The 57,671-nt window shown below is 47.1% G+C and carries 41 protein-coding genes (2 of these 41 cut by a window edge); 11 read left to right on the top strand and 30 right to left on the bottom strand.

Annotation, left to right across the window (positions count from 1 at the left end; genetic code table 11):
• The 3 genes from KN811_RS14195 to KN811_RS14185 all read right to left on the bottom strand — a co-directional run.
• Window positions 1–1,034 carry the 5' portion of a sodium:solute symporter gene (locus tag KN811_RS14195; RefSeq protein WP_187966540.1) on the bottom strand. Its footprint begins 589 nt before the window's first position, so 1,034 of the gene's 1,623 nt are visible here — the first part of the coding sequence; it begins with the start codon at window positions 1,032–1,034; its stop codon lies beyond the left edge, outside the window.
• 62 nt (window positions 1,035–1,096) lie between these two features.
• On the bottom strand, window positions 1,097–2,422 hold the full coding sequence (gene xylA, locus KN811_RS14190) for a xylose isomerase (RefSeq protein ID WP_187966539.1): 1,326 nt from the start codon (window positions 2,420–2,422) through the stop codon (window positions 1,097–1,099).
• A gap of 118 nt (window positions 2,423–2,540) precedes the next feature.
• Complete coding sequence (locus KN811_RS14185; RefSeq protein ID WP_187966538.1) at window positions 2,541–4,025, bottom strand: xylulokinase; 1,485 nt, start codon at window positions 4,023–4,025, stop codon at window positions 2,541–2,543.
• Window positions 4,026–4,523: 498 nt separating this feature from the next.
• Between KN811_RS14185 and KN811_RS14180 the strand changes: the two genes are divergently transcribed.
• The 3 genes from KN811_RS14180 to uxuA all read left to right on the top strand — a co-directional run bounded on the left by KN811_RS14180 (window position 4,524) and on the right by uxuA (window position 7,982).
• Window positions 4,524–5,558 (top strand): LacI family DNA-binding transcriptional regulator, encoded by a 1,035-nt coding sequence (locus tag KN811_RS14180; protein WP_187966537.1) that lies wholly within the window; start codon window positions 4,524–4,526, stop codon window positions 5,556–5,558.
• A 379-nt stretch (window positions 5,559–5,937) separates the two neighbouring features.
• Entirely contained in the window at window positions 5,938–6,672 is a 735-nt protein-coding gene (locus KN811_RS14175) for an SDR family NAD(P)-dependent oxidoreductase (RefSeq protein ID WP_187966536.1), read from the top strand.
• A 131-nt stretch (window positions 6,673–6,803) separates the two neighbouring features.
• The gene (gene uxuA, locus KN811_RS14170) at window positions 6,804–7,982 is read left to right on the top strand and encodes a mannonate dehydratase (protein ID WP_247716502.1); all 1,179 of its coding nucleotides are present in this window, start codon (window positions 6,804–6,806) and stop codon (window positions 7,980–7,982) included.
• A 144-nt stretch (window positions 7,983–8,126) separates the two neighbouring features.
• Here uxuA and KN811_RS14165 read toward each other — a convergent pair whose 3' ends face one another.
• From KN811_RS14165 to pyrG, 9 genes are all read right to left on the bottom strand, one after another.
• The gene (locus KN811_RS14165) at window positions 8,127–9,245 is read right to left on the bottom strand and encodes a glycoside hydrolase family 43 protein (RefSeq protein ID WP_187966535.1); all 1,119 of its coding nucleotides are present in this window, start codon (window positions 9,243–9,245) and stop codon (window positions 8,127–8,129) included.
• The gene (locus KN811_RS14160; RefSeq protein WP_187966534.1) at window positions 9,242–12,178 is read right to left on the bottom strand and encodes a glycosyl hydrolase 115 family protein; all 2,937 of its coding nucleotides are present in this window, start codon (window positions 12,176–12,178) and stop codon (window positions 9,242–9,244) included. Before KN811_RS14160 ends, KN811_RS14165 begins: the two co-directional genes overlap by 4 nt.
• A gap of 234 nt (window positions 12,179–12,412) precedes the next feature.
• The gene (locus KN811_RS14155) at window positions 12,413–14,356 is read right to left on the bottom strand and encodes a sialate O-acetylesterase (protein WP_187966533.1); all 1,944 of its coding nucleotides are present in this window, start codon (window positions 14,354–14,356) and stop codon (window positions 12,413–12,415) included.
• Between the two features lie 78 nt (window positions 14,357–14,434).
• Window positions 14,435–16,366 carry a RagB/SusD family nutrient uptake outer membrane protein gene (locus tag KN811_RS14150; protein WP_187966532.1) on the bottom strand — a complete coding sequence of 644 codons (1,932 nt, stop codon included), beginning with the start codon at window positions 16,364–16,366 and terminating at the stop codon, window positions 14,435–14,437.
• An 11-nt stretch (window positions 16,367–16,377) separates the two neighbouring features.
• The gene (locus KN811_RS14145; RefSeq protein ID WP_187966531.1) at window positions 16,378–19,455 is read right to left on the bottom strand and encodes a SusC/RagA family TonB-linked outer membrane protein; all 3,078 of its coding nucleotides are present in this window, start codon (window positions 19,453–19,455) and stop codon (window positions 16,378–16,380) included.
• Window positions 19,456–19,892: 437 nt separating this feature from the next.
• Entirely contained in the window at window positions 19,893–20,834 is a 942-nt protein-coding gene (locus KN811_RS14140) for an NAD(P)H-dependent flavin oxidoreductase (RefSeq protein WP_187966530.1), read from the bottom strand.
• Between the two features lie 111 nt (window positions 20,835–20,945).
• Window positions 20,946–22,133 carry a tRNA 2-thiouridine(34) synthase MnmA gene (gene mnmA / locus KN811_RS14135; protein WP_187966529.1) on the bottom strand — a complete coding sequence of 396 codons (1,188 nt, stop codon included), beginning with the start codon at window positions 22,131–22,133 and terminating at the stop codon, window positions 20,946–20,948.
• 122 nt (window positions 22,134–22,255) lie between these two features.
• Window positions 22,256–24,127, bottom strand: a complete 1,872-nt coding sequence (gene yidC, locus KN811_RS14130; protein WP_187966528.1) for a membrane protein insertase YidC — start codon at window positions 24,125–24,127, stop codon at window positions 22,256–22,258.
• A 93-nt stretch (window positions 24,128–24,220) separates the two neighbouring features.
• A complete protein-coding gene (pyrG, locus tag KN811_RS14125; protein ID WP_187966527.1) occupies window positions 24,221–25,855 on the bottom strand; it encodes a CTP synthase in 1,635 nt (544 codons plus the stop codon).
• 215 nt (window positions 25,856–26,070) lie between these two features.
• Here pyrG and KN811_RS14120 point away from each other — a divergent pair, with 215 nt between their 5' ends.
• Complete coding sequence (locus KN811_RS14120) at window positions 26,071–26,808, top strand: MlaE family ABC transporter permease (RefSeq protein ID WP_187966526.1); 738 nt, start codon at window positions 26,071–26,073, stop codon at window positions 26,806–26,808.
• Window positions 26,808–27,575, top strand: a complete 768-nt coding sequence (locus KN811_RS14115; protein ID WP_216334861.1) for an ABC transporter ATP-binding protein — start codon at window positions 26,808–26,810, stop codon at window positions 27,573–27,575. The genes KN811_RS14120 and KN811_RS14115 overlap by 1 nt, the downstream gene beginning before the upstream one ends.
• Before the next feature lie 101 nt (window positions 27,576–27,676).
• Here the strand turns inward: KN811_RS14115 and KN811_RS14110 are convergent, their stop codons facing one another.
• From KN811_RS14110 to KN811_RS14100, 3 genes are all read right to left on the bottom strand, one after another.
• On the bottom strand, window positions 27,677–29,152 hold the full coding sequence (locus KN811_RS14110; RefSeq protein ID WP_187967425.1) for a TIGR00341 family protein: 1,476 nt from the start codon (window positions 29,150–29,152) through the stop codon (window positions 27,677–27,679).
• Between the two features lie 6 nt (window positions 29,153–29,158).
• The gene (locus KN811_RS14105; protein ID WP_187967424.1) at window positions 29,159–30,244 is read right to left on the bottom strand and encodes a mannose-1-phosphate guanylyltransferase; all 1,086 of its coding nucleotides are present in this window, start codon (window positions 30,242–30,244) and stop codon (window positions 29,159–29,161) included.
• Between the two features lie 131 nt (window positions 30,245–30,375).
• A complete protein-coding gene (locus tag KN811_RS14100; protein WP_187967423.1) occupies window positions 30,376–30,978 on the bottom strand; it encodes a SprT-like domain-containing protein in 603 nt (200 codons plus the stop codon).
• A gap of 103 nt (window positions 30,979–31,081) precedes the next feature.
• Here KN811_RS14100 and KN811_RS14095 point away from each other — a divergent pair, with 103 nt between their 5' ends.
• On the top strand, window positions 31,082–31,504 hold the full coding sequence (locus KN811_RS14095) for a lipocalin/fatty acid-binding family protein (RefSeq protein WP_187967422.1): 423 nt from the start codon (window positions 31,082–31,084) through the stop codon (window positions 31,502–31,504).
• On the opposite strand, the gene KN811_RS14090 is transcribed toward KN811_RS14095, so the two are convergent.
• From KN811_RS14090 to porV, 6 genes are all read right to left on the bottom strand, one after another.
• On the bottom strand, window positions 31,494–32,174 hold the full coding sequence (locus KN811_RS14090) for an SDR family NAD(P)-dependent oxidoreductase (RefSeq protein WP_187967421.1): 681 nt from the start codon (window positions 32,172–32,174) through the stop codon (window positions 31,494–31,496). The genes KN811_RS14095 and KN811_RS14090 overlap by 11 nt on opposite strands.
• Before the next feature lie 129 nt (window positions 32,175–32,303).
• Window positions 32,304–33,278: a M28 family metallopeptidase gene (locus KN811_RS14085; RefSeq protein WP_187967420.1), complete on the bottom strand. Its 975-nt coding sequence runs from the start codon at window positions 33,276–33,278 to the stop codon at window positions 32,304–32,306.
• A 99-nt stretch (window positions 33,279–33,377) separates the two neighbouring features.
• Window positions 33,378–35,027, bottom strand: a complete 1,650-nt coding sequence (locus KN811_RS14080; protein ID WP_187967419.1) for a pyruvate dehydrogenase complex dihydrolipoamide acetyltransferase — start codon at window positions 35,025–35,027, stop codon at window positions 33,378–33,380.
• 5 nt (window positions 35,028–35,032) lie between these two features.
• Complete coding sequence (pdhA, locus tag KN811_RS14075; protein ID WP_187967418.1) at window positions 35,033–36,031, bottom strand: pyruvate dehydrogenase (acetyl-transferring) E1 component subunit alpha; 999 nt, start codon at window positions 36,029–36,031, stop codon at window positions 35,033–35,035.
• Between the two features lie 439 nt (window positions 36,032–36,470).
• The gene (gene cdd / locus KN811_RS14070) at window positions 36,471–36,953 is read right to left on the bottom strand and encodes a cytidine deaminase (RefSeq protein ID WP_187967417.1); all 483 of its coding nucleotides are present in this window, start codon (window positions 36,951–36,953) and stop codon (window positions 36,471–36,473) included.
• 4 nt (window positions 36,954–36,957) lie between these two features.
• On the bottom strand, window positions 36,958–38,118 hold the full coding sequence (gene porV / locus KN811_RS14065; RefSeq protein WP_187967416.1) for a type IX secretion system outer membrane channel protein PorV: 1,161 nt from the start codon (window positions 38,116–38,118) through the stop codon (window positions 36,958–36,960).
• 499 nt (window positions 38,119–38,617) lie between these two features.
• Between porV and gldJ the strand changes: the two genes are divergently transcribed.
• Entirely contained in the window at window positions 38,618–40,282 is a 1,665-nt protein-coding gene (gldJ, locus tag KN811_RS14060; RefSeq protein WP_187967415.1) for a gliding motility lipoprotein GldJ, read from the top strand.
• A gap of 104 nt (window positions 40,283–40,386) precedes the next feature.
• The gene (locus KN811_RS14055) at window positions 40,387–41,655 is read left to right on the top strand and encodes a UDP-N-acetylmuramoyl-tripeptide--D-alanyl-D-alanine ligase (protein WP_345725303.1); all 1,269 of its coding nucleotides are present in this window, start codon (window positions 40,387–40,389) and stop codon (window positions 41,653–41,655) included.
• A 168-nt stretch (window positions 41,656–41,823) separates the two neighbouring features.
• Here KN811_RS14055 and KN811_RS14050 read toward each other — a convergent pair whose 3' ends face one another.
• From KN811_RS14050 to eat, 9 genes are all read right to left on the bottom strand, one after another.
• On the bottom strand, window positions 41,824–44,370 hold the full coding sequence (locus KN811_RS14050) for a phosphocholine-specific phospholipase C (protein ID WP_187966487.1): 2,547 nt from the start codon (window positions 44,368–44,370) through the stop codon (window positions 41,824–41,826).
• 158 nt (window positions 44,371–44,528) lie between these two features.
• Window positions 44,529–46,103: a SusD/RagB family nutrient-binding outer membrane lipoprotein gene (locus KN811_RS14045; protein ID WP_187966486.1), complete on the bottom strand. Its 1,575-nt coding sequence runs from the start codon at window positions 46,101–46,103 to the stop codon at window positions 44,529–44,531.
• A gap of 13 nt (window positions 46,104–46,116) precedes the next feature.
• On the bottom strand, window positions 46,117–47,721 hold the full coding sequence (locus KN811_RS14040) for a SusC/RagA family TonB-linked outer membrane protein (RefSeq protein WP_187966485.1): 1,605 nt from the start codon (window positions 47,719–47,721) through the stop codon (window positions 46,117–46,119).
• A complete protein-coding gene (locus tag KN811_RS14035; protein ID WP_187966484.1) occupies window positions 47,685–49,256 on the bottom strand; it encodes a TonB-dependent receptor plug domain-containing protein in 1,572 nt (523 codons plus the stop codon). The genes KN811_RS14040 and KN811_RS14035 overlap by 37 nt, the downstream gene beginning before the upstream one ends.
• A 503-nt stretch (window positions 49,257–49,759) precedes the next feature.
• Window positions 49,760–51,127: an aldehyde dehydrogenase family protein gene (locus KN811_RS14030; RefSeq protein WP_187966483.1), complete on the bottom strand. Its 1,368-nt coding sequence runs from the start codon at window positions 51,125–51,127 to the stop codon at window positions 49,760–49,762.
• Between the two features lie 5 nt (window positions 51,128–51,132).
• A complete protein-coding gene (locus KN811_RS14025; protein ID WP_187966482.1) occupies window positions 51,133–51,870 on the bottom strand; it encodes a gamma-glutamyl-gamma-aminobutyrate hydrolase family protein in 738 nt (245 codons plus the stop codon).
• A gap of 9 nt (window positions 51,871–51,879) precedes the next feature.
• The gene (locus tag KN811_RS14020; protein WP_216334860.1) at window positions 51,880–53,031 is read right to left on the bottom strand and encodes an iron-containing alcohol dehydrogenase; all 1,152 of its coding nucleotides are present in this window, start codon (window positions 53,029–53,031) and stop codon (window positions 51,880–51,882) included.
• An 86-nt stretch (window positions 53,032–53,117) separates the two neighbouring features.
• Window positions 53,118–54,464, bottom strand: a complete 1,347-nt coding sequence (locus tag KN811_RS14015; RefSeq protein WP_187966481.1) for a glutamine synthetase family protein — start codon at window positions 54,462–54,464, stop codon at window positions 53,118–53,120.
• Window positions 54,446–55,786: an ethanolamine permease gene (gene eat, locus KN811_RS14010; RefSeq protein WP_187966480.1), complete on the bottom strand. Its 1,341-nt coding sequence runs from the start codon at window positions 55,784–55,786 to the stop codon at window positions 54,446–54,448. Before eat ends, KN811_RS14015 begins: the two co-directional genes overlap by 19 nt.
• Before the next feature lie 244 nt (window positions 55,787–56,030).
• Here eat and KN811_RS14005 point away from each other — a divergent pair, with 244 nt between their 5' ends.
• The 3 genes from KN811_RS14005 to KN811_RS13995 form a co-directional block, all read left to right on the top strand.
• Window positions 56,031–56,498 carry an Lrp/AsnC family transcriptional regulator gene (locus KN811_RS14005; protein WP_187966479.1) on the top strand — a complete coding sequence of 156 codons (468 nt, stop codon included), beginning with the start codon at window positions 56,031–56,033 and terminating at the stop codon, window positions 56,496–56,498.
• Window positions 56,499–56,638: 140 nt separating this feature from the next.
• Window positions 56,639–57,196 (top strand): TetR/AcrR family transcriptional regulator, encoded by a 558-nt coding sequence (locus tag KN811_RS14000; protein ID WP_187966478.1) that lies wholly within the window; start codon window positions 56,639–56,641, stop codon window positions 57,194–57,196.
• Window positions 57,197–57,293: 97 nt separating this feature from the next.
• On the top strand, window positions 57,294–57,671 hold the beginning of the coding sequence (locus KN811_RS13995) for an SDR family oxidoreductase (protein WP_187966477.1). It continues 378 nt past the right edge of the window; 378 of the gene's 756 nt are visible here — the first part of the coding sequence; the start codon lies at window positions 57,294–57,296; its stop codon lies off the right edge, out of view.

Here is a 57,671-nt window from a genome sequence, read left to right as displayed (position 1 = left end):
AGGGTTGAGCACGAATTGAATACGGAAGCCAGGGAACTCATTAAAGCAGCCAGCAGGCCGGCAGCCACAAGCCCTCTTATTCCGGCCGGGAGCAGGGTTTTTACCATGGTCGGCAAAACCTCGTTGGCATCGTTGTACTGAAGTACTCCCTGTTTACTCAGGGCGAAAGCCACCATTCCGGGAACCAGAAAGAGGAAAACAGGGAGTATCTTTAAAAAACCACCCCAGATTGCCCCCCTCCGGCCCTCCTTGACGTTCCGGGCCGTCAATACCCGTTGCACGATGTACTGGTCGGTACACCAATACCATATCCCCACTATGGCACCACCAAACACCATCCCGGTCCACGGATATTTCGGATCATCTGCCGGGCGCCACATATTGAAGTGCGAGCTGCCCACAATATCTTTAAGCCCGGACCACCCCCCTATGGCTTCGTGGTCCAGCCCGATATAAGTCACTGCCAGGGCTCCTCCTATCAGAATAAAGGTTTGCAGGGCCTCGGTGTAAACCACGGCGCGCATTCCTCCCACAACAGTATATATCCCTGTAATGACCAGGGTAAGAATAGCCCCCGTCCAGAAATCCATGCCGAGCAGGGACTGGAAAACGATCCCTCCGGCGTAGATGGAAACGGAGACCTTGGTCAATATGTATCCGATGAGGGAGAGTATGGACAGGAACCACCGGGCTTTGGGACTGTATCTGCGTTCCAGGAATTCCGGCATGGTAAACACGCCACTCCGGGCGTAAAATGGCAGGAACACCCATCCGAGAAGCAATACGATCCATGCATGAAGCTCGTAATGTGCCAGGGGCATTCCACTATCGGCACCCGCTCCTGCCAATCCTACAAGATGCTCCGAACCTATGTTCGATGCAAAAATAGACGCCCCGACAACAAACCAGCCTACATTCCGGCCCGCCAGAAAGTAATCCTGGGTGTCCTTTTGCTTTTTACTCATTACCCAGGCGGCAATGCCGAGGAGAAGGACAAAGTACAATCCTATGACTATCCAGTCCAGTTGTTCCATAATCTGTGTTTTTGGTTAGTTATTCCGATACTTCAGGTAGTGAAGACCAGGAATGTATCAACTTAAATATATTGGTTGATCAGGTTTTCAAAGAATTCCTGTCTGCCGCTGGTTAATTTTATGTCCTGATGCCCTTCTGCATATTTGTACAGGTCTTCGAGTGATGACTTCCCTTCGGCAAATGCCTTTCCTTCTCCGGAATCGAAAGAGCTGTAACGTTCTTTGCGCAACGCCAGGTAGTCGGAATCTTCCAGAATATGCTGAGCGGTAACCAACGCACGTGCAAAAGCGTCCATACCCCCGATATGTGCATAGAAAATATCTTCGAGATCGGTGGAATTTCGCCTGGTCTTGGCATCGAAATTAACGCCCCCTCCCTGGAACCCGCCGGCCTGAAGGATCACAAGCATGGCCTGGGTCAGTTCAAATACGTCTACGGGGAACTGATCGGTATCCCAACCGTTCTGGTAATCGCCTCTGTTGGCGTCAATGCTCCCCAGCAGGTCGTTGTCTGCCGCTACCTGTAATTCGTGCTCGAAAGTATGTTGTGCCAGCGTAGCATGGTTGACTTCGATGTTCAGTTTAAAGTCGTCCAGGAGATCGTATTTGGTGAGGAAGCCCAGTACGGTAGCCGCATCGAAATCGTACTGGTGCTTGGTGGGCTCCATGGGTTTGGGTTCGATAAAGAAAGTGCCCTTAAACCCTTGTTTTCTTGCATAGTCCCTGGCCATGTGCAGAAAATTGGCAAAGTGGTCCTGTTCGCGTTTCATATCGGTATTCAGGAGAGACATATATCCTTCCCTTCCTCCCCAGAACACATAATTCTCCCCGCCGAGCTTTATGGTAACGTCCAGCGCATTCTTTACCTGTGCCGCGGCCTGTGCCAGTATATTAAAGTCGGGATTGGTCACGGCGCCGTTCATATATTTCGGGTGACTGAAGCAGTTGGCCGTCCCCCAGAGCAGCTTTACACCGGATGCCTTTTGTTTTTTGAGGGCATAGTCCGATATCAACTGTAACCTTTTTTCAGATTCTGCCAGGGTGTTTCCTTCGTCGATCAGGTCGAAATCGTGAAAGCAATAGTAGGGTGTTCCCAGTTTGGTCATAAATTCAAAGGCAGCATCCATTTTATCCCGGGCCTGTTGTTCTGCATCCCTGCTGGTCAGCCAGGGGAACGTCTTGGTAGGTATTCCAAAGGGATCGCCGCCTGTTCCGGTAAAAGTATGCCAGTAGGCCACGGCAAACTTAAAGTGTTCTTTCATGGTCTTGCTTCCCACCACTTTATTTTCGTCATAATACTTAAATGCCAGCGGATTCCGGGACGACGGGCCTTCGAATTTTATTTTTCCTATTCCTTTGAAATACTCTTTTTCTCCTAATGTGATCATTGTGTTTATTGTTTATTAGTTCCCAGTCTTATTTGGGGTTATACTCTTAAATTTTATCGGGGCCTGAAAATACCCCCCCTCTCACTCCGGACTTCTGACCTCCGGCTTCTGACACTATTTATTTCTGTGTTTTTACCAGTTCTTCCTTCCAGGAGGCATAAGCATCCTGATAAGCCTTTTTCTCTTCCAGAGGGGTATATGTAGTGATATATTCGTCCCCGGAAAAAGTACTTCCAAAGATCTCGAAATCACCGTAGCTGTAACCGGCGGCACGTGCAGCGCCTACCGCTCCGGTAGTGTTTACAACAGCGATCTCCCTGCCTGTGAGTGTGGCTATGGTACGGGAAAAGAGTTCGGACCGGAAAAGGTTGTCCCCTCCGGCCTTGATGGTGGTCAGTTCCACTCCGTCATTTTCCAGGATTCCTATACCATACACAAAAGAAAAGGCTATACTTTCCAGGGCGGCACGATACAGATGTTCTTCCCGGTGAATGTTGAAATTGAGGTTAAATATCCCGGCTCCCATGTTCTTATTGCCCAACATCCTTTCTGCGCCATTGCCGAAAGGCAATATACAAAGTCCGGATGCACCTACGGGAACAGTCGCTGCCATCCGGTTCATTTCATCATAGGAAAGCTCCCCTCCACCCACCTGTTCTTTCATCCAGCGATACAGTATTCCGGCGCCGTTGATATTTAACAGCTTGCCGATACGCGGTGCTCCGGGCTTATGGTTGACGTGGGCAAAATTATTGATCCGTGCCCCTTCTGTGGTACTGGTAACATTGCTCACAGCATAGACCACTCCCGAAGTTCCCCCGGTAGCCGCAATTTCCCCGGGACCAAACACATTCAGGGACAAGGCATTGTTGGGCTGGTCTCCCGCCCTGTAAAGCAAGGGCGTTCCTTTTTTTAATCCCAGTTCTTCCGCAGCTTCCGCGGTGAGTGCTCCCTGTTCGGAAAAGGCAGGTACGATATCGGGAAGCAAGGAAGTATCTATCCCGGCTTCTTCCAGCAACCAGACCGCGGGCTTATCGTCCTTAAAGTCCCAGATGATACCTTCGGACAGTCCCGATGGGGTGGTGGTGCATTTCCCGGTAAGTTTCAGTGCTATATAATCTCCGGGGAGCAGGAATTTATATACTTTTTCATAGATTTCCGGTTCGTTGTCTTTTACCCATTTCAGTTTGGACAGCGTAAAATTCCCCGGGATATTGAGCAGCCGTTCCAGGCATTTATCCTCTCCTGTTTTCTGCAAAAGTCCGGCACCTGCTTCCACGGCCCTGCTGTCGCACCATATTATGGAATCGCGGAGCACCCTGTGTTCGCTATCTACCAGGACCAGCCCGTGCATTTGATAGGATATTCCTATTCCCTTTATTTTCTTCGGATCGGTATGGGTCTGTTTCACCAGTTTTGCTGTGGCCCTGCACAGGTTATCCCACCACATCTCCGGATCCTGCTCGGCCCAGCCCGGTTTCAGGGAAGTTATGGGCATTTCCTTTTCGGGCTGTTGCGTTATTCCGAGTACTTTGCCGCTCCCGGCCTCGACAAGGGAAACTTTTACAGATGAACTCCCTACATCATATCCTATCCAGTACATGTTTTTATGACTTCTGTTTATCGTATTATTAAAGAAACTGTTTTTGAGTTTTCAAAAGAGACTATCTTATAGTACAAAAAACTATAAGATATGGTAAAAATAACTATATCTTTTGATCCAACAAATTTTACAGCATAAAATAACAACTGCAACCGGTTGCGAATCAAAAATACATTTTCCCGGAAAATTAATTAAAAAAAAATCATTTTGATTAAGTTCTGATGGATTTTAAGGCCATAGCCCCTGTTATGTTCTTTGATTATTGAGTTATTAAGGCAACACCGGTAAACTCAATAACCGAATAACTGAACCAAAAAAATACACTTGTCTTTTCACCGGATCCCCCTTTAATTACTGTACGGGCTTTAAACTCCCCTCTTTCTGCTGCTCTTCGTTAAAAGTTACGGGTAATTCCGTATATTTGACCGTCTTAACTTTTCTCCTTCTCTGCAAATCCCACCCAGGTACCGGTTGACACCACAGCTAATAATGACAAAGATGAAAGCAAAAAAGGAAATCACCATATACGACATTGCCAAAAAGCTCAAATATTCCCCTTCTACCATTTCACGTGCCCTGAACGATCATACAAGCATCAGTAAAAAAACGATCAGGGCCATAAAGAAAACGGCCAAGGAAATGGGGTATCATCCCAATTCGCTTGCCGCGAGCCTGAGGAACAATCGCAGCAAGACCCTTGGCATTATGATATCGCGTATCAACCGGCCGTTTATCTCTTCCCTGATAAGCGGTATTGAGGAACATGCAAGGAAGTCGGGCTACAATGTTATCATCAGCCAGTCTAACGACAAATACGAGAACGAGGTGGTCAATGCACAGACACTTTATAACAGCAGGATCAGCGGCCTTATCGTATCCCTGTCCATGGAAACCCGGAAGGTGGACCACCTGAAGCAGTTTATGGACCAGGGGATTCCCATTGTGTTTGTGGACCGCGTCCCCGACGAGTTGAATATACACAAGGTGATCATCGATAATTATGCAGCCGGGTACAAGGCCACCCAACACCTTATTGAGCAGGGGTGCAGTCGCATAGCCCACTTTGCCGGGGCGCAGCACCGCAACGTATATCGCGAACGGAAAAAGGGCTATATTGATGCTCTTAAAGATTATAACATCCCGGTAGACAACGACCTCATTATCCGTTTCAAAAGCCTGAGTTTCGAAGAAGGCGAAAAGGCCACCCGTAAATTACTGGACCTTCCCGGGCCACCGGACGGTATTTTCTCTGCCAACGATACCACAGCTGTAAGTGCTATTCTCCATGCCAAAAAACGGGGGGTGAAGATCCCCGAAGAACTCGCCGTCATCGGTTTTAATGACGACCCGATAGCATCTATTGTGGAACCCGGGCTGTCAACTATTACCCACCCTGCTATAAAAATGGGACAGATCTGTGCACAGCGCATCCTGCAACATGCCAGGGAAGATCAGGACCATGCCGTTTCTGAAATTACCGTGCTCCCCACCGAACTGCTTATACGGGATTCCTCGAACAGGAAGGGGATATAGCCCGGAATTAGCGGATTGACAGGAGATAGAAAAGATGGAATGGGATTGAAGAAAGGAAATGGAGAGACTGGGAGAATTGGAGTATACTGGCTGAAATTGTTGCTCGGGAACCGGGAAGTTGAGACGATACCCTGTGACTTTAAACCCTGAAAGCGTGCTTTCCCCTTGTTGTATCCTTATACAAAAACAGTTAAATTGTTAGGATCAGGGCATTAGTCCAAAAACATGCAACCGATTGCATAAAATATTTTGAAAATGGACTTTTTTTCGCTTATTTTACATTCCTTATCCCCTTCGGATACCGGACTACAACCTGTTGTTCAAATTATTTAGTCCGGAACCAGGTGGATATTTATTGAACCTAAAAAATCATTAAAACATGAGTAAAACGGCTATCGTTACCGGGGGAAACTCGGGGTTGGGCTATGCCACGGCAAAAAAATTATGCGACAACGGGATCAGGACATATATCATAGGAAGGAACCAGGAAAAAACCGAGGATGCCTGCAATGAGATCGGGGGCCTGGCCGTACCGGTGATCTTCGACCTCAATAACCTGGAAGGTATTCCTTCGCTTATCGAGGGAATTGCCAAAGAGTCTCCCATAGATATCCTGGTCAACAATGCCGGGATTAATATGAAAAAGGAATTCCTGGAGGTTACTGACGAGGAATTCCAGTCTATTATTCACACTAATGTATTCAGCGTATTTGCTGTGAGCCGGGAAGTGGTGAAGGTCATGAAAGCACACGGTGGCGGCAGTATCGTCAATATCAGTTCCATGACTTCGCAATACGGGATCCCCAAGGTGATCGCCTACTCTGCCAGCAAAACCGCCATAGAGGGCATGACCCGGGCCATGGCTGTTGAACTGGCCCAATACGGTGTCCGGGTAAACTGTGTAGCACCCGGCTTTATAAAAACCAAAATGTCCTCTAAAGCACTGGACAACGACCCTGAACGCAAAAACAAAGTACTCGGACGGACACCGATGGGTAAACTCGGAGAGCCCGCAGATATTGCCGATGCAGTCTTTTATTACGCTACTTCGGAATCCAAATTTACCACAGGGACCATACTTCCGGTAGATGGAGGGAACAGTATCGGGTTTTAGGGGTGTACTTATTAATGGGATAAAAATTAAAAAAGGAGGCTCCCCCCTTGAGGGGGGATACAGGGGAGTGTTAGTGGGCAAGATAAAAACACTTAAAATGAAACCTTAAACTTTAAACAATAAACCACACCATGATACGAATGCAACAAACCATGCGCTGGTACGGGCCGCATGACGGGGTAAGCCTGGAAGAAATTAAACAGGCGGGAGTGAGCGGTGTCGTTACGGCATTGCATGAGGTTCCCGTGGGAGACGTATGGACTGTCGAAGCCATTAGGGAACGACAGGCTTTGATACACGAGCCCGGGCTGGAATGGACGGTCATAGAGAGCCTTCCTGTTCATGAAGATATCAAACGAAAGAGCGGTAATTATAAGGCTTATATAGAAAATTACCGGAAAAGCCTGGAAAACATTGCCGCCTGTGGACTTAAGGTTGTTACCTACAACTTTATGCCTGTGCTCGACTGGGTACGGACCAATACCATGTTTATCAACGCCGACGGTACCAAAACACTGCGGTTTGAAAAGGATGCCTTTATATATTTCGACCTCTTCCTGCTTCAAAGGCCCGGTGCAGAGAACGATTATTCGGAAGACGAAAAAGAAAGTGCAGCAGCATACGGAAAGCAGTTGTCCGAAGAAGAAAAACAATCGCTCTTCCATACGGTATTACTGGGCCTACCGGGCAGCAAAGAAAATTTTACCCCGGAAAAGGTCCTTAACCTGTTGAAAGATTACGAAGGTATAGACGATACCAAACTCAGGGAAAACCTCTGTTTTTTCCTCAACGAAGTAGCCCCCTTAGCGGAAGAACTGGGACTTAAACTTGCCATCCATCCGGACGACCCTCCCTTTTCTGTACTCGGTTTGCCGCGTATCGTCTGTTCCGAAAAGGACATTGATACTATTTTAAAAGCTGTTCCCGTCAATGCCAACGGATTGTGTTACTGCACGGGTTCCCTCGGTGCCAACCCGGACAATGACCTGGTGAGCATTCTGGAAAAACATGGAGACCGTATACATTTTCTCCACCTGAGAAGCGTGGCCAAAGAACGAAATGGCATCTTTAAAGAAGCTGAACACCTGGGAGGGGATGCTCCGATGGAAGCCATCGTCCATAACATACTTCAATTAATGAACAAAAGGAATATATCGCTCCCTATGCGGCCGGATCACGGTGCACTTTTTACCCTTGAAAAAGAAAGGGAACACTTCTCCGGGTACTCACTGATAGGCCGCTTGAAAGGACTGGCAGAGATCCGTGGGCTGGAACAGGGAATGATATATGCGATGAACCACAAACTCTAATACGTTGCGAACATAAATAGAGACGCACAGCTTGCCCCGGCGTTCCGGGGGGGCGTGCGTCTCTATCCGTATATCTTTATTGATTGACCGGTCTTTAAGCACGATCAAACAGATCCCGGACACCGCGGTTGATCTTGTCTCCTCCTATTCTATTATGACATTTATAGTTTTTATGGTCCCGTCGGGATCATGCTCCAGCTTTGTCATTTTTACATTCCTGAGATGTGTTTGCCCGGACAACTCGGTATCGTGGTAAAACAGGTACCACTGCCCCTTAATTTCAACAATGGAATGGTGATTGGTCCATCCCTGCACCGGGTTCAGTATATTACCCTGATATACAAAGGGACCATAAGGGCTCTCCCCGATGGCATAAGCAATAAAGTGCGTATCTCCCGTGGAATAGGAAAAATAATATTTTCTGTTATATTTATGTACCCATGCCGCTTCAAAAAACCGTCTTTCGTGGTCTCCCGCCAAGATGGGGTTACCTTCGCCGTCCACGATTTCTATTTCCCTGAGTTCTTCTTCAAATTGCAGCATGTCATCGCTTAACCTGGCCACCCTGGGGCTTATGGCGGGTTCGTCATCGGCAGGTTCGTTGTCGTAAGGTGTCTTTGCGGTATTGTCATACGTTCCGGTCCTCCAGTTCTGTAACTGTCCTCCCCATATCCCCCCTACATACATATAATATTCACCATCGTCGTCCCTGAATACGGCCGGGTCAATGCTCAGGCTTCCTTTTATGGGTTCTTTCTCGGCTCTGAACGGCCCTTCCGGCGAATCGGAAACAGCCACACCGATCCTGAAGATCCCTTCCTTGTCCTTGGCCGGGAAATAAAGGTAACAGATACCGTCCTTACAGGCCGCATCCGGTGCCCATAACTGCCTTTCGGCCCAGGGCACATTGTCCACACTTAGTGCTATACCGTGATCGGTAATCTCTCCTCCAACGGAATCCATGGAAAGCACGTGATAATCGCGCATGTCGAAATGGCCGCCGAAATCGTCTTCTTCCGTACCGGTATCGATATCGTGCGACGGATAGATATATATCCTGTCTTCAAAGACATGGGCCGAGGGGTCTGCAGTATAGATGTGTTCTACCAAGGGCTTGTTCAGGAACTTCGACCCTTTTTCCTGTTTTTCTTCCTGTACCGTTGTCTGCCGGTCTTGTTTTCCTTTATTTCCCCGGCCACAGGAAATCGTTACCAATCCGGCGAGAGCTATGATGGCTGTTCTTATAAAACTGTATTTTTTCATGGTTCTTTTTTTGATATGGTTTCGTTTTTATTGGTTGCTGCTTTTTTATATACGCTTTCTTCAGGTCCCAGGTAGCTGGGTTTAAGCCCTCCCATATCGATAACGATCTTCTGCAATACAATACCGGGGTCCAGCATACGTATTCTGAGGCGATGTGCCCCGGGGGAGTCGACCCGGTGTACACTTACCTGTTCGTTGATGTTGTCAGCTACCCGCCTTTCCCATAACTTTTTGTCTTCTCCTTTGTGCATATACACCGTTTCCGGAGCTTTATCGTCGATGGAAACGGCAAGGCGTTTGCCTTCGGGTGTATTTTCATAGTTCAGTGTTGGGGATATGAACATATGTACTTTTATTTCTCCACGATAGTCCAGGTATATTTTATATTCGAGATAGTGTTCTTCCTTTTGCAGGGCATCCCTATTTGCGGTTACAGGGAACAGGCTTACGGCCGACCCGGTACGGCCGAGGCCGGGGAGCACCCTGTAAACTGTTCCCGTCAATTCTTTTTTACCCGTAAAATGAGGGGCTTCTATGGCTATATAACCGTTTTGCGCTACAAAACCTTCTGCTTCCTCTCCGGCGGAAGGGCGAACCTGGGCATATACTGTAACCTCATCCTTTCCGGAACGTATGGTTACAGGTACTTCCGTAGCCTTATCGGGCGCCCGCTCCCAATCGACATCGATCCATATTCTTTTTTCTTCCCCGATGCTCCCGCCGGTGTCGGATACAACCAGCCACGGAACGGAGGTCTCTATTTCGTAATCGAGATCGTCCCTGCCACGGTTGAATATCTCTATATATCTACGGCCTGTCTGATAAGGGCTTATTTGGGGAAGCACGGGCTTCTCCCCCGAATGGGGCCACCATGCGGCCGAACCTTCGACAGCCACTCCCAGCGATGCTTTCTTCGGCACTTTTATTTCCCTTACTTCGGGCATGGTTTGTTCTTCGGGTTGCTGCCAGTAGGTATAGCCGATATGGGTCTGGCTCATCATATGGTTCCATTTTCCGTCGGCCAGGCTGTCGTGATAATAGGCCGTGAGATCGGCATCTCTTTTATAGAGTGCTCTGACCTTTTCTGCCAGTTTATTGGTCCCTGTTCTGCCCTGGGTGGCATAGAGGCGGTTTTTGGCCGCAGTCACGTAAAGTTCATTGAGATTGGCACAGGCCTTTACCGGAAAAGATACGAGTTGATAAAAGGCGTCGTGATATTCGGCCGGCAACTTTGCATAAATGGCATCGGCCCGTTCTTCCAGTTTGTTGTAGTCTTTCACTACCCTTTCCGCTTCCCTGTAATGGTGAATGCTATAGGTATCTGCATCGAGCAGTTCCGGTTTTCGCCTGCTGTTATACCTGGTATAAAGAGACAATATATCTGCTATTTTCCCGGCATTTTCGGAGCCAAACTGTTCTTTGCTCCAGTTCACTGTGTATTCCCGGACCCTTTCGGCCGGCCATTTGTCGGGTGACCAGGCGTAATCGAGAAAAAAGGAAACGGGCAGTTCCATAGGCTTGATGTCCCCTACATTCACCACCCATATCCGGTCTACGCCGTGACGGTAGGTCAGGTGCATCTGTTCCCATATCCTGGGGAGGGGATTGGTATTGAGCCACTTGTAGTTCCTGGGGCCTCCTACATAATCGAAATGGTAGTACATCCCGTAACCGCCTTTCCGGGGTTTGCCAAAAGGTTCGGGCAGTTTTCTTACGTTGCCCCAGTTATCATCGCACAAGAGCAGTGTTACATCGTCCGGTACCCGCATGCCCTTATCGTAATATTCCTGTACTTCCTTGTAGAGTGTCCAGACCTGCGGGGTTTCTCCTACCGGTTTTCCGGTGGTTTCCCGGATAATCCTGCGCTGGTCCCTGATAATCTTCTCCAGCAGGGCAATATTACTTTCTTCACTCATGGGTTCGTCCCCGTCCCCCCTCATTCCGAGGGTAACAATGCTTTCATTGTTTCCCATCCTTTCGATACCTTTTTTCCAGAAATCCTGTAATTCTTCCCTGTTGGCCTCGTAATTCCATGCACCCTCGCCATATCTGCTCCATTCGTCATGCGCGCGCATCAGGGGTTCGTGGTGTGAGGTGCTGATCACCACACCGTATTCATCGGCCAGGACGGCATTTCGGGGATCGTCGTCATAAAAGGCCCGGCCCCACATGGCAGGCCACAGGAAATTTCCCTTGAGCCGGAGAATGAGCTCGAATACCTTTTCATAGAAGCGGTGATTGAACCCGCCGAATTTTTCACGGATCCACCCGGACAGTGCAGGTGCTTCGTCGTTGATAAAGATACCGCGGTATTTTACGGCCGGGGTACCCGAACTGTACCTGCCTTTTGACACATATAGTTCCGCTTTCCGTTTAACCGGAACATCGGCCCACCAATACCATGGCGACACGCCGATCTGTCCTGAAAGATCGTAAATGCCGAAAATGGTACCGCGTTTATCGCTGCCTGCAATGACCAGGGCCTGTTCTACCCCTTCGAAGGGGTGGTCTATGACCTTGGTGACAGAGGTTTCCCATTTTCCGGCCAGGTCGTTGACACACAACTTACCTTCACGAACGAGTTTGTCTATAAGCGGGTTTTTGCCCAATGTCCCTGCGATGACCACAAAAGCGGGCAGATTGGTCTCTCCCCGTTTTATCTCCGGTCGTTTTCCGGTAACCCGGCCTACGTCTTCCCGGAGATCCCCGGCAGCTCTAACCACTCCGGCATATTCCCCTTCTCCCAGGTAAACAGGTGCGGCTTTGCGGGCTACCAGGGGAAAACTGTCCGCTCCCTTTTCCCCGGACACGTAAGATTGGGCATATCCTGTTCCTGTCATTGCAATTCCGGCAAGGGCACAAAGCCCGAAAGCCGAGATAGATCTTACGAAAGTCTTCCAGTAATGGTTGATCTCAACGGATTTACGATTCATAACGGATATTTTTTTTGAACAAGAAAATAATGACTGTCCACATCCCTTACCAGGGAAAATAAATGTTCTTCTCATATTACGGTATATCATTCTGACATTTAATATATTATTTTCATAAGAGTGAATTCCCCCTTCATTCTCCATGATTGGAGAACAAGCCTTCGAAGGGGGAATTACTGAAAATATCTTTACTGGTTCGATTCTTCATTTGTTTTTTTACCCCGTGTGGACCTGTCAGTTTTTCCCGATCCTGAACGGCGATGCGGGCAGGCCTTCCTTATTATAGAGATTGGGATTATCCGGGTTGTCGGCCCAGGCATAGCGAACGTATTTCGGATCGGGGACCTCTTCGCTCCAGACGACCACCCTGTTCCCTTCAATTCTGGCATTCGCCCAGACAAACTTTTTATCTTCCCCGGCAATTGCGAATTCGCTTAATTTCCCTCCGTCGTTTGTGATCAATCCACTACCTGTATGAGAGAACGAGATGACAATCTTATTTCCTTCGATCTTATGACTCTCATACAGGGGGCCTGAATAAACAATATCATCACCATAGGCTATCTTTCGGACAGCAAGGGCCATTCGTTCTCCCACATCCTTTTTATTGTCGGGATGAATATCATTCCATTCCCCCAGATCGATATTTACCGTCATCGCCGTATGGGGCACCTCCAGGGCTTTTAGTTGTGCTTCCCTCAGCTCCGCCCAATTGCTCTCCGAGGGCAGATAACTCACATCCATAAAATTGGGGAGCTGGCCATAAATAAAGGGCATATCGGGGGCCCTGAACTGATGCCGCCAGTCCCTTATCAAGGCCGATAGCAGATCTAAGTAATTCTCGGGATGACCGGCATTGCTTTCGCCCTGGTACCACAATACCCCTTTTACGGGATATTTTACAAAAGGGGCTATCATGGCATTGTATAAGGCCGTGGGTTCATTCTGAACATTGATCTTCCCGCTCCCGGATAAACGAGAGGGCACAAATACTTCTCCCACCTTGTATTGCCAGTACCCCTTGAGGTCAACGGTATCCCTGTCCGTAAACAGGTAATACGGCTTATCGGGTACAAACCCGCCTTTTCCGCGGTTATTGGTAACCTGTATCACAAAAACGTTCTCGCCAGCTTTTAACAGGCCCGGGGGTACGGTATATCTTCGCTGCGGGTACTGGTAGGCAGTATGCCCCACTGTTTTGCCATTGATATATACTTTATCGGCATCTACAATTCTTCCGAGAAATAATCCCGCCTCCTTACCGGCCATTGCAGGGGGGATATCGATCTCCCTGCGATACCATACCACTCCGTCCAGCGCTTTGGCCCCCTGATCTTCCCAGTAACCCGGAATATTGATCCTACGCCAGTTTTCAGGGACATAATCAACGGAAAACCAGGGTCGGGGACCTGTCAATCCTTTATCCCTTGTCTTTTTATCCGTCCGGACCCCATCATTGGAATCACGTTTTCTTAAGTCATTGATATAAGCAGTGTCTTTATTCTTTTCAATCGTCTTTAAAATTTCGGGAAATTCCCTGAACCCTTCCTCACTGATCCACGCTTCGACAGGGGTTCCGCCCACACTTGCATTGATCAGCCCGACGGGCACCCGATATTTCTTATAGATCCTGCGGGCAAAAAAATACGCAACGGCAGAAAAGGAGCGTACATCCCCGGGCACGGCTGCTTTCCAGGACCCGCCGCCCAGGTCTTTGGCCGGACCTTCGAGACTGGTCCGGGCAGGGATCTTGAAATGCCGTATTTCCGGGTAATCGGCAGTGGCAATCTCATCTGCATAGGTAACATCGTGGATGTCCATCTGGTGTACCATGTTCGATTGTCCCGAGCAAACCCATACATCTCCGATCCATATATCCCTGAGCCGTATGTCGTTCTGCCCCGAAATTTTCATGGTATATGGCCCTCCAGCCTTCATTTCGGGAAGTTTCAGGCTCCAGTTCCCTGCGGGAGTCGCGATTGTTTTGTATTGCTTCCCGTTAAAAGTCACCCTTACCTGTTCTCCTGCCGAGGCCCATCCCCAGATAACGATCCGGGAATTTCTCTGCAGGATCATGCCGTCACTGATGATCCTGGGAAGCCTGACCCGGGCTGTGCCCGATGTGACGGAGAGCATCAATACAATGCATGTCAATATGATCTGAATGTTTTTCACCATAATTTATTTTAAATAAAACACGTCTGAAGCATCAATCGCCTACTGTTCAGAAACCGGTTTGTTTCAGTGCAGGGCCTATTATTCATATCCCGGGTTCTGATAAGTTTCCGTATTGCCCTCCATGGCATCCAGCTGGCTCTGCGGAATGGGACGCAAATAATGATAGGGTTCAATGTTGCGCGTTACCGTTTGCGGTGTATGGTCTCCGTAATTGCTTCCGCCGATCTCGTAGGTGCCGGCGAGTTCTTCCCATTTTTGCGTACGTACCAGATCGTACCAGCGATAGCCTTCGCCATAATATTCGCGCGAACGTTCGGCCAGGATATAATTGATATCTATGGCAGATGGTGTGGCAGCGATCATATCTGCACTGTGATCTTCTATTTTCTCTTCATTTCCGTTGTTGTCCCAGCGCCACATGCCGGCCCTTGCGCGGATCACATTGATAAGATCGCGCGCGCTCCGTGTTCCGGATGCACCTTTTACGGCCGCCTCGGCTGCGATAAAGTACAGTTCTGAGAACTTGGCAATATTAAACGGCCGGGTACTCCCGGCATTCGGTTCTCCCAATCCGTTTCCATTATCGGTACGGTACGGCCCCAGTTTCCAGAGGCCGGGATATACGATCCTGCTGATACCACCGGGGGCGATCACAAAATCGGATCTTCCGGGTAATACGCCGGCCCCGATATTACTGTTGCCTTCGGACCCCGGGTAGTCAATAGCCTCTGAGGATTCTTCGTTCAGGAAAGTGAGTATGGCATCACCCGGATTGACCTCCATAAAATTTGCGTTATACAAAGAACCGCTGATCCCGGCCTTATCCCAGTTACCGTGGTAAACGGTGGTAAAGGTCCCATCATATCGGGAATCGCTGGTCTTGTCTGCGAAAGTATTTGTAATGGCACCGATGGTGGGGCACATACGTGTCCACGGACGCCCCAGGTGTTGTTCTGCCTCCCGCTGGACGGAATTTACGGGTTCCCATGACGTACCGGACGAGCTACTCGTAATCGTCGTATAGTTCCATGTCATCATCCACCCGGCAAAATTGTCCGGGGCACTGCCACTGCCGTAGGTAAGGCTGCCTCCATTATAGAATTCGCTGGTCTCGGTATGGTCGGCGTACAGCAGTATCTCTTTATTGCGGTCGTTCGGGGCCCAGTTTACATCATAAAAGTTTTCCTCCAAACCAAAGGGCCCGGGATTGTTAATAGCTTCGATGGCTACATCATATGCCTGTTGAAAATACCACTGGGCATCGTGTCCGTCGGGATCGGTGCGGCCGGTTTCGGGATAGGTGGGAATGTTATTCGGGTTTTGCAGCCACCATCCATAGGTCAGGTAGGCTTTGGCCAGATAAAGGCGTGCAAGTGTTTTGGTCGCCCCGCCGGTTACACGGCCGGCATCCGGCAGATCATTGACCGCAGTCAGCAGATCCGGAAATACGGCCCTGGTATAAACCTCCGGTACGGTATTTCGCCCGGACATTCTCACGGGATTGGTGTTGAACGCCAGTTCTCCCGTACCCAGATCCAAAGGCACACCGCCGAATGTCTGCACAAGCATAAAATAGTCGAATGCACGAAAGAACCTGGCTTCAGCGACCACATCGTCCGAAATTCCCACTTCGGCTGCATTTTCAATGACACCGCTTGCCGTGTTAATGTTAGAGAATGCAGTTCCCCACAATACATCGGCACGGCTGCTGGTGGAAGTGATCTCTCCCTGGCCGCTGATATCCATAACCCGAAAGTTCTGATCTGCACTCTGGGCATAGGTCACCTCATCGGTACCTGTAAGGCAGGTATTGTAGTAATAGGCCTCGCCATATATATAACGTAGGTGTGCATACATGGAGGTTACTCCTCCGTAAATTCCCGTTTCGGTCTGGAAAAAGCCCGGTTCGTAAATACTGCGCGGCTCTTCGTCCAGAATATCAGAGCACGATGTCTGGAACAGTGCCATTAAGGCTATTCCTGTAAATGCTTTTATATATATCCTTTTCATCATTATCTTTTTTAGAAGGTTAGATTAATCCCTACCATATAATTACGCGTTGCCGGCGCATTCGTTCCTATGGTCAGTAAACGGCTTGGATAGGTCCCTGTTACCGCTGCATTTTCGTCGGCATATGAATTTGTTTCGGGGTCCAGGCCGGTTTTTCTGTGGTAAGGCGAAAACATCACAAAGGGATTCTGTATGGAGGTGTATAGCCTCAGCCTGCTTATCCCGGCTTTTTCCATCCAGCTTTTCCCGTCAAAGTTATAGCCAAGTGTCATAGTACGTATCTTCAGGTAGGAAGCATCAAAGTACCCCAGGGTGCTGCCGTATTTGGGATTGTCCCCGCTGGCTACACCGCCCGGTTTCGGGTACCTAGCATCGGTATTTTCCGGGGTCCAGTAATCCACTTTTACATTGTTCCTCCGCCCGCTCAGCATATTGAGATAACCGGAAGACGAATGCAGGGTACTGATCAGGACACCTCCGCTTTTAAAAGCCCCGACCAGGCTCAAATCGAATCCTTTATAGGCTACACGGGTGTTGAACCCTCCCTGAAAATCGGGTTGCAGGTCCATGATCTGCCGGTCTTCGGGGCCGATCGCTCTTGCGGGTGTACCGTCCTCATTGTAATCACCGGTGTATTTCACCTTGATCATGCCTACATTTCCACCGGGTTCCAGGATATCCAGGTAAGGGTCGTCTTCCTGCCAAAGCCCCGTGTATTCGTAATCGTAGATCACATTAATGGGATGACCCACAAACCACCAGTTCCCTTCGTCCCTTTCCTGCCCGGAGGAAAGGGCCACCAGCTCGTTGCGATTGCCGTATATGTTAAGCCCGGCTTCCCACGTCCAGTCTTCTGTATCCACGATAAGCCCGTTAAGTGACAGTTCCAGTCCCTTGTTCCGGGTCTCCCCGATATTGGCTGTATAACTGCCTACACCCGTAGTGGGGGGCAGGTTTACGCCAAGGAGGATATCTTTGGTATCGGTCACATAGTATTCCAGGCTACCGGACAGGCGGTTGTTCCACAAAGAAAAATCCAGCCCGTAGTTCCAGGTCTCCGAGTACTCCCATCCCAGACCGGAATTGGGAAGCTCTGACACATAATACCCGGTGGCGTAGTTATCATTGCCAAAATTGTAGGGCCGGGTGCCCAAACGTCCGAGTGTTGCATAAGGGCTAATGGCCTGGTTGGAGGTCTGGCCATAGCCTACACGTAGTTTTAATGTATTCACAAGGGAAATCTTGTCCATAAACGACTCATTTCCGATATTCCACCCGGCGGATACGGCGGGATATGTATGCCATTTATGTCCCTTCGCCAGTCTTGAAGAACCATCTGACCGCACGGTGGCTGACAGCATATAGCGGTTGTCATAGGAATACATGACACGTCCCATCCAGGACATCAACCCCGAAAGTTCATAGATCTGGTCGTCCGGATCTATGGTAATTTCACCGTTTGCATGTCCCAGGTTATAGAACCGGAACTGGTCGGAAGGGATGTCCCTGGCTGCCATACGCGAACGGGTGTACTTGGTCTGTTCGGCAGAATATAGGGCCGTTATATTTACATTGTGCTTTTCGGCAAATGTACGGTCGTAAGTAAGCAGGTTCTCCACGATCCAGTGATAGGTATGCGAATTACTTACCGAAGCTGTGGAAAGGGTCTCGGGATTGGCACTGTTTATCCCCCGGCCGGTATAGGCGCCCTCATTGCTCTGGCGATAGTCCAGGCCGAGATTGACCCGGTATTTCAATCCTTCCACTCCGGGGATCCTCACTTCACCGTATATGGCATTGTATGTTGCAAAACTTCGGGTTTCATTTAACCACCGGTCATCCAGCCTTCCGAGTATATTCCTTGAATATACCCACGCCTCATCCAGCGGCATGTTCACGGTTCTTTTCCATGTACCGTCCTCGTTATACGGGTCGGCAAGGGGCGACATGCTCAGGATACCGTACAGTCCTACCTGGGAACCTTCCGTAATGTTGTAATTCGTGTTTGAATTCAATCCGATGCGAAAATGCCTGCCGATCTCCTGATCGATAGCGGCACGCAGCGAAATACGGTTGTATTGCTGTGTAGGGATCACGCCTTCGTCGCGGTAATACCCCAGGCCGAAATTGTAGCTACCTTTTTCACTTCCCCCCGTAACACTAACATCGTGACTCGTCACTATACCGGTTCTGTACATCAGGTCCTGCCAGTCGGTATCAACATTCTCAGATTCATCGGCTCCGTTGGTGAACTGACCGGCTGCCTGGCGAAGGGCAATAAAATCCGGACCGTTCATCATCGGGTAGCGTGCAAAAATACTTCTCGTGCCAAAATAACCGTTGTAGCTTATTTTGGCCTCCTGTCCCTTATACCCCCGTTTGGTGGTGACCAGGATAACACCATTGGCGCCGCGAGAGCCGTAAATGGCTGTTGCCGAGGCGTCCTTCAGGATATCGATACTCTTGATATCTTCGGGATTGATATCGCCGATAGACCCCGTAAAAGGGATCCCGTTGAGTACCACCAACGGATCGTTGCTGGCCGTGAGCGATCGTGTACCGCGAATGCGTATCTGCATCGTGGTCCCCGGTTGGGACGATGTTTGCGATATGTCTACCCCGGGCATACGCCCCTGCAGGGCCTGCGAGATATTGGGCGATGCCACTTCCCTCATTTCATCCCCGCTCACCGAGACCACCGAACCTGTCACGGCCTCTTTCCGCTGGGTACCGTAACCCACTACAACCACTTCTTCCAGTTGTTTGGTATCGGTTACCAGGGTAGCATTGATAACGGTCTGGCTGTTCACCTCAATTTCCAGAGGCTGGTATCCTACATAAGTAAACCGCAACGTGGCATTGGCCGGCACATCATCCAGGGTATAGTTTCCGTCAAAATCGGTTGCAGCACCGGTGGCTGTGCCCTTTACCACAACACTCACTCCGGGCAGCGATCCCTGATCGTCAGAAACTGTCCCCGAAATGTTAATGGTCTGTGCCCAGGCCTCAAAGGCAAAGGCCAGTACCAACAGCGTTAAAAAGCCCTTCCGGCTTCTTAATACGTAAGTACAATTTGATTGATTGGTCATTTCGTAAAGTTTTAATTTAAACTGGGTTGATTTAGTCGTATGTCGACCAAGAGTTGAGATGAGCCTGTTCTTAGAAAATCAAAATGAACTCATTCTCAAGGATCTTATCTGTTCAAAGCTCCTGCGCAGGAGAGCCCGTTTTAACACTCTTTTACTTATAGTCAAAAAGAATATATGCTGTAAATATACACAAATATTCCAATGACGCAATCGGTTGCGTTATGCTTTTTTTGTTAAAAAAGAGATGATTACAAAATATATGGCGTCTTATCTTTCCAGTAACGCAAATAAAACCTGATTTTTACAACAATATACTATCAGGAATAATTAACAGTGTATAGATAAGACGACCGATCATTTCACAAAGGATATTTCAAACAAAAAAAGCGGTTTCAAAAGAAACCGCTTCACCTTATCTCATATCGTTATCGTGTAGTTTATATCCCTCCTATGGCCTGTTTTACCCTTTCGAACTCCGTGTTAATATCTTCCACGATCCGGGAAACAGGTTTTATATCGTGAATAAGCCCCGATATCTGGCCGATCTCCAGTTCGCCTTCTTCCAGGTTTCCTTCAAACATACCTTTTTTGGCCCTGCCCCTTCCGAGAAGTTGTTTCAGTTCTTCTGCGGTGGGGCCTTTTTTGTAAAGCTCCTGCACTTCGCCGTAAAATTTGTTTTTCAGCATTCTTACGGGAGCGAGTTCTTTTAGCGTTAGGTGGGTATCTCCTTCCCTGGCCTCCACTACTTTCTGTTTGAAATCCGAATGGGACGATGCTTCTTCACTGGCCACAAAACGACTGCCTATCTGAACACCGTCCGCCCCCAGGACCATGGCGGCAAGCATTCCCCTGCCGGTAGCAATTCCGCCTGCGGCGATCAGCGGAATGGAGATCTGTTCCCTGACCATTGGAATAAGCGTAAAGGTCGTAGTCTCTTCCCTGCCGTTATGCCCTCCGGCCTCAAAGCCTTCGGCCACTACGGCATCCACCCCGGCCTCCTGCGCTTTCAGGGCAAACTTAACACTGCTGACCACATGCACCACGGTAATTCCGTGTTCTTTCAGGAACGACGTCCATGTTTTCGGGTTCCCGGCGGAGGTAAAGACAATTTTCACTCCTTCCTCCACAATGATCTCCATGATCTTTTCTATATCGGGATACAGCATGGGCACATTGACGCCAAAAGGTTTATCTGTTGCCTTCTGGCATTTCCGGATATGCTCGCGCAACACTTCGGGATACATGGATCCCGCTCCTATAAGCCCGAGTATGCCGGAATTGCTCGAAGCGGAAGCCAGTTTCCATCCGCTGGCCCAGATCATTCCGGCTTGTACAATAGGATATTTTATCTGGAACAGTTCGGTGACCCTGTTTTGCATATGTGTATCGGGATTATACGCTGTTAAAGAATTTTTTTGAAAATAATTTTGGTTTAGCGTGGAAACAATATATTGCAGAGGCGCACGGCCGTGCGCCTCTACGTGTTTTTATTATGATATGACGCCGGAACCTATCAGTTCGTCCTCTACATACCAGGCGACAAACTGGCCTTCGGTAATGGCGCTTTGCGGGTTTTCGAAATCCACGTACATTCCTCCATCTACCTGGTAGAGGGTTGCTTTCTGCAGGGGTTGCCTGTATCTTATCCTGGCCATGACCTCCATCGTTCCGTCCACAGGCAGTGCGAGGTCTTGCCGCACCCAGTGCAGCTCGTCATCAGCCACGAAAAGCGTCCGCCGGAACAGTCCGGGATGCTCCTTGCCCTGGCCGGTATAGATCACATTTTCTTCTACATCGGTATCGATGACGAACAGGGGTTCCGGGGTTCCCCCGACATTTAGCCCCTTGCGCTGGCCTTTGGTAAAATAATGGGCGCCCAGGTGTTTGCCCACCACCTTGCCATCGGTCACAGCATAGCTGATCTTTTGGGCATGGTAAGCCAGCTCTTCTTCCCTGTTCTTAAATTGCGGAGCTTCTTTGTTATAATTTTCATTGCTAACGGGCACCTCAACAATAACGCCTTCTTTCGGTTTCAGCTTCTGTTGCAGAAACTCGGGAAGGCGTACCTTGCCAACAAAGCAAAGTCCCTGTGAATCTTTTTTCCCGGCAGTGACCAACTCTTCCCTTGCGGCTATTTCCCTCACCTCGGGTTTGGTCAGTTCTCCAATGGGAAACAATGTCTTGCTCAGTTGTTCCTGCGAAAGCTGGCAAAGGAAGTAGGACTGATCCTTATTGTTATCCCTACCCGCCAGCAGGCGGTAGATATCTTTTTCGTTTTCGGATATCACCTCTTTCCGGCAATAATGTCCCGTAGCCACATAGTCCGCTCCCAGGCTAAGGGCGATCTTGAGGAATACATCGAACTTTATTTCCCGGTTGCAAAGCACATCGGGATTCGGTGTACGCCCTCTTTCATATTCGCCGAACATATAGTCTACAATGCGCTCCTTGTATTCGGCACTCAGGTCTACGGTCTGGAAAGGGATACCCAGCTTTTCGGCCACCATCATGGCATCGTTGCTGTCTTCCACCCATTCGCATTCCCTGGAAATGGTCACGGAATCGTCGTGCCAGTTTTTCATAAAAAGGCCTATCACCTCATATCCCTGTTCTTTTAACAGGTAAGCGGCAACACTGGAATCTACTCCTCCCGATAAACCTACGACTACTCGTTTCATTTGTTTACTCCTTTCTCTCTATTACAGAGCTCTTTATTTTTCATTGCAAAATTACAAAAAACAAAGAGACGCAGTAACCACTGCGCCTCTTCCTTTAAAAGTCAAAAATTATATGCTGTTTCTTACCGCTTTCCTTTTGTCTTTTGCTGCGCCTGCGCCTCTTCCATCATCTCCTGCATCTTTCGCTGGAAACGGTTCATTTTCTTGGGCTTTTTCTTCTTCTCTTCTATCTTGGCATGTATCTTCTCCTCATCTATGATAAAATGCTTAATGGCAAGCATGATAAATATGGTAATGAGGTTGGAAATAAAGTAATACAAACTCAGTCCACTGGCATAGTTGTTAAAGAAGATCAGCATAAACAGGGGCGACAGGTACATGATGAATTTCATGTTTGGCATGCCCGGCTGTTGCTGCATCTGCATGTTCTGCCCCGTGGTCATCATCATATATATGAGTATGGCGATGGATGCTAGTATGGGGAACAGGCTCACATGATCTCCGTAGAACGGGATCTTGAACGGGAGTTCTGCTATGGTATCGTAAGACGACAGGTCATCTGCCCACAGGAAACTCTTCTGCCTCAGGGCAAAAGCCGTGGGGAAGAACATGAACAGGGCATAGAAAATAGGCAGCTGCAACAGGGCGGGGATACATCCGCTGAGCGGGCTTACACCGGCCTTGTTATAGATCTTCATGGTCTCCTGCTGCTTTTTCATGGCGTCGTCCTTGTACTTTTCATTGACTTCGGTAATTTCAGGGCGAAGCACTTTCATCTTGGCCTGTGAGAGGTAGGACTTATAGGTTACAGGCGACAGGAGTAACCGCACCAGGATGGTCATTACAATAATAGCCATTCCATAGGGCAGGAACGAGCTGAGGAAACTGTACAAGGGTGTAAAAACGTGCTTGTTGATCCAGCCGAATATCCCCCATCCGAAAGGAATGGAGTCGTCCAGGCCCAATCCTTCGTATTTGCTCAGTATTTTTACATCGGTAGGCCCGAAAAACCAGGACAGGTTCTGATTGATCTCTCCCCCGGCAAGTTCCAGGTCGGTTGAGGCACCATAGGCCTTGGTCCATTTGGCCTCTTTGCTTTCTTCTTCTACAAGGTTCTTTGAGGACAGGTCTACTTTTTCAAAGGGCTTGTCCGCTACGAGTATGGAACTGAAAAAGTGCTGTCTGTAAGATATCCAGGTTACGTTCTCTTCGGTATCATCATCGTCACTTCCCGGGCTCAGCTTGGATATCTTGTCTCCATTCCTATACTGATAGGTAAGCCTGGTATACCTGTTCTCGTAAGTAATGCTTTTGGAGTGGCGCATTCCTTTCAGTTTCCAGTCCATATGAACAGGTTGTGAGCTGTTCAACACCCCGTTAAGCCCCTGGGAGCGAACGGTAAAATCTATCATATAATCGCCGGGCTTCAGCTCGTAGCGATATTCCAAAAACTCGCTGGGCGATACTTTCAGTTTCATGGAAAGGGCTTTCCCGTCACCGGACAGGGAAGGTTCGAAATACAGGTCCTGCGTATTCAGTGTCCTGTTATCGGAAGTAGCGAAAGAGAGGTTAAAAGATGCATTGCCGTCTTTCACCAGGTATACAGGCACGGAATCATACGTATGAAACCCTTTGAGTTTAGCTTCTGTGATCTGTCCGCCTTTATTGTTTATTTTAAGGTAGAGCACATCATTTTCCAGCACGGTCACTCCGTCTTTGGCCGACGGCAGTGTGGCCGAATATCCAAAAGCCCCGAGAGCCTTTGTATAATTGGCACGTGCTGTGGAATCTGTGAAGTTCTCCGTTTCTTTTTCGTAGTCCGCAACTTTATTTTTTTCGGTTTCCTGTTTGGCTTTTTCTACCTGCTCTTCCCGGGCCTTCTTCTCCTGGATCTCTTCTTCCGTAGGGCGGTTATTATACATCACCCAGATTAAAATGGCACCTATCAGAACAAACCCGATAATGGAACTGGTATCCAACTTCTTCTCTTCCATCTAGTCTTTTATAAATTTAATATTACAGGCCACAGGAATACCTCTCCCTGGGCCTACGACACAAGGACACAAAAATACCCCCAAATTGCAATACTATGCCAAAGTGGCACTGGTTTTTTCTTTTTTATACTGCAGCGCCGCCTTTACAAATGCTACAAAAAGCGGATGCGGATTGGCAACGGTACTCTTGTATTCCGGATGGTACTGCACACCAATGAACCACGGATGTTCCGGCAGTTCTACGATCTCCACCAGACCTGTATCGGGGTTATATCCTGTGGCCTTTAATCCAGCAGCTTCTATTTGCTCTTTGTAGGTATCGTTAAATTCATACCTGTGCCTGTGCCTTTCCATAATGGTCTCTTCTCCGTAAATATCCCGGGCCAGGCTGTTTTCTTTCAATGCACATTTCCATGCTCCGAGACGCATGGTGCCTCCTTTATCGGTAACGCTCTTCTGTTCTTCCATGAGATCGATCACCGGGAAGGAAGTTTCTTCTGCCATTTCTGTGGAATTGGCCCCTTTCAGCCCCAATACATTACGGGCAAACTCAATCACGGCCATCTGCATACCGAGACAGATCCCCAGGAAAGGAATGTTATTTTCCCTGGCATACTTTACCGTGTCTATTTTCCCTTCTATTCCCCTTTCTCCGAATCCCGGTGCTACCAGGATACCGTCGAGATGGGATATTTTGTTTTTTATGGTCTCTTCATCGATATATTCGGAATGTACGGTTTCCACATTTACCCGTACTTCGTTTTCTGCACCTGCGTGTATAAAAGATTCCAGGATCGATTTATAGGAATCCTGCAGTTCTACATATTTACCCACCAACCCTATGGTCACTTCGTATTTCGGATTTTTGTGGCGCTCCAGGAATGCATCCCATTTTTCCAGGTCGGGATGGTTCTTTTCCGGGAGGTTCAGCTTCTGAAGCGTTACTTTGTCGAGGCCTTCCCTGAGCATAAAATTCGGCACATCGTAAATGGTAGAGGCATCGATAGACTGGATAACGGCCTCCCGTTTTACATTACAGAACAGGGCCAGCTTTTCGCGAAGGTCGTCTGAGAGGTCGTGTTCGGTACGACACACAAGTATATCGGCCTTAATTCCGCTTTCCATAAGCGTTTTTACAGAGTGCTGGGTGGGTTTGGTCTTAAGCTCACCTGCGGCAGATAAATACGGAACAAGGGTAAGGTGGATCACGATACCGTTGTAGTCTCCGAGTTCCCACATCAACTGTCGCACGGCTTCTATATACGGCAGGGACTCTATATCCCCTACGGTTCCCCCGATCTCGGTAATTACAATATCGTATTCTCCCGAATTGCCCAGTATCTGGATGCGTTCTTTTATTTCATTGGTGATATGGGGAACAACCTGCACGGTCTTCCCGAGGAATTCCCCTCTTCTTTCCTTTTCGATAACGCTTTGGTATATTCTTCCCGTGGTAACATTGTTGGCCTGGGAAGTCCTGACGTTCAGAAAGCGTTCGTAGTGCCCCAGGTCCAGGTCGGTCTCGGCACCGTCATCGGTAACATAGCACTCTCCGTGTTCATAGGGGTTTAGGGTACCAGGGTCTACATTGATATAAGGGTCCAGTTTCTGAATGGTAGCCTTATATCCCCTGGCCTGTAAAAGTTTGGCCAGTGAAGCCGCGATGATTCCTTTACCCAATGAAGAGGTAACTCCTCCTGTAACAAAGATGTACTTGGTATCTGCCATGTTATTGATCCGTTTGTAGTGTTGCTGTTTTTTGACGCGCCAAAAATACGAAGAACTACCCATACGATACAAGGATAATGGATATAAGATTCATATTACCAGCAGGACACCGGTAAGGTGTATAGGGACTTGCTCCGATTTATTATGTGTTTGCCTTTCTTATAAACCCCGGCTAATATTATTTTTGTTACTTTAGTTCCGTTATTTTTTACTGTATGAAGTATTTCGAAGCTATCGGCAAATATTTTTTAATGATACGGGAGGTTTTCAGCAGGCCAACCAAGTGGGGCATCATGAAAAACCTTATCCTGAAAGAGGTCGACGACCTGATCTACGGTTCCCTGGGGATACTGATATTCATTTCATTTTTTGTGGGTGGGGTCGTAGCCATACAGACTGCCCTGAACATGGACTCTCCCCTGCTCCCCAAGTACCTGGTGGGCTTTGCCACCCGGCAATCCGTAATACTGGAATTCGCTCCGACCTTTATTTCCATTATCATGGCCGGGAAGGTAGGTTCATATATTACCTCCAGTATCGGCACCATGAGGGTCACTGAGCAGATTGACGCCCTGGAAGTGATGGGAGTCAACGCTTTGAATTACCTGGTATTCCCCAAAATAACCGCCATGCTGCTCTACCCGTTTATCATATCCATTTCCATGTTCCTGGGTATATTGGGCGGATGGACAGCCAGTGTCCTGGGGGGTTTTAGCACCAGTGCCGAATTCATAGACGGGTTACAAATAGATTTTAAACCCTTCCATGTATTCTACGCTTTTGCCAAAACCGTGGTATTTGCTTTTATCCTGGCCACTATCCCGTCCTTTCACGGTTTTTATATGAAAGGAGGCGCACTCGAAGTAGGTAAAGCCAGCACCACATCGTTCGTATGGACCAGTGTGGTGATCATTATAATCAACTATATTATCACACAAATGTTACTCGGCTGATGATCTTTGTAGAGAATTTGCACAAATCGTTTGATGGGAGCCCTGTACTGAACGGCATCTCCACTTCTTTTGAAAAAGGAAAGACCAACCTTATTATCGGGCAAAGCGGATCCGGAAAGACGGTCTTCCTGAAATGCCTGCTGGGCCTCTTTACTCCCGACGAAGGAAATATTATATACAACGGCGAAGCCTATGCTGAAATGGACGACGTTAAAAAGCGCGACCTCAGACAGGACATGGGCATGGTATTCCAGGGCAGTGCCCTCTTCGATTCCATGACCGTGGAAGAAAATGTGATGTTTCCCCTGAAAATGTTTACCAATAACCCGATCAGTGAAATGCAGGAGCGGGTAGACTTTGTACTGGAGCGGGTGAACCTGGTGGATGCCCACCATAAATTCCCGTCCGAAATCTCCGGAGGAATGCAAAAGCGGGTGGCCATTGCCAGGGCCATTGTGAACAATCCGAAATATCTTTTTTGCGATGAACCCAACTCCGGCCTGGACCCGAAAACAGCTATCGTTATCGACAACCTAGTACAGGAGATTACCCAGGAATACGATATCACTACTGTCATTAACACTCACGACATGAATTCCGTGATGGAAATAGGGCAAAAGATCGTTTTTCTCAAGGACGGTTACAAGGCATGGGAAGGCAGCAACAAGGAGATCTTCAAAACAGACAATGAAGCCGTAACCAATTTTGTTTACTCCTCGGAACTCTTTAAAAAGGTACGGCAAATGTATATTGAAGAAAGGAACTGATCCCCTCCCCGGCCCTCCCCAAAGGGGAGGGAGTAAAATTCTGAGGGAAATTAAAGTGGAACGAATTTGTCCCTCTCCTTTGGGGAGGTTAGGAGGGGACCTTAATTCAATTGTTTGATCTCTATCTTGTCATTCCCTGTCTTTAGCTGCAACCAGTTTTTCATCTTTTCCAATTCCTTGTTGCGCTCGGTCTGGGATGTAGCTTCCTTCCATTTCACGGTAAAGGCAGGGATTGTATCTGTCTTAGCAAAGTCCGTCCTTATTTCATTGGAAAAACCGAATTCCCCGACGCTTTCATACAATATTTTGGCTTCGCTGCTGATCTTGTTAAAATCGACATTGGAAGTAAGTTTTTGAAGCCTTTCCACTTCTTCTTCGAGAAAACGGATCTTCTCTTCGTTGTTCACCAATTCCCTTTTGTTAGATTCATACAGTTCGTTGACATAACGGAATCTCTGCTCTGCATCACTTTGTCCGCCCTGAACGATCTTCAGTTTGGCATCTTTCAGTGCCGGGTATTCCGTCTGTTTTTGATTCTCCCAGGTATTGATGACATTTTCGGGAATGGCTTCGTCTCCCATAAACACCAATTCTATACTGGACTCTCCTTCACTCCTGTAATTGATATCCGAAAGGTTTTCCACAAACATTCCTCCCTTGGAAAACTGGTAGGGCGCCACTACGGTGTGAATAAATTTCCTGGCCTCGTTCTTAAAGGTAGATTCCTTCCATACCTTAAAAAAGGTATATCCGGCAGGTATCATAACTATAATTGCGATCAGGGACGCCACTCTCGCAATTGTCCTTCTCCTGGCAGAATTCACATATCTTACCATCGGGAATCGCAGTATCTTAAGTACCAGGAATGTAGCCAAACCTATGAATATGGTATTGATAAGAAAGAGATACATGGCCCCCCTGGCATAATCCCAGTTACCTATGGCCAATCCGAAGCCTACCGTACACAGTGGCGGCATCAAAGCCGTGGCTATTGCTACCCCGAATATCACAGACGCGATGGTTCCTTTTTTAGCACGGGCTATAACAAGGGCAAGTCCACCGAAAAAGGCGATGAGCACGTCCCTGATATCGGGGGCGGTACGTGCCAGTAACTCCGAAGACTCGTCTCTCAACGGGAAAAGTTTAAAAAACAGGAACGCGGTAATAATACTCAATCCCACCATAACGAGAAAATTCTTTATGGACCTGCGAAGGGTATCCACATCATTGATGGCTATGGACATCCCCATACCCAATATCGGGCCCATGAGGGGAGAGATTAACATGGCTCCGATAACCACTGCGGTAGAGTTCGCATTTAAGCCTACGGAAGCGATGAAGATGGAGCATATTAAAATCCAGGAATTGTGCCCTTTAAAGGGAATATCCGCTTTAATATGCTCTATGGTGGTCTCCTGGTCTGTATTGGACCGGATGTCCAGAAGTTCTCCGAAAAAAGTTTTAAGGCTGCCCAGCAAACCTGAAAAGTCCTTTTTTACCTTCTCTTTGCTGTCGTTCTCTTTGCCCTCTGTTCCTTCCGGACGGGACGGGCCTGTCGGGTTTTCTTTTTCCTGCATACAATATTATATTAGATCTTCTCCAAACTTTTGTTTTACCTTCTGCAATATTTCTTTAATGTTTTGTTCTTTTTGCTTGGGGTAGATCAATAATACTTTTTTCTTTTCCACAACAATATAATCGTCCAGGCCGTCAATGACCACCAGTTTTTTCCCGGTGGTACGTATCATATTGTTACCGGCGTCCTCCATCAGGGTCCTGGCATTGACCACGGCATTCCCGGCATTGTCTTTAGGCAGTTTTTCATAGAGGGAGCCCCAGGTGCCCAAGTCATTCCAGTCAAAATCGGCGGGCAGTACATGTATGTTGTCCGATCGCTCTAAAATAGCATAATCTATCGAAATATTTTCTGCCTTCTGGTAATTTTTCCTGATAAAAGTTCTCTCGGCCAGGGTATTGTATTTATTGTTCCCCTTGAGGAACAGCTGGTACATGTCCGGTTGAAAATTCCGGAAGGCTTCCAGGATACTTTTCACACTCCAGATAAATATCCCGGCATTCCAGAGATAATTGCCCTTTTCCAAAAACTCTTTGGCGGTTTCATAGGTGGGTTTTTCGGTAAATTTCATCACCTTTTTTATTCCGTCGTCCTCTCCGGAAGAAGCATCGTATTGTATGTATCCGTAACCGGTATTGGGAAATGTGGGGGCAATTCCGAGTGTCATCAGGATATTTTTCTTTGCACATGTGTCAAAACAATGCCTTACTTCAGCGGTAAATTCCTCTTCCTGCTCTATCCAATGGTCACTGGGCGCCACAAGGATCACAGCATCGGGATTTTCTTTCTGTATTTTCATGGAAGCATACAGTATACAGGGGGCTGTATTACGCATGGCGGGCTCCAGCAATATCTGCCCGGGATTTGCCCTGGGAAGTTGTTCCAGCACCAGGTCCTTGTATCGCTCATGGGTGAGGATAAGGATATTCTCTTCTGGGATAATACGGCTGAGGCGATTAAACGTTTTCTGGATAAGGGTCTCCCCCGTGCCCAGCATATCGTGGAATTGTTTGGGAAATTCCGTAGTACTTACAGGCCAGAAACGGGAACCTATCCCTCCTGCCATTAATATTGCGTAATAGTTTTTGCTCAAATGTGAATGTTTATTGGTTCAACCCTTCGACACTTCGGCTGCGCTCAGTGCAGGCGAGCTCAGGGCGACAGGTTTAAAATTTAAGGTTACTCCTCGTTTTAACCGGGACAGCTCCGTCCCGAGGGGAGCCGTTACGCTCCCGGGAGCAACTCTACTTCCGCATTGGGATTAAACAGGTAAACTCTTCCGGAATGCACTTCCACACATTCGTACCGTTTTATTTTCTTATGGCCTTTTCTGAAAACTTTTCCGTTATATATACGGAAGAGACTTCCATGGGGCAATTCAAAGATATAGTTTTTATCGTTATCCGGGTCGAATTGCTTCAAAGCCAGTGCCAGGGCGGCATCGGTATCGCTGCTGGCCCTCGGGTTCCGGAAATGCCTCGCCAGCAGGGGCAACAGGCTATCCGGAAAAACCGCCGGGTTGAGGAATGGCAGCATCAGTTTCCGAAAGACCGATTTCCATTCCCTTCCGTGAGGCTTGATCTTCCCGCCGTATTCCCGGAAAGCTACCAGGTGGGCTATTTCGTGTACCAGGGTAATAAGGAACTTATACTTATTGAGACTGGCATTGACGGTGATCTGGTGCATCCCATCCGGCAACCGCCTGTAATCGCCATGACGGGTGACCCTTTCGTTAACGATCTTTAAATATACCCCGTTTTCCCTGATCAGCTGGAAACAGGGATCTACGGCTCTTTCCGGAAGATATTTCTGTAAAATTTCGCGCATTAAAACAAAATAACATTTTATAGGTTTAAAATCACCCAGCCCTTACGCAACCTTCCATAATACAAATCATCATTTTATATGAAACCTCACCAATCCATTTATTATGAAAAAGCACCGCAACAACATTTTCGTTTTTTCCTTGTTTCTGCTCTTTTCATGTTCCGGCGACAATGATCCCGAAGACGCGGAACTTGTCGGTTCCTGGAAGCTAATAGAATATTTGGCAGACCCTGGAAATGGAAGCGGATCTTTTCAACCTGTTAACAGCGACAAAACTGTTACCTTTCATGCGGACAAAACCATAACTTCCAACGGAAAGCTCTGTACTTTCACTATCCGGGCAGATGCTGGTAAACGAGGTACAGGCGTATACTCATTGACAGACAGCATCATTACACCAAATGATTGTACCGAGCAGCAACACTCTAACATTTATTTCGAAATGGACAATAATAACCTGATCATAAAATATATTTGCGTAGAAGGGTGTGCTCAGAAATTTAAAAAAACAGCTTCTACGGAGTAGAATTAGACACCTGCAACAACTTTCCGTTGTAATAATGATTCCCGCTAAGGGCAAAATCAAAAATATAGGACGCCATCTCCGTAGCAGATAGCGGCGCTTTATAGCCCGGAAAAGCCTCTTCCAGCATTTCGGTCTGTACGGCCCCCAGTGCCAGCACATTAAAAGAAGGGCCTGTTTCTTTGTACTCTTCAGCCAGCAATTCCGTAAGGGTAATCACCGCTCCCTTGGACGAACTGTATGCGGCAAGGCCGGGAAACTTTACACTGCCCTGTACGCCTCCCATACTGCTGATCGTTACGACATGGCCTTCCTTCGGCATATGGGGAATAACTCTCCTGATCATCTCTGCCACCCCAAAGACATTGACCCGGTATACTTCTTCAAATTCCTGTGGAGAGATCTCCATAAACGGCTTGTTTACCAGTTTGCCTGCATTGTTTATTAAAATGTCCACCCTCCCCCATGTTTCGGATATAAAAGTGTCCAGTTTTTTCAGATCGCTTTCATTGCAAAGATCAAAAGGAAAAGCAGTGATGTTGGGATGTCCCTGTTCAGAAACCGGTTTATCGTTCCTGGACAGGGCAAGCACCCTGTGGCCTGCATCGGCACAGATCTTTGCCAGTTCCAGCCCTATTCCCCGGCTCGTTCCGGTGATAATGATATTTTTCATGGACGGGTTTTAGATTTCAGATTTTAGATGTGAGATCTATATCATATAGATTGCAGTTGGGATGTCTTTACCGGAGCCCCCTCACCGTGTTCGGGGTGACAGGTTAATTGACCTGTAACCGTATTAGGCCTATTCCGTTACAAATTTAATCTCCTTCGTCCCTGCATTGGCCATTTTTTCCATAACGGGTATCATTTCCGAGACAAAGGAGGCCATGTGTTCCATGTCCATCAAAGTGGCTTCGTCACCTACCTTGTGGTAGTGCTCGAAATTAGTAAAATCGAAAGTACAAACGGTTTGCGAAGGTACGCTGAACTCTACGAAAAAAGGGTAGTTATCAGATCTTTTGAACAACTGGAATTCCCCGGCTTTCGGCAAAAAGCCGATGAGCTCCTTCCCGGCATATTCGTTCATCTTTTCGGCCATGTTGGTATCTTCAAACCCGGTGAGGTATGCCGTATAGTCGGCTGTCATGGGCACACCGATCATTTCAAAATTCACTACGGTATAGAGGTCCATTTTTGTCTTTCTCAATTCCCTGGCCAGATGCCTTGAGCCCAAAAGCCCTTTTTCTTCGGCAGAGAACAGCACGAACAACAGGCTTCTTTTGTTGGAACGGGATTTCCCGAAGTATTTTGCAAGCTCCAGTACGGCCGCAGTCCCGGAGGCATTGTCATTGGCACCGTTGGCTATAACATCGTCGCCTTCTCCCTGTTCCTGTATTCCTATGTGGTCATAATGAGCTCCTATGAGGATAAATTCATCCTTCAGTTCCGGGTCATTGCCTTCGATATATCCCACCATATTATAAGCGGGTTCTTTAAAATTATCGAGCGTGTCCCGGTAGGAAGCAAAATATGGTTTTATCCAGTTTTCGGCAAAGCTCTTTTCTATGTACTGTGCCGCTTTTTCAATGCCGGGACTTCCCGTATCCCTTCCTTCCAGGTCATCGGAAGCCAGAAACTCTACGGTCTGCCGGACATCTTCCGCATTTACCGCATAAGGCTCAACGGCGGTTCCTGTATCCTGTTGCTCCTGCGCGTTCAATCCGGACAGGATGCCGCAGAAGAATATCACTGAATAAACATGTTTTTTTATACTCATACGGAACGTGATTTTAAAGTTGTAATGGCTAAAATATATAAAAAATCCCGTACCTTATAATCGAAGATACGGGATTGTGATTTATTTTAACCGCCAGGACTATGCCAGCATGGTCACCGGGTTTTCTAGGTAGTGTTGCAGCGTTTGCAGGAATTGTGCTCCTGTAGCCCCATCTACTGTACGATGGTCACAGGCCAGGGTTACCTTCATGGTATTGCCCACTACGATCTCTCCGTTCTTAACCACGGGCTTCTGCACGATACCTCCTACGGAAAGAATAGCCGAATTGGGCTGATTTATGATCGAAGTAAATTCCTGTATACCGAACATCCCCAGGTTGGATACCGTAAAGGTACTGCCTTCCATTTCCTGTGGCGTGAGTTTTTTGTTCCTGGCTTTCCCTGCAAGATCCTTCACCTGCGTGCCGATCTGCGTAAGGCTCATCTGATCTGTGAAACGCAGTACGGGAACTACCAGTCCTTCATCGACTGCCACAGCCACACCTACGTGTACATGATGATTGTACTGTGTAGTATCTCCCTTCCAGGAGGTATTTACCTGCGGGTGTTTTTTCAGAGCCATGGCACAGGCCTTCACTACCATATCGTTGAAAGACACTTTGGTATCGGGCAGTGCGTTGATCTGCCCTCTTGAAGCTATGGCGTTATCCATATCGACTTCAATAGTGAGGTAGTAATGCGGTGCGGTGAATTTCGATTCTGCAAGACGCTTGGCAATGGTTTTGCGCATCTGCGAATTCTTCACTTCTTCAGAACTTTCCTCTCCGGCAGGCACGAACGGCATAACCTTCGCAGCAGGGGCTTCCGCCCCTTTGGTTTCTGCCTGTGCAGGCTGTGCGGCAACGACCGGAGTATAATTTTCTATATCTTTCTTTACGATCCTTCCGTTTTCTCCTGTTCCCTTTACCTGGGAAAGGTCAATACCTTTTTCTTCGGCCATCTTTTTAGCCAGGGGTGATGCAAATATACGGCCTCCGGTGGCAGTTTGTGCCTGACCGGCATTTCCTTCTGATGCAGGTTCAGCATTTTCTGTTTGAGACGCAGGGCCCTGTGCCTCTACCGGGGCGGATTCTTTTTTGGCACCTCCTCCGGCAACGGCCTTAAGAACAGCATCTACATCTGTTCCTTCTGGGCCTATGATAGCGAGGACCTCATCTACCGGAGCAGACTCTCCTTCCTGTATACCAATATGCAACAGGGTTCCGGAATAGAACGATTCAAACTCCATCGTAGCCTTATCGGTCTCTATTTCAGCCAGAATATCACCTTCTTCAACCTTATCGCCAACTTTTTTCAGCCAGCTGGCTACGGTACCTTCTTCCATGGTATCGCTGAGGCGCGGCATGGAAACTACTTCTACACCTTCGGGTATTTCACCGGTTGCAGGTGCGTCATTTCCTGTTTGAGACGCAGAATCCTGCGTTTCTGCCGGAGCAGATGCTTTTTCTTCCGGTCCACCTTTTCCGTTCAGCAGGGCGGATATGTCTTCACCTTCTTCGCCTACGATAGCCAGCAGGGAATCCACGGGTGCTCCTTCGCCTTCCTGTATACCAATATGCAACAGGGTCCCGGAATAGAACGATTCGAATTCCATCGTAGCCTTGTCGGTCTCTATTTCAGCCAGGATATCGCCTTCTTCTATTTTATCTCCTACTTTTTTCAACCATTTTGCCACCACACCTTCTTCCATGGTGTCGCTTAATCTCGGCATGTTAATTACTTCAGCCATAAGAACTATAATTTATGAGGTAAAAACGGATAATCTTCCTGGGCATACACCACATCGTACATCACGTTCTTCTCCGGATATGGTGATTCTTCAGCAAATTTTTCGCACTCTTTCACCTTATCTTTCACCCGTTTGCCTATTGCTTCTATTTCTTCGTCCGTAGCGTATTTTTTCTCTTTGATAACGTCCAGCACCTGGGTGATAGGGTCTATTTTCTTGTATTCTTCCACCTCTTCTTTGGTCCTGTAATGCTGCGCATCACTCATGGAATGCCCCCTGTAACGGTAGGTCTTCATTTCGAGGAAAGTGGGACCTCCTCCGCTTCTGGCCCTTTGAATGGCTTCATCCATGGCTTCTGCAACTTTTACGGGATTCATTCCGTCTACGGCACCGCAGGGCATTTCGTATCCCAGTCCGAGTTTATAGATATCTGTGGTGTGTGCGGTCCTGGCAACGGAAGTACCCATGGCATATCCGTTGTTTTCACAGACAAACACCACCGGGAGCTGCCACAGCATGGCCAGGTTAAAGGCTTCGTGAAGTGACCCCTGCCTTACGGCCCCGTCTCCCATATAACAAAGGGTTACGGCCTCTCTTTTAAAGTACTTGTCGGCAAATGCCATCCCGGCACCGAGAGGGATCTGCCCTCCAACGATACCGTGACCGCCGAAAAATCCTTTTTCTTTGGAGAAGATGTGCATGGAACCTCCCAGTCCCTGAGAAGTACCTGTACTTTTTCCGTAGAGTTCGGCCATCACTCTTTTCGGGTCCACTCCCATACCGATAGGCTGAACGTGGTTCCTGTATGCCGTTATCATTTTGTCTTTGGACAGATCCATCGCATGGAGTGATCCGGCGAGTACAGCTTCCTGTCCGTTATATAAGTGTAGAAATCCCCTTACTTTCTGTTGGATATAAACTGCTGCCAGCTTATCTTCGAACTTTCTCCAGAACAGCATGTCTTCGTACCACTTCAGGTACACCTCTTTTGTAACCTTTTTCATGTGTTTAATTTTTTTACGCGTACCAAAATACACAATCCCGATATTCATCGGGATGTAGCATATATGAAACCGCTTTGCCCGCACACGGATCTACTTTAGCTGCACACAGAAAACGTCTGACAGCCCTGAAAACCCGTGTTCGTTTCATCAAATAGCTTAATTAGTCTTTAAAATTGATGTCGCTCCCCTTGGTTTTATGAGAAAGGGCACTTTTAAATTGCGAATTACAAAAGTAATATTTTAAACAAAAGTGAAAAAACTAAAAGGATAGTTTTATTTGGCTTTTTTGTTAAATCAGGAGTGATTGGAGTTCGGGGCCCTGGAGTCGGAGAGTTTTGGAGTTGGGGAGTTACCCCCCTCTGCCTTCGGCATCTCCCCTCAAGGGGAGAAAAATAATCTTTTCAACTCCAGAACTCCAAACTCCATAACTCATCAACTCCTACAAATTGGATTTATCGAACAAAAGGGGCAGGAGGTCTTTGACGGAAGGTGCTTTTACGATCTTTCCGGTCTCTCCCATAAAGTAAAGTGCTATCGGTTCTTCCTGCTTCACTTCATACTCGGCCAGGCTTTGCCGGCAGGCACCGCAGGGGGGTATGGGTGTCAGCACCGTACGATTGTCGGAAGCAGCGGAAATGGCCAGGGCATTGATCTTAACTTCCGGATATTTAGCCCCTGCCTGATAGACGGCTACGCGTTCTGCACACAAGCCGGAAGGATAGGATGCATTTTCCTGGTTGTTCCCGATGACTATTTCTCCATTCTCCAGCCACAGGGCCGCACCAACCTTAAATTTCGAATAGGGGGCATATGCATTTTTTCTCGCCTCTATCGCTTTCTGCATCAGGCCCCGGATCTCCCCGGGCAGCTCGTCTATATTTTCATAGACCACAAACCTGGATGTAATTTCTAATTCTTTCATTTATTTAAAATTCCTTAAAGTCGTCCCCGAAGTTAAACCGCAGCGAGAACCTGAGGGTATTTTCCAGGGGGTTTTCTACCCTGGAGGTTGAAAAAAGATAGGATATGTCGATCGTTGTAGCGTTGTACCGGAAGCCGGCACCAAGAGAAAAGAATTTTTTAGCACCCTTATCGTTACTTTCGTTAAAATATCCCGTTCGCAGGGCAAAAGCCTCCTGGTACATATATTCCAGGCCCAGCGCCCAGGTAACTTCCTTCAGCTCTTCGCTAAAACCACCCGGAGCATCGCCAAATGAGTTAAAAATGCCACTTACGAAGCCCTTATTGTAATAAGCATCTTCCGTATTCACTACCCCGTCCCCATTAGAATCACTGGGAGTCGGCACCAACAGTTTGTTAAATTCCACCGCGGTCATCAGCCTGTTATCCGCATCAAATATAAAATCGAACGCGCCTCCGAGTTTCAGATTGGCAGGAAGAAATTCTTCCTGGGTATCATCGTTGCTGTAACTGATCTTCGGACCGACATTGGAAATATTAAAACCTCCCCTCCAGCGTCCGTTAAAATCGGCATAAGCGATTTCGGGCGACTGGTAATACCCTGCAATATCTACGGCAAAAGAATTTGCAGCCTTTGCGTCCGTAGCTCCTTCAACCTCGGTAAGCCTCAGATCGGACCTCAGGTATCTTCCGGCCACAGCCATGGAAAACTGCTCGCTTAGCTTCAGGGAATAAGAACCATCGAGGGCTATTTCATTGGGTTTGACCTCACGTGCCTGATCTACCGCCGTCTGCCTAAACTCAAAACCGCCCAGGCCATAGTATCGCAAACTAAAGGCAAAAGCACTCCTTTCATTGACCCGTTTGTAAAAATTGAGGTTCAAAAGACCTATGTCGTTCACCAGTTCTCTCAAATAGGGTGTATAACTCACCCCCACCCCATACTGCTTTTCGGAAAAGACATATTTGGCCGGGTTCCACTGTTGTGAAAAAGCATCGGGAGAAGTAGCCACTCCCATATCTGCCATACCCGAAGCCCTTGCATCCGCAGCAACGAGAAGGAACGGCAGGGCAGGGTTTATGGGACGATAATTGTTATCCTGGGCATATACCGGCCTGGACATTGCCGATAATGCAATAGCAATAAGCATACCTATTTTTTTCATGCTCAGATTGGTAGATTTGTAACAAATATACTCTATAATTATAGTTATACAAGTTTCAGGTTGCAGGTTATAGGCTCAAGGTTTGAAGTTGCGATTTATACAGAACCAAACCTGTAACCTTCAACTTGCAACTTCCAACACCCAAATACCCAATCACTCCCCGGCCTTCCCTTCGTTAACGTTTTTTCTCAAAATATCTTGTGCTATTTCCCTTTACCGTTATCATCTTAGTATTCCCCGGCTTTTCCGGTTAACCCACATTATCCCGGCTCTATTACTCCCGGCACTTTCATACCCTGCATTCCGCATTGTTCTGTTCTTCACGGAACACACTGCAAAGTATTTTTCCCAAAACATAATAATAAGACGCTTTAAACGTTATAACAAGTGTCTCAGCACAGTTGATTTTTAAAAGAAATTTCGATTCAAAAAGTAAAAATATATCGTTAATTATTATATTGCACGAATATTTTTTTCAGACAACTCAAATCTTTTTTATATGAAGATTAATTTTAAATTATTGGTTTTATTCTTGGCGCTTGCCGGCGGACTTACGGGATGTAAAAACTCTAACGATTATAAAAATACATCAAGAGCCACCGGATGGAAAATCAATGACGGAGAAGGAGGCTTTGAATACAACACTAATTTTAAAGAACAGGAAACCGCTCCGGGCCTGGTATTTATAGAAGGAGGTACTTTTACGATGGGAAAAGTACAGGACGATATTATGCACGACTGGAACAACACTCCCACACAACAGCACATACAGTCCTTCTATATGGACGAAACCGAGGTAACCAACCTGATGTACCTGGAATACCTGGACTGGTTAAAAAAAGTATTCCCTCCGGGCACTCCTATGTATGAAAACATATACTCCGGAGCCCTGCCGGATACCATGGTATGGAGAAACCGACTGGGCAACAACGAGGTCATGACCAACAATTACCTCCGCCACCCTGCATACGCAGAGTATCCTGTGGTAGGTATCAACTGGGTCCAGGCCGTGCAGTTCAGTGAATGGCGTACAGACCGGGTTAACGAACTGCAACTGGAAAAGGAAGGGTTCATTACCGAAGGTACCAAAAACAAGGTCATAGCCGGCGAAGTAGGTGGAACATTCAGCACAGGGACCTACCTGATGAATCCCCGGGCGGCTTACGGCGGCAATGTTGACAGCCTTCAGGGTAGAAGAAAAAAAGAGGAAGACAGCACAAACGTATATGCAAAACTGACCAGCGGGGTGATCCTCCCCGGTTACAGGCTCCCCACAGAAGCCGAATGGGAATATGCAGCTATTGCGATCGTGGGCAACAGGGAGTATAACAATGTCAGAGGAAGAAAAAAATATCCCTGGGACGGAGAATACACCCGGTCCAGCAAAAAATCAGCCAAGGGCGACCAGCTCGCCAATTTTAAGCAGGGAAGAGGAGACTACGGTGGTATTGCCGGATGGTCTGACGACGGCGCCGATATCACCACAGCTGTAAAATCCTATCCGCCGAACGACTTTGGTCTTTACGATATGGCCGGGAACGTAGCCGAATGGGTCGCTGACGTTTATCGTCCGATCGTTGATGACGAAGCCAATGACTTTAACTATTACAGAGGAAATGTTTACACCAAGACCGCCATCAACGACGACGGAACCGTAGAGGTCTTAAATCCGGATGAAGTAGTATATGACACGCTGCCCAACGGGAAGATCATTGCCAGGAATCTGCCGGGAAGTGTGGTTACAACTCCTATCACGGAAGAAGATGCCTATCTGAGGCCCAATTTTTCCACGAGTGACAACAGAAATTACCGCGATGGTGATTCCAGTTCTTCCAGGTATTTTGACAGGTTTTATGACGGGGATGAAGCAACAACCGAAAGCAACACCCATAAGATGTACAATTCCCCTCAACATAAGATCGAAAGGGATTCTGCCGGAAATATGATCCGCGAATACGACAGATCCAACCGCAGAACCACAATGATAGGCGATGATGTAAGGGTCTACAAAGGCGGCTCATGGAGGGACCGTGCCTATTGGCTTGATCCCGCACAACGAAGATTTATGGCTCAGTATATGGCTACGGACTATATCGGGTTCCGTTGTGCCATGTCCAGGGTAGGCTCCAAGATCAAGAAAAAGAGAAAAAGGCCCAGAGGTTAAAAAAGTATGAAGTACTAAGTATTAAGTACAAAGTATATTTGTGAAATATCTTGAAAGTCCTGGCGTCGGTGTCAGGGCTTTTTTTATATTTTTACCGTATGGATATGGAAATGCTTTACGGGATATACCGGTCTTGCAACAAGGTTTGCACCGACACCCGAAAACTCGAAAAAGGAGACCTTTTTTTTGCCCTGAAGGGAGATCATTTCAACGGTAATGCCTTTGCCGCAAAAGCCCTGGAAAAAGGAGCGTCTTATGCAGTGATCGACGAAAAGGAATACCACACGGGAGCAAAGACCATCCTTGTCAATGATGCCCTGCACACACTACAACAACTGGCCCTGCACCACCGGAAACAACTCGAACTCCCCGTAGTGGCCCTCACCGGAAGTAACGGAAAAACCACTACCAAGGAATTGATCCATGCCGTGCTCTCCCGGAAATTCCATACCGTAGCCACCCGTGGAAACCTCAACAATCATATCGGTGTTCCGCTCACGCTCCTGGACATGGATCATACCACTCAGATAGGTATTGTGGAAATGGGGGCCAATCACCTCCGGGAGATCGGTAACCTCTGTGCCATAACACAACCCGACTACGGGTATATCACCAATTTCGGCAAGGCACACCTGGAAGGCTTCGGTGGTTTTGAAGGGGTGATCAAAGGAAAAAGCGAACTCTACGAGCATCTGATGCAACGCGAAAAACTCGTCTTTTACAATGCAGAAGATTCCATTCAACAACAAAAACTGGAAAACTACTCCCGTAAATTCGGTTATGATACCCGTGGGAATGCTGATGTTTTTGTGGAATTTACCGGTGCCGGACCGTTTGTATCGCTAAAGATGAACGATATCGACATCAACTCCCACCTTATTGGCCGCTATAACTTCAATAACATTGCAGCAGCCGTGACCATAGGAAGCTATTTCGATATTCCCGATGACGAGATCAAAACCGCCATAGAAAGCTATGTCCCGGCCAACAACCGGTCGCAGATCGTGGAAAAAAACGGCAACAGGATCATCCTGGATGCGTATAATGCCAATCCCAGCAGCATGAAACTGGCCCTGGAAAACTTTGCAGCCCTGCCCTATCCCGACAAAACAGTTATCCTGGGTGATATGTTCGAACTGGGTGATGAGGCGGATACCGAGCACCAGCACATCGCAGACCAGGTCTCAGAACTGCCTGCCGGCAATGCGATCCTGGTCGGGGAACATTTTTTTAAAACCCGTTCCGACCACCATAAATTCCGAACCTTTGAAGAGCTGAAAGCCTACCTTCTGAAAAACAAGCTGAAAAACAAGACCTTACTCATCAAGGGATCCAGGGGAATGGCGTTGGAGCGGGTGCTGGAGGTTTTGTAGTTGGGGAGTCTTGGAGTTAGGGATTGGTTTTTTGGGGTAGGACACCCCCCCTGCCCCCCTCAAGGGGGGAGATCAATTCTCTTAAAAATGATAAAATACCCCCCTTGAGGGGGGCAAGGGAGGTGTCTCCTCAGTTAAGAATACTCTTAATACAGCCTTCGGCTTTTATTAAACCACTCCTCCCATAAACGGGTCGGTCTTAGCGTGTTTTCCGGTCTCTACTCTTCCTGCATATCGTCTGCCAAACGCAGATCCGCCCTCTATTTCTACCGAAAAGTCATACCAGCCGTGGCTTTTATCCGTAGGTATTACGATGATCTCCGAACTACCTTTTTTAATATCCCGTTTGCTTTCCGGGGTTTTATATGCATTATCAGTGACCGTCACCCGGATATCCCTGCCGGAGCGATTCGTGATCTCCAGGGCTGCATTTCCTGATAGTTTTTTTATAAATCTTCCGGTTTTTTCGTAATTACAGCTTATTTCCACCCCGGGGTCATCAGCATTTCCCGAAAATTCCCGGTAAAAACCGTTGGGCCCGTAAACCCTCAGATGATAATTGCCGTCTTCAAAGTGGTCCAGTGGCCAGGTGTCCTGAAGGGTATCTCCCGGGCTTACGGCATAAGGCCATGTCTTCACGGCTTCGAATGCCTGGCTCCCATCGCTGTTTTTCTGTAAATATTTCCCGGGGGCATAGACATTGAAGGAAGCCCCGGCCGCATCCTTCCCAAAAATGTGATCTGCGGCCTTTAAGGAAATATCGAATGTCTTTCTGTCTTTGCTCAGCAAACCGTTCACATAAAGCTCGTAAGGCAACGCACAGGAGTCCTTTATTCCTGGTTCCTGCCGGGGCAGAAAAGGAACGTCAGCGTTTGTCCTTGCCTGTTCAATTTCCATTCCTGATAAAGATTTAAAGTTATCGGGGACCTCCTTAAAACCCGCATTATAAACCTCCTGCATCAGTTGATTCCTGTCCACAAATTCCGGATAGTCAAAAGCCGAAGCGTCATACGGCCGGAATGCCGAGGTCAGGTCGCTGCATATGGTACGGCGCCAGTTGCTGATATTGGCCTCCTTGATCTTTTTTCCTGTTTTTTTGCCAAGCCACGTTTCCATAAACATCAGTGTGGAAGTAATATCACACACCTCAGAGTTGACCCAGCCACCCCGCGTCCAGGGCGAGGCTATGACCATGGGTACACGGTATCCGAGACCTGCCGGGCTTTCCCTGGCATTTTCCGGTTTCATGCCTTCTTTTTTCAATTCTTCTTCAAGGGTTACGTATTCCTGCGCAGGATGGAGCCCCTCAGAAAAAGCATTCCGGTGTTCCGGGTTGGGAGCTACAAAAGGAGGAACATGATCAAAATAGCCGTCATTTTCATCGTAAGTAAGGATAAATACGGTCTTTTTCCACACCTCGGGATTTTTAGTAAGGATGTCCAGTACTTCCGATACGTACCAGGCACCATACCAGGGTGCGCTGGGATGGTCTGAAAACTTCTGTGGTGCCGCCAGCCATGATACCGCCGGGAGCTCCCCGTTGTTCACATCCTGCCTGAACTGATGCAATATATCTCCTTTGGGTACTTTTATGGCTCGTTCTTCACCATTATCCAAATAGGTTATAGTCTCGGTTTCGTGATAGTACGGATCGTTTATATTTGTGGTAAAGGCCTTTTTGTGAAGGTTTTTATGAAATTCCGAAAGTTTTTCAAAATTATCCGGGTTCCACACTTCCAGTTCTTCCTTTATTTTCTGAAGCTGGTTCTTTTTCTGCTCCAGTTTGTTTTGCAGTTTCTGCCCCTGTGCTTTGGGCAGTTTGCCGATCTTTGTTTCCAGCTCTTTGATCTCCGAAGGCAGTTCGGCAAGCCTTTTTTTAAGGAATCTCTGGTGCCCTTCACTGAAACGCACATTGAACTGGGAAAACCATTCCAGGTTATTGTCCGTAAAATTGCCCAGGAGCGACTCGTCCTCCCCTTCCAATCCGGTCCGCAGGCTTATTTCATTTTGATAGACCTTCCAGGAAACCCCGTTTTCTTCCAGTCGCTCGGGGAAAGTTTTCCATTGGGCCTCTTTATTATAATATACCTCTGAGTTCCGGACCTTGGGTTCCGCCCCGGGAGATGCCCGACAGGTTCCCGTCCAAAAAAAATGTCTGTTGGTCGTAGTTCCGGTCAGTGCCGAACAAAAATGCTGATCGAATACAGTAAAGGCATCAGCAAAGGCATAATTGAAAGGAATGTCTTCCCGGTTGTAATACCCCAGGGTAAAAGGGATATCCTGATAAGCTTTTCGTCCGGTGCGCTTTGCTTCCAGCCATTTATCGTATTTACCGTCATTACGGGCGTCGACCTGATTTTCCCAGGAATGGGGCAGATCGCCCATCCAGGTAGCTTTGGTCTCCCTCATATTCAGGCGAAAAGGGGCATAAGTACGGCCTTTTTTATCACTTTGCAACCAGACGGGATTCTGGTCGGGCAGGGTGATCGCCCTGGGGTCGTTATATCCTCTTACGCCCCGGAGCGTCCCGAAACAATGGTCGAAAGAACGGTTTTCCTGCATAAGCAGCACCACGTGCTCAGCATCGTAAAAAGTACTGCCTTCATCAGGATTTATGGCCAGTGCTTTCTGAATGGAAGGCGGAAAGGCCATCGACACGCCCATACCTCCGGTGAGCATGGCCGCTTTTTTTAAAAAATCTCTTCTTGTATCCATTTATTATAGTTGGGGAGTTTTGGAGTTGGGGAGTTCTGGGGTTGAGGAGTTACACCCCTCTGCCTTCGGCATCCCGACTTGCCGTCGGGACAAGTTATCCCCTCAAGGGGAGAAAAACAATCTTTTTCAACTCCAAAACTCCAAAACTCCGAACTCATTTAATCCTTTAATATCCACATCAGTTCGTTGACGTTGTCATTGCCGTTGTACTGGCGGTCGATCGCTTCGTTGACATTTTCGCTGTTATAATTCAGCTCATCCTGAGGATACAGCCAACGCACAGGCAATTTATCTGCCGGCACATTTTCATTGGTTTCCGGGTTTATCGGAAAATGCGGGTATCCCGTTCTCCTGTTTTCAAAATAAGGTTCCAGGGGCGACTGCAGAAAGGTACAAAGGAATTTCTGTGTAATGATCTGTTCCAATTGCTCTTCTGTAGAGACTGCCAACTGTACTGTCGGAGTATTGGCATAATAATTATCTATATAGTCTTTGTCCATAACCCTATTATGATGAAAGGGAGGCTCTTCGGAATTGGGATTACCGGGTGTATTGTCGGCAACCAGGTACATCGATGCCCTGATCCCTTCCCTATAATAGGTTTCCGCATCGCCGGATATCCATCCCCGCACTGCAGCTTCAGCCAGGATAAACTGCACCTGGGCATAGCTCAGTAAAAACACAGGCTCTCCTTTCGGCACTTCTTTATACCGTTTGTTGATATCCGAATAATCTTTGGAAGCATGTATGCCTTGCATTTCGGAATACGGCATTGATGGGGCTACGCCCTTATAGGCCTCATAATCCGAAATATCCAGTCCGTTCTCTACCTGAACCGGCGAAGGCTCAGTGTAGTAAAACAACCTGTAATCTTCCAATTCCTTTAACTTGTCTATCAGGATATCCGATACCAGGGGGTAAATTACAAATTGATTTCCCAGTTCGTGAAAAGGATACATTTGCCCGGCAGCATTTTCGAATTTCAAACTGAAGTTATCTTCATTACCTTCCATCACAGAACGGTTATTCGCAATCTCATTGAACCGTTCCTTTACCCGGAGGTCACCATCTCCTGTCTTTTTGTACAGATTGATCAACACCTTCAAAGCAAAGGAATTGACCATTTTCTGCCATTTTACCGGGTCTCCGCCATAGATCATATCCCCGTCAAAAGGAGCTCCGGAAGTAAAGAGCCGGTTCGCTTCGTCCAATTCGTCCAGAATGCCGAGAAACACTTCTTTTTGCGTATCATACCCTGGCCTGAGGTTAGCTTCGGCCTCTCCTTTAAGTGCATCGCTATATGGAATATCGCCTACCCTCATTGTAAGGTCAAAAAGGGTATAGGCCCTCATAAAATGTCTCAGTGCCCGATAAGAATTTACAATACCCTCATCCAGACCCTCAGTCGATTCGGCAAATTCAACCATTTTATCCGCATCGATCAGCCTGGTCATGTTTACAAAACTTGTACGCCCAAAATCATTGTATTGTTCACTTTGGGGAAATTCGCTCCAAAGGATATACTTACTGATCATGTGCAATGCCATAAATGATTTCTCCGTATTGATATCATTCCTGGTGATTCCTAAAATAAGCCCCGCTGCCAGTGTTTCAGGGTTGGCAGATGTAATTCCGTCCGGGTTGGTGTTCAATTCGTCAAAGTCCGTACATGCAGCAAAGGTAAGCAACAGGACCAGACTTGTTACTACGGATTTTATATATAAACTTTTCATCTGTTTATTTTTTTTATCGTTTTTTGGAATTATCTGGATGTGCGATATGCAAATTAATATTCAGTCCCACAAACCTTTGAGAAGGGGAAGTAAGTTCGGTATCCGTGTTAAAATCAGGATCGGCGAATTTAAAATCCTTAGCCCAAAGGAATACATTCTGGGCAGTCAGTGATACTCTGGCACGGCTCATACCCCATCTTTCGCTGACAGATTTCGGAAGTGTATACCCGATGGCAATTTCCCTCAGCTTAATAAAAGTAGGATCGGTTGCTCCGAGGGTGCCATCGCCATATCTCCTGGCATAGGTTTCATAAGACGTCGGGGTTTCATTGGGTTTATAAGTACGGGTATCCTCAACGATCTGCCCGTATTGGTCATAAGTGACAGACCCGGAGGCTACCTGCACTCCTTCACCCACATAGGAGGTATTGCCGTTCACCACCTCGTCATAACGCCATTCGTTATCGCTGTCGGGATGTGCTCCCGTATCCCACATTTTATAGGAAGAATAATTGTTAAGCAATCCGCCTACCCTACCGTCAAAGCTCAGGTGAAAATCAAAATCCTTCCAGGTGATGGCATTGGTAAAGCCCCAGATAAAGTCGGGATCACTATGCCCGAACAAAGTTGTATAATCACTTCTTATCGGCAATCCGCCATCTGTGTTTATCAGATTTCCCTGCGGATCGCGGAGCCAGGCTGTCCCGGTGTAATTATCCACACGCCCTCCTTCTTTGGTCCACAGGTTATCAGGGGAATATACGGGGTCCAGGTCTTTGTAATACTGATGGGTCTTTGCCCAGTTCAGGGCTACGTCCCAGCTAAAATTCTCCTTTTTGATGATTCCTGCATTCAAAGTGATCTCCACCCCTCTCTGAACCCGGGTTTCTTCGGTATTGACAAGAATGGAAGTGAAACCTGAGGATGCAGGGATCGCAGCAGATATCTGGCGGTCGTAGGTATAAATATTGTAATAAGCCACATCGACATTCAAACGATTCTTCAATAAAAAGGCGGCAGTACCGATCTCCCATGTCCTGCTCACCTGGGGGGAAACATCTTCATCTCTCCGGATGTTCCTGGTGTAGTTTGCTGTATTGTAATCGCCCCAGGCCCCCACTCCGAGATTGTAATTTACATTGGTGGCATATACGCCGAGATCCTGTTTTGACAATGTCCAGGATCCCCTTACTTTCCAGAGGTCCATCCATTGAGGCATGGAAGCCAGTTCGTTGATCAGTACGCTTCCCGCCACCGAAGGATAGAAAAACGACCGGGTAGAGGAAGGCAGGGATGAGCTCCAGTCGTTACGTCCGGTCACATCCAGAAAGACTGCGCCGTCCCATGACAGGGATGCCAGTCCGAAAAGGCTGTTTACCTGTTTTCTGAATCGGGACGAAGAAACATTGGGACGCTCTGCCGAATTGTTCAGGGAATATATCCCCGGGATAATGATCCCGTTCCTGGTAGAAGCGCTTAGAAACTGGTCTTCCCATTTATACATCGAAGCTCCGGCAGTAAGGTCTATATCAAGATCGCCCAAAACCTTTTTCTTTTCGTAATTAAAAAGCAGGTCGGTATTCAGGCTATACCCCTTGCTCTGGTTTTGGCCAAACATACCGTTGGCGTGCCACCCACGGGTGGAATTAATCCCGGGAGGGTCCTCCTGGTCGTCTCATCGGAATAAAAATCGTACCCCACCCTTGCGGTGATCTTGGCCCCACTAAAGGGCTTGTAGGTAGAGGTCAGGTTTATATTGGTCATATTCCGCTCCACGCCATTTAGCTTTTCATAGGCGATCAGGTAAGGATTGTCATACCAGGCTTTGTAGTGCCAGTTCTGTTGCTGGTCGGGCACTACCCAATAGTCCCGGTATTTCTTCAGGTCGTATTCCGGACCTGTCCACATTAATATCTGATATATAAACCCCTGATCTCCATAACCTGCTCCCGTAGTTTGGGGGGCCGTACTGCGGTTATACCCCACGTTACCCTGCAGTTCAAAATCATCGCCCAGCTTCAGCTTCCCTACCACATTGGCATTCAACCGATTAAGACGAAGGTTAGGGTATTGCCCTTTATTGTACACATGGGTAAGGGAGGTACGGATAGAGCCAATATCTCCCGAGCGGGCAAAGCTGATATTATTGTTGGCTATAAAGCCGGGTTCCAGGAAATTTTTAAAATTGTTCCTGCCCCGGGACGTCAGTTCCATTTCTTCCATCTGCTTGGTTTCCGGGTTCCATTGTTCCCGCATAACACCAGCGTCCAGTTTATTTCCCCAGACATAATCTATAGAGTTGTACTCCCCTCCGATACCCGCACTATAAGAATGCTGCACTTTGGGCAGTGCGAGGTAACCGGCAAACATCATATTATTACTGTTTACACTAATACCGTTACCCCCGCTCTTGGTGGTAATGATTATAGCGCCCCCACTACCCCTGGAACCGTATAGTGCCGAGGCCGTAGCTCCTTTCAAAACATCCATACTCTCTATGTCGTCAGAAGCAATTTCCCTCAAACTCATATTTCCGTACGGTATTCCATCTACAACAAGCAAGGGGTTACTGCTTCCTCCCCTCAAACGGATATCCGGAGCCTGGTCGAATTCGGTGCTGTTCTGTATCCAGAGCCCGGCTACCTTACCCGTCAGTGCGGTGGCTACATCTACCGTTTTCACTTTCTGTACATCTTCACCGTCGATCCTTTGTACCGAGTATCCCAGTTTTTTCTCTTCCCTTTTGATCCCAAGCGCTGTAACCACCACGTTTTCCAACTGCTGAACGTCTTCCCGCATAGCAATATCTACCGTTGTACGGGAACCGACAACTTCTTCTGCCTGCGCAAATCCGATATAAGTAAAGACCAGCACACTCTGCTCGTCAGGGACCTCGATCTCATAATGCCCGTCCAGGTCGGTTACGGTTCCTATAGCACTTCCTTTAAGTAATACGGACACCCCGGGCAGGGGCATTCCGTCATCGGCAGAAGTTACCTGCCCCTTAATCTGAATACCTTCTTGTCTTGTTTGGTCCTGCTTCCCGCTATTGTTACCGTCGCCGGCAAACAAAACGGCGGTCTGCAACAACGCCACAAGTAGATAACCCCCTTTTCTCAAAAGCAAGGTTAACCATTTTGTTTTGTTCTTCATTGTTAATTTGGTTTTAGTTAATTAGTTATTTAGTGTATCTGATATCCTGTTTAATTGCCGTCATAGCTTTCGCCAGCCTGTAACCATTATCGTGGTCAATACAACCCGGACAAGTCGTAAAGGGCATTACAAGATTTGGGAAGAGTGGCCATAAGACCTGAATATAGAAATGTTATCGATAACATTTCTATATTATCATACCAGTTGTTTTCATCCTTATTTATGATAGTCCCGTCCTTCACAGAGAAAATTGTCAACCCGCGCAAAGGTGTTGATAATAGTTATCCGTGAGGTTTCCTCTAAGTGATATAAAGGTTACGGTTCTATAAACAAAAGATCAATCAATATTTAATTTGCCGTTAATTTATCTTTAAGAGGGTTAAAAGCCAGAGTGTTGATATTTCCCTGTTTTCGACCTTAATTTTAGTGTTAAAAACAGCCAGTCTAAGGTGGCTATGTTTTTCAGTCCGGTTTCAGTTTTTCCTTTTCGGGATCCCTACATATCACCAATTTCTCAAATGATAGGATTTGGGTTGTACAAATGCCCGTATTCCTTTAAATGACAATGTAGATCCGAGTCCGGAATTCTTTCTCCCCGACCAGGGAACATTGGGGCTTACCCTGTCGCAGCAATTCCAGTAGACCGTTCCGGTATCCATTTTTCTCAATAAGTTCAAGGCCCTTTGTTCGTCTGAAGAAAAGACCGCCGCCGTCAGTCCGTAAGGGGTGTCCTTCATAAGAGATACTGCCTCGTCATCAGATGCCACTTTTTGGATCCCTATTACAGGCCCAAAGGATTCTTCTGTCATCACCTTCATCCGGTGATCGCAGTTCACCAGCACTGTAGGCCGGAAATAGTATCCTTTTTCTTCCACGCTTTGTCCGCCCGCCTTTAAGAAGGCTCCTTTGTTTAAAGCATCAGCTACCTGGTCACTTAAAAACCCTAACTGCTGTTCGCGGGTAAGCGGTCCGATAAAAGTGTCGGGGTCGACCGGGTTCCCCACCTTATAAGCGTTAACTTCCTCTACAAAGGCGTCTATAAATTCGTCATAGATGCGTTCGGCAACATAAATGCGTTCTACGGCGCAGCAACTCTGTCCGTTATTGTAAAAAGCGCCTTCTGCAGCATTGATTGCCGCCTGTTTTATATCCGGCACATCGTCCGTAACATACAGCGGGTCCTTTCCGCCCAGTTCCAATTGAACGGGCACCAGCTTGTGGGCAACGGTTTCCGCAATGTGTTTTCCGGTGGCATAAGAGCCGGTAAAGAAATAACCGTCAAAGTCTTCTTCCAGCAGCAACTGCCCCAAACGGCCATCGCCGATCACACACTGGAATACATTTTCGGGAACACCGGCCCGGTGCAGGTATTTCTCAAACTGCTTTCCGGTCAGGACTGCGTATTCCGAAGGTTTGTACATCACTGAATTTCCCCCTGCCAGGGCATATAAAAACACATTATATCCTACATTGTACGGGAAGTTCCAGGCCGATATATTGACGATGACCCCAAGGGGTTCATAGGCAATTTTCTCCCGGGTATTCCCGGAATCCACCAGCACTTCCTCAGAAAGCCAGCGCTCAGCATACTTACACAGATGGTCTATCCTGTTATGTGCCCCTGTAATTTCGTTCAGGGACTGCTGTATGGGTTTGCCCGTTTCTTCGGTCAGTATGGCTGCAAGCTCGTTTTTATGCTGCTGTACCAGGGCTCCGAACTTTTCAATACATTCCAGGCGCTCCCCGACCGAAAGGGCCGACCAGCTTTTCTGCCCCTCTTTGAGGGCATTGAACTTGTTTTTCAACGTTTCCGCCGTATCTGCTTTCAATTCGATGATGATATCTCCTGTTGCCGGATTTTTTATCTTCATAAGTGTTATTTTGTATGTTGAAGAAAAGCCTCATATAATTTGTCTGCATCGATCAGCTCTTCCTTTATGGTATGGAAGAACTCCGGATGCCATTGTACACCCACAACCTTACCTGCCGGTTCCCCGGTATACCCGAAGGCTTCGATAAGGCCGTCCGCAGACAGGGCATAGACTTCCAGATCTTTTCCCAGTTCCTTGACCGCCTGATGGTGAACCGTGTTTACATACGGATCTGTTTCATCTTTATAAAGGTTTGCCAGATAGGTATCTTCTACGAAATTTATAGGATGCCTAACGGTATCGTACAGGTCTGCTGAGCGATGAGGGCCTATTTCGGGATTTTGTGTGGAGGTATCCTGGTACAGGCTACCTCCGAAATAGACATTCATCAATTGAAATCCCCTGCAAATGCCCAGTACGGGTTTTGAGTTTTTGATGGCAAAGTCCAGGATCTTTAGTTCGTACCGGTCCCTGTAAGCATCTCCCTTCCATTTCCCTATCGGCTTTTCTCCATAGGTTTCGGGAGCAATATCCGTACCTCCCTGCAATACAAACCCATCCATCTCCGACAGGATATTGTTCAGATAAAGGTCATCCACATCGGGAAGCAGAACCGGAAGCACCCCTTTCCTGGTCACATACCTCACCATATCATTTTCGAGGTAATTCAATGACTTCGGACCAAAGACGTTTCTTTCTTTGTCCGGGTACATAAAACAGGAAGTTATCCCTATTCTTATCATGATAAATCGTTATAATGCTTCTTTATAAAGCCGTTTAAAATCTTCCCTGCTAACTGGTTTTGGATTGGACGGATGGCAAAAATCGGCCTCCGCCAGGATGGACAATTCTTCTATATGGGGCTCTTTTACCCCTATTTCCGAAAGCCTGGAAGGCAAGCCCAACCTGTCATTCATCTCAAAAAGGTAATCCACTACCTTATCTCCTTTGCCTGCACCAATGCCCAGGGCATAGGCCATATTATCGAAATAAGCCTCAAAGCCTTCATAGTTAAACCGCATACCATAGGGCAGGTTCACTGCATTGGCAAGGCCGTGATGGGTATCCAACAGGCTGGAGAGCGGATGTGCAAGGCTGTGCACCACTCCCAGTCCCTTTTGAAATGCTATGGCTCCCATGAGCGATGCCAGCAACATTTTTGAGCGGGACTCTATATCCGGTTTTTTAGTAGCTTTTTCTATGGATTGGGCAATAAGGGACATCCCTTCCAGTGCTATACCATCGCACATGGGATGAAAACCTTTGGCGAGATAGGCCTCGAGGTTATGGGTCAGGGCATCCATTCCCGTTGCTGCCGTTACAAATGGAGGTAGCTCCATAGTCGGCAAAGGATCTACAAAAACTATTTTTGCCAATAGTTTGGGACTAAATAAGATCCGCTTTTTCTTAGAGTCATCTTCCGATATAATGGCACTTCTGCCTACTTCACTACCTGTTCCTGCCGTAGTGGGTATGGTAATAAAATGCGGGACCTCGCCGGTTACGTACTTATCACCTCCTATCAGGTCGTCATAATCAAAAAGGTCTCTGGTGTGGTTTACGCGGAGTACAATTGCCCGGGCTACATCCAGTGCCACACCGCCACCAATGCCAATAACGCAGTCCCGGCTGGTTTGGTGGTACATTTCCCCGCCTTTAATGACATCGGATTTCACCGGATTTTTATGCATCTCTTGAAACACCTCTACACTACACCCGCTTTGTTCCAGATTTTTTCTGATCTCAGCAAAAAAGTCGAGTTCTGCCACAAGCGGATCCGTTACCAGAAGTGGTTTTTTAAGTTGGTTTTCCTTCAGGTAGCCCGCCAATTCATCAAGGACTCCGGCCCCAAACCTAATGGGTGTAGGGAAATTAAAACTATATGTTTGGTTTATGTCTATCATTCAAATATGTTTAGGTTAAATTTTATCCGGAGTTTATCACGGATGGTAAATTCATTTTGAGTTATTGTATTTGCTTCTGAGATATATCAAATAATTTCAAAATATCTTTTCTTTTCCCAATCGGTTACTTCTGCAGAGAACTGCCGCCACTCCCATTCCCTGCTTCCGCAGAAATGATTTACAAAACTTTCGCCGAAAAGCTCTATGGCTACACTGGAGTCCTTCATTCGGTTAGCTGCTTCATATAAGTTGGCTGGCAATATGCCGTTGCTCACATCTTTATAGCCATTGCCAGTGGTTTTGGAGATGTCTAGTTTTAATTTGTGTTTTATGCCATACAAGCCACTGGCTAAACAGGCTGCCATGGCCAGATAAGGATTGACATCAGATCCTACCACGCGGTGTTCTATGCGGGTAGACTTTTCTGAGGCCGTTATAGCTCTTAAGGAAGTGGTCCTGTTATCTACACCCCAGGTAAGGGTGGTTGGTGCCCAGGCTCCTTCTACCAATCGTTTATAACTGTTTATGGTGGGCGCGAACATTGGTAATATTTTGGGCAGACAATACAATTGCCCGGCAATAAAACTTCGCATGATCTCACTCATATTGTCTTCGGAAGAAGCAGCGTAGAACACATTCTTTTTTCCATCCCAAAGGCTTTGATGTATGTGTCCGCCACACCCGGGTAATTCTTTAGAGGGTTTAGCCATAAAGCTGGCTATTATTCCATGCCGGTATGCAATTTCCTTTACGGCTGTTTTAAACAGCACAGCCCGGTCTGCAGATTCCAGGATGTCACTGTACAGAATAGCTGCTTCGGTCACCCCCGGCCCTGTTTCGGTATGTAAACCTTCTAAGGGGATCCCGAAACCTTCCAGCAAGTCGAAAAGGTCGTGAAAGAAATCGCTGTTCTCTGACATTTTTAAGATAGAATACCCGAACATTCCCTGCGTAATGGACTGTGGGCACTGAAATTCTTTATCGTGTAAGACCTTAGAAGTTTCCCGGTAATTAAACCACTCAAATTCCTGGGCGTACATGGGCAGATACCCCATGTTTTCAGCTTCACTTTTGATTTTTTTAAGCAAACTCCTCGGACAAACAGGCATATCTTTTGAGGTCTTAAAATCCCCGAGAAAAAAGGGTATGTCTCCTTCCCAGGGCACGGTCCTGTATGTATTTATATCTATTTGCGCGTCAAAATCGCCATAGCCGGTATGCCAACCAGTAACTTTTGAGTTGTCGTAAGCGCTGTCATTCATATCCCAGCCAAATACTACGGAACAGAATCCGAACCCGTTTTCCAAAGCAGAAATAAACTTGTCCCGATGCATGAGCTTACCTCTTAGCACTCCGTCTATATCGGCAATAGCAACCTTTAGCTTTTGATGTTTACTCTCTTTTAATTTTGATATTATTTCTCTTGTGTCCATAAAGTTGAGTATCTCATTTTTTTATTGAGGAACAGTAAAAAGTATAGGTATGACAGACTCACTATCCCCAAAAAAACAATGGCAATCACAGGATAGTGATATATCATAGAAATGAGGGCTACAACTGCTATGACCAGGGCCAAAGCCGGAAATAAAGGGAATAAAGGCACTTTGAAGGGGCGTTCCATGGCAGGTTCCTTTTTGCGAAGAGCAAAGAAGGAGAACATGGAAACTATATACAAACACAGTGCCCCGAAACACGCAATAGCGATGATCTCCCCTGTTTTACCTGTAAACAGGGCTATGATGCCTACGACCATATTTGCAATCAACGCATTGGCAGGAGTCCTGAATTTTGAATGTACTTTTCCAAGTACCTGCGGGGCATAGCCCACTCTCCCGAATTCAAAAGTGGCTCTTCCGCCTGCCAGTATAATTCCGTGAAAAGATGCTACCAAGCCCAGCAGGCCAATACCTATCAACAATTTGTACAGTATATGGCTTTCATTAATAATTTTAGATAAAGCCAAAGGCAACGGGGAATCTGAGGTCACTGCACTCCCTTCAGGATATACTATGGCTTCCCACCCTGCCACTCCTACGGCCGACACAAAAGTGAGGACACACAACACTACCAGGGTTATGATGGCAGAACCAAAGCCAATAAGCACACTGCGTTGGGGGTTTATGGCTTCTTCGGCCACATTGGCCACCCCTTCAATGGCCAAAAAGAACCAGATAGCGAAAGGAATGGCTGCAAAAATTCCCGAAAAACCGTTGGGCATAGGGTTCAATTGCAGGTTTTCAAACTTAAATTCAGGTAAAGCTACCCCGGCAAAGATCAGCAGTTCTATAATGGCCAAAATGGTAATAACCAATTCAAAAGAAGCAGCCAGTTTTACTCCAAGTATGTTTATCCCTGTAAAAATAAGATATGCACCGATGGCAAATACCATCAGGTCTACTGAAGGGTATAATAAATTTAAATAAGCTCCGATGGCAGCGGCAATAGCAGGCGGTGCAAAAACAAATTCAATATTCTGTGCAATCCCGGCCACAAAGCCAAGGTGCCTTCCAAGCCCCCTGTTCGCATATTCAAAAGCCCCGCCTGCCTTGGGTATGGCACAGGCCATCTCCGTGTAGCTGAAGGTAAAGGTGCAATACATAATAATGATAAAGAACGTTGCTATAGCCAGGCCATAGGTACCGCCTTCCGCCAACCCCAGGTTCCACCCGAAATACATTCCGGAAATCACATAACCTACACCGAGCCCCCATAACATCAAAGGATTAAGTGCTTTATTTAATTGTACTCCACTCATTTTCCATTCTTTTACCAGTGGTACATATCATTTTGTTTACCTCATAATCCATAGCATTCCTTTATCAGAAATGAAAACAAACTGTTAAATCCGTATAAAACTACTGTAAATTTTATTTATACAACCAATTATTGTTAATTTTTTTTTATTTTTGAAAGATAAATCTATAATAAATGATCTATAAAGAAATTTTATTCTATTTTTTTTTGTTAAATTCTTGTTTTTAGATCAAAACAACTATTATATGAAACTCGATGAAAAGGACCTGAAAATACTGGCACTTTTACAGGAAGATGCCAACATAAGCAATAAAGAGCTCGCCGCAGCCACCAACCTTACGGTCACCCCGGTTTACGAGCGTATTAAGAAACTGCATGCCATGTCCTTGCTCAAGAAAAAAGTGTTTTTACTGGACCGGAAAAAACTGGGGCTGAATGTTATGGTGTTGGTTTTTGTGAATATCGAAAAACATTCTGAAGAAGGAGCTCTTAACTTTATGAACGAAATCAAAAAATTCGCTGAAGTTGTGGAATGCCTGCACATTACCGGGGCTTTTGATTTTCAGCTTAAAGTATATGCCAGGGACATAGATCATTTTCACGAATTCCATTTTAAGAAACTGGCCTCTATAAAAAATGTCCGCCATATGGAAAGTCACTTTGTAATGAAAGAAGTGATCAATACTACTAGCTTTCCTTTGTTTACGAATTGAGCCTGCATATTACCCCCCCCTGTGTCCCCCTTGAAATGATCCATCGTCATAAACTGCACATGGAATATCTTTTGCCTTGAAAAAAATAAATAATTTTGTCCCCTGTCAATCCGGAATAATTATCCCAATACCATTGCATTATGGACAAAAGAGAGAAAATACTGAATGCCGCCATGGAACTTATTATCCGCCAGGGGTTGCAACACACCCCCATGTCGCATATAGCAGACCGCGCCGGGGTGGGTATGGGAAGCGTTTACAAGCGTTTTAAGAATAAGGAAGATATTGTTAACGGTATTTACGTAAAGATCAAGACGGAAGAAGCAGCCATGATCTTTGTCAATTATGACGAACGCAACAGCGTGCCCGACACTTTTAACGATATCTACGGACGGATGATCGACTATTTCCTGAGCCATCCCCTGAAATTCAATTTTATAAGCCAGTATGCCTTTTCGCCGGTCATTGAAAAGAAAACCCAGGTACAAGCCATGTCCCGGTTTCACCGCTTTGACGAAATGTATGCCCGGGGACTGGAACAGGGGCTCTTCAAGGACCTTGCTCCGCAGCACCTCACCTATTTTGTTTTCGGATCGGTCTGTTACTGGCTGAAATGCGCCTCGGAATTACAGATCGATGTAGACCATAAAATGAGAAATCAATTTCTGAAAATGGCCTGGGATTCAATTAAAAAGTAGGGGAAATCCCTGTTAACTTTTTTTTAACAAACACTGAGCGAATATTCAGTCTGAACCTTATAATTTTGGTTGTGTATCTAATTAAAAAACGATAATCATGGCTAAAATTTCCCTTCAGAACAAGGTAACCGTAGTAGCCGGCGGGGCCAAAAACCTCGGTGGACTTATCAGCAGATCTTTTGCCAAAGAAGGATCTGACATTTTCATCCATTATAACAGCGATGCTACAAAAGCAACCGCAGAAGAAACCAAAAAAGAAGTTGAGGCCCTGGGGCGCAAAGCTGTGCTCTTCCAGGCCGACCTCACCAAACCGGACAATGTAGCCGAACTTTTTAAAGTAGCCAAAGAGGAGTTTGGCCGGGTGGACATAGCCGTTAACACTGTGGGAATGGTCCTCCGTAAACCGATCGTGGAAACCACCGAAGAGGAATACGATTTAATGTTCGGCATTAACTCCAAGGCTGCATATTTCTTT

The organism is Sinomicrobium weinanense (assembly GCF_018863395.1).
Lineage (GTDB): Bacteria > Bacteroidota > Bacteroidia > Flavobacteriales > Flavobacteriaceae > Sinomicrobium > Sinomicrobium weinanense.
This window is presented reverse-complemented; position numbering and strand designations above follow the sequence as displayed.

What these genes read in the sequence shown, in the direction of transcription:
- KN811_RS14050 (WP_187966487.1), bottom strand. Translation starts at nt 44,370, where the DNA reads ATGGATACAAGAAGAGATTTTTTAAAAAAAGCGGCCATGCTCACCGGA.
- KN811_RS14055 (WP_345725303.1), top strand. Translation starts at nt 40,387, where the DNA reads ATGGAAATGCTTTACGGGATATACCGGTCTTGCAACAAGGTTTGCACC.
- KN811_RS14175 (WP_187966536.1), top strand. Translation starts at nt 5,938, where the DNA reads ATGAGTAAAACGGCTATCGTTACCGGGGGAAACTCGGGGTTGGGCTAT.
- uxuA (WP_247716502.1), top strand. Translation starts at nt 6,804, where the DNA reads ATGATACGAATGCAACAAACCATGCGCTGGTACGGGCCGCATGACGGG.
- KN811_RS14110 (WP_187967425.1), bottom strand. Translation starts at nt 29,152, where the DNA reads ATGCAGGAAAAAGAAAACCCGACAGGCCCGTCCCGTCCGGAAGGAACA.
- KN811_RS14030 (WP_187966483.1), bottom strand. Translation starts at nt 51,127, where the DNA reads ATGAAGATAAAAAATCCGGCAACAGGAGATATCATCATCGAATTGAAA.
- KN811_RS14025 (WP_187966482.1), bottom strand. Translation starts at nt 51,870, where the DNA reads ATGATAAGAATAGGGATAACTTCCTGTTTTATGTACCCGGACAAAGAA.
- KN811_RS14180 (WP_187966537.1), top strand. Translation starts at nt 4,524, where the DNA reads ATGAAAGCAAAAAAGGAAATCACCATATACGACATTGCCAAAAAGCTC.
- KN811_RS14080 (WP_187967419.1), bottom strand. Translation starts at nt 35,027, where the DNA reads ATGGCTGAAGTAATTAACATGCCGAGATTAAGCGACACCATGGAAGAA.
- KN811_RS14000 (WP_187966478.1), top strand. Translation starts at nt 56,639, where the DNA reads ATGGACAAAAGAGAGAAAATACTGAATGCCGCCATGGAACTTATTATC.
- pyrG (WP_187966527.1), bottom strand. Translation starts at nt 25,855, where the DNA reads ATGGCAGATACCAAGTACATCTTTGTTACAGGAGGAGTTACCTCTTCA.
- KN811_RS14160 (WP_187966534.1), bottom strand. Translation starts at nt 12,178, where the DNA reads ATGAATCGTAAATCCGTTGAGATCAACCATTACTGGAAGACTTTCGTA.
- KN811_RS14020 (WP_216334860.1), bottom strand. Translation starts at nt 53,031, where the DNA reads ATGATAGACATAAACCAAACATATAGTTTTAATTTCCCTACACCCATT.
- pdhA (WP_187967418.1), bottom strand. Translation starts at nt 36,031, where the DNA reads ATGAAAAAGGTTACAAAAGAGGTGTACCTGAAGTGGTACGAAGACATG.
- KN811_RS14140 (WP_187966530.1), bottom strand. Translation starts at nt 20,834, where the DNA reads ATGCAAAACAGGGTCACCGAACTGTTCCAGATAAAATATCCTATTGTA.
- KN811_RS14150 (WP_187966532.1), bottom strand. Translation starts at nt 16,366, where the DNA reads ATGAAAAGGATATATATAAAAGCATTTACAGGAATAGCCTTAATGGCA.
- KN811_RS14165 (WP_187966535.1), bottom strand. Translation starts at nt 9,245, where the DNA reads ATGAAAAAATACAGTTTTATAAGAACAGCCATCATAGCTCTCGCCGGA.
- KN811_RS14040 (WP_187966485.1), bottom strand. Translation starts at nt 47,721, where the DNA reads ATGTTTGGCCAAAACCAGAGCAAGGGGTATAGCCTGAATACCGACCTG.
- porV (WP_187967416.1), bottom strand. Translation starts at nt 38,118, where the DNA reads ATGAAAAAAATAGGTATGCTTATTGCTATTGCATTATCGGCAATGTCC.
- KN811_RS14185 (WP_187966538.1), bottom strand. Translation starts at nt 4,025, where the DNA reads ATGTACTGGATAGGATATGATGTAGGGAGTTCATCTGTAAAAGTTTCC.
- KN811_RS14155 (WP_187966533.1), bottom strand. Translation starts at nt 14,356, where the DNA reads ATGGTGAAAAACATTCAGATCATATTGACATGCATTGTATTGATGCTC.
- KN811_RS14045 (WP_187966486.1), bottom strand. Translation starts at nt 46,103, where the DNA reads ATGAAAAGTTTATATATAAAATCCGTAGTAACAAGTCTGGTCCTGTTG.
- KN811_RS14090 (WP_187967421.1), bottom strand. Translation starts at nt 32,174, where the DNA reads ATGAAAAATATCATTATCACCGGAACGAGCCGGGGAATAGGGCTGGAA.
- KN811_RS14120 (WP_187966526.1), top strand. Translation starts at nt 26,071, where the DNA reads ATGAAGTATTTCGAAGCTATCGGCAAATATTTTTTAATGATACGGGAG.
- KN811_RS14015 (WP_187966481.1), bottom strand. Translation starts at nt 54,464, where the DNA reads ATGGACACAAGAGAAATAATATCAAAATTAAAAGAGAGTAAACATCAA.
- KN811_RS14005 (WP_187966479.1), top strand. Translation starts at nt 56,031, where the DNA reads ATGAAACTCGATGAAAAGGACCTGAAAATACTGGCACTTTTACAGGAA.
- xylA (WP_187966539.1), bottom strand. Translation starts at nt 2,422, where the DNA reads ATGATCACATTAGGAGAAAAAGAGTATTTCAAAGGAATAGGAAAAATA.
- KN811_RS14095 (WP_187967422.1), top strand. Translation starts at nt 31,082, where the DNA reads ATGAAAAAGCACCGCAACAACATTTTCGTTTTTTCCTTGTTTCTGCTC.
- gldJ (WP_187967415.1), top strand. Translation starts at nt 38,618, where the DNA reads ATGAAGATTAATTTTAAATTATTGGTTTTATTCTTGGCGCTTGCCGGC.
- eat (WP_187966480.1), bottom strand. Translation starts at nt 55,786, where the DNA reads ATGAGTGGAGTACAATTAAATAAAGCACTTAATCCTTTGATGTTATGG.
- KN811_RS14100 (WP_187967423.1), bottom strand. Translation starts at nt 30,978, where the DNA reads ATGCGCGAAATTTTACAGAAATATCTTCCGGAAAGAGCCGTAGATCCC.
- KN811_RS14145 (WP_187966531.1), bottom strand. Translation starts at nt 19,455, where the DNA reads ATGACCAATCAATCAAATTGTACTTACGTATTAAGAAGCCGGAAGGGC.
- mnmA (WP_187966529.1), bottom strand. Translation starts at nt 22,133, where the DNA reads ATGAAACGAGTAGTCGTAGGTTTATCGGGAGGAGTAGATTCCAGTGTT.
- cdd (WP_187967417.1), bottom strand. Translation starts at nt 36,953, where the DNA reads ATGAAAGAATTAGAAATTACATCCAGGTTTGTGGTCTATGAAAATATA.
- yidC (WP_187966528.1), bottom strand. Translation starts at nt 24,127, where the DNA reads ATGGAAGAGAAGAAGTTGGATACCAGTTCCATTATCGGGTTTGTTCTG.
- KN811_RS14085 (WP_187967420.1), bottom strand. Translation starts at nt 33,278, where the DNA reads ATGAGTATAAAAAAACATGTTTATTCAGTGATATTCTTCTGCGGCATC.
- KN811_RS14035 (WP_187966484.1), bottom strand. Translation starts at nt 49,256, where the DNA reads ATGAAGAACAAAACAAAATGGTTAACCTTGCTTTTGAGAAAAGGGGGT.
- KN811_RS14115 (WP_216334861.1), top strand. Translation starts at nt 26,808, where the DNA reads ATGATCTTTGTAGAGAATTTGCACAAATCGTTTGATGGGAGCCCTGTA.